Origin of the sequence: Reyranella sp. (assembly GCF_004296935.1) — a bacterium.
GTDB lineage: Bacteria > Pseudomonadota > Alphaproteobacteria > Reyranellales > Reyranellaceae > Reyranella.
Map to the genome: position 1 here is coordinate 1 of NZ_SCVH01000105.1, position 57,671 is coordinate 57,671.

General features: G+C 67.2%; 47 protein-coding genes (1 of these 47 running past the window's edge). 27 read left to right on the forward strand and 20 right to left on the reverse strand.

Annotated features, from left to right (window positions below; all coding sequences use genetic code 11):
* Both EPO55_RS14930 and EPO55_RS14935 read left to right on the forward strand, forming a co-directional pair.
* Nucleotides 1-3,984 (forward strand): autotransporter-associated beta strand repeat-containing protein (locus tag EPO55_RS14930; RefSeq protein WP_296337737.1); only part of this gene is annotated, 3,984 nt, incomplete at its 5' end.
* Nucleotides 3,977-4,777, forward strand: a complete 801-nt coding sequence (locus tag EPO55_RS14935) for an autotransporter outer membrane beta-barrel domain-containing protein (protein ID WP_296337807.1) — start codon at nt 3,977-3,979, stop codon at nt 4,775-4,777. The genes EPO55_RS14930 and EPO55_RS14935, both read left to right, overlap by 8 nt.
* Before the next feature lie 7 nt (nt 4,778-4,784).
* Here EPO55_RS14935 and EPO55_RS14940 read toward each other — a convergent pair whose 3' ends face one another.
* The 7 genes from EPO55_RS14940 to EPO55_RS14970 form a co-directional block, all read right to left on the reverse strand.
* Nucleotides 4,785-5,654, reverse strand: coding sequence for a phytanoyl-CoA dioxygenase family protein (locus EPO55_RS14940; RefSeq protein ID WP_296337738.1), 870 nt, complete (start codon nt 5,652-5,654; stop codon nt 4,785-4,787).
* Between the two features lie 37 nt (nt 5,655-5,691).
* Nucleotides 5,692-6,285: a nucleoside deaminase gene (locus EPO55_RS14945; protein ID WP_296337740.1), complete on the reverse strand. Its 594-nt coding sequence runs from the start codon at nt 6,283-6,285 to the stop codon at nt 5,692-5,694.
* Nucleotides 6,286-6,309: 24 nt separating this feature from the next.
* Nucleotides 6,310-7,242, reverse strand: a complete 933-nt coding sequence (locus EPO55_RS14950; protein ID WP_296337741.1) for an antibiotic biosynthesis monooxygenase — start codon at nt 7,240-7,242, stop codon at nt 6,310-6,312.
* Nucleotides 7,239-9,953 (reverse strand): molybdopterin cofactor-binding domain-containing protein, encoded by a 2,715-nt coding sequence (locus tag EPO55_RS14955; protein ID WP_296337742.1) that lies wholly within the window; start codon nt 9,951-9,953, stop codon nt 7,239-7,241. The genes EPO55_RS14950 and EPO55_RS14955 overlap by 4 nt, the downstream gene beginning before the upstream one ends.
* Complete coding sequence (locus EPO55_RS14960; RefSeq protein WP_296337743.1) at nt 9,950-10,762, reverse strand: FAD binding domain-containing protein; 813 nt, start codon at nt 10,760-10,762, stop codon at nt 9,950-9,952. The genes EPO55_RS14955 and EPO55_RS14960 overlap by 4 nt, the downstream gene beginning before the upstream one ends.
* A 76-nt stretch (nt 10,763-10,838) precedes the next feature.
* Complete coding sequence (locus EPO55_RS14965) at nt 10,839-11,939, reverse strand: hypothetical protein (RefSeq protein WP_296337744.1); 1,101 nt, start codon at nt 11,937-11,939, stop codon at nt 10,839-10,841.
* Nucleotides 11,940-11,986: 47 nt separating this feature from the next.
* Nucleotides 11,987-13,267 (reverse strand): carbohydrate porin, encoded by a 1,281-nt coding sequence (locus EPO55_RS14970; protein WP_296337745.1) that lies wholly within the window; start codon nt 13,265-13,267, stop codon nt 11,987-11,989.
* Nucleotides 13,268-13,333: 66 nt separating this feature from the next.
* On the opposite strand from EPO55_RS14970, the gene EPO55_RS14975 reads away from it, so the two are divergent.
* From EPO55_RS14975 to EPO55_RS14985, 3 genes are all read left to right on the forward strand, one after another.
* Nucleotides 13,334-13,585 carry a hypothetical protein gene (locus tag EPO55_RS14975; RefSeq protein ID WP_296337746.1) on the forward strand — a complete coding sequence of 84 codons (252 nt, stop codon included), beginning with the start codon at nt 13,334-13,336 and terminating at the stop codon, nt 13,583-13,585.
* A 196-nt stretch (nt 13,586-13,781) separates the two neighbouring features.
* Nucleotides 13,782-14,771, forward strand: a complete 990-nt coding sequence (locus EPO55_RS14980; RefSeq protein ID WP_296337747.1) for an AraC family transcriptional regulator — start codon at nt 13,782-13,784, stop codon at nt 14,769-14,771.
* 16 nt (nt 14,772-14,787) lie between these two features.
* Nucleotides 14,788-15,786, forward strand: coding sequence for a helix-turn-helix domain-containing protein (locus tag EPO55_RS14985; RefSeq protein WP_296337748.1), 999 nt, complete (start codon nt 14,788-14,790; stop codon nt 15,784-15,786).
* 7 nt (nt 15,787-15,793) lie between these two features.
* On the opposite strand, the gene EPO55_RS14990 is transcribed toward EPO55_RS14985, so the two are convergent.
* From EPO55_RS14990 to EPO55_RS15005, 4 genes are read right to left on the reverse strand one after another with little or no spacing between them, the layout of a single operon-like run.
* Nucleotides 15,794-18,112 (reverse strand): molybdopterin-dependent oxidoreductase, encoded by a 2,319-nt coding sequence (locus EPO55_RS14990; RefSeq protein ID WP_296337749.1) that lies wholly within the window; start codon nt 18,110-18,112, stop codon nt 15,794-15,796.
* A 2-nt stretch (nt 18,113-18,114) separates the two neighbouring features.
* Nucleotides 18,115-19,155 carry a low specificity L-threonine aldolase gene (locus EPO55_RS14995; RefSeq protein ID WP_296337750.1) on the reverse strand — a complete coding sequence of 347 codons (1,041 nt, stop codon included), beginning with the start codon at nt 19,153-19,155 and terminating at the stop codon, nt 18,115-18,117.
* Nucleotides 19,152-19,547 carry a VOC family protein gene (locus EPO55_RS15000; protein ID WP_296337751.1) on the reverse strand — a complete coding sequence of 132 codons (396 nt, stop codon included), beginning with the start codon at nt 19,545-19,547 and terminating at the stop codon, nt 19,152-19,154. The genes EPO55_RS14995 and EPO55_RS15000 overlap by 4 nt, the downstream gene beginning before the upstream one ends.
* A 2-nt stretch (nt 19,548-19,549) precedes the next feature.
* Nucleotides 19,550-19,891, reverse strand: coding sequence for a DUF6476 family protein (locus EPO55_RS15005; protein WP_296337752.1), 342 nt, complete (start codon nt 19,889-19,891; stop codon nt 19,550-19,552).
* Between the two features lie 9 nt (nt 19,892-19,900).
* On the opposite strand from EPO55_RS15005, the gene EPO55_RS15010 reads away from it, so the two are divergent.
* The 4 genes from EPO55_RS15010 to EPO55_RS15025 all read left to right on the forward strand — a co-directional run bounded on the left by EPO55_RS15010 (nt 19,901) and on the right by EPO55_RS15025 (nt 23,941).
* Nucleotides 19,901-20,872 (forward strand): RluA family pseudouridine synthase, encoded by a 972-nt coding sequence (locus EPO55_RS15010; protein WP_296337753.1) that lies wholly within the window; start codon nt 19,901-19,903, stop codon nt 20,870-20,872.
* Nucleotides 20,873-21,013: 141 nt separating this feature from the next.
* Nucleotides 21,014-21,964 (forward strand): RNA polymerase sigma factor RpoH, encoded by a 951-nt coding sequence (rpoH, locus tag EPO55_RS15015; RefSeq protein WP_296337754.1) that lies wholly within the window; start codon nt 21,014-21,016, stop codon nt 21,962-21,964.
* 52 nt (nt 21,965-22,016) lie between these two features.
* Entirely contained in the window at nt 22,017-22,868 is an 852-nt protein-coding gene (locus tag EPO55_RS15020; RefSeq protein WP_296337755.1) for an enoyl-CoA hydratase, read from the forward strand.
* A gap of 29 nt (nt 22,869-22,897) precedes the next feature.
* Complete coding sequence (locus EPO55_RS15025) at nt 22,898-23,941, forward strand: aspartate-semialdehyde dehydrogenase (protein WP_296337756.1); 1,044 nt, start codon at nt 22,898-22,900, stop codon at nt 23,939-23,941.
* Nucleotides 23,942-24,112: 171 nt separating this feature from the next.
* Here the strand turns inward: EPO55_RS15025 and EPO55_RS15030 are convergent, their stop codons facing one another.
* On the reverse strand, nt 24,113-25,789 hold the full coding sequence (locus EPO55_RS15030; RefSeq protein WP_296337757.1) for a thiamine pyrophosphate-binding protein: 1,677 nt from the start codon (nt 25,787-25,789) through the stop codon (nt 24,113-24,115).
* A gap of 76 nt (nt 25,790-25,865) precedes the next feature.
* Here EPO55_RS15030 and EPO55_RS15035 point away from each other — a divergent pair, with 76 nt between their 5' ends.
* Nucleotides 25,866-26,711 carry a choline kinase family protein gene (locus EPO55_RS15035; protein WP_296337758.1) on the forward strand — a complete coding sequence of 282 codons (846 nt, stop codon included), beginning with the start codon at nt 25,866-25,868 and terminating at the stop codon, nt 26,709-26,711.
* A 198-nt stretch (nt 26,712-26,909) separates the two neighbouring features.
* Nucleotides 26,910-27,710, forward strand: coding sequence for a hypothetical protein (locus EPO55_RS15040; protein ID WP_296337759.1), 801 nt, complete (start codon nt 26,910-26,912; stop codon nt 27,708-27,710).
* 156 nt (nt 27,711-27,866) lie between these two features.
* Here the strand turns inward: EPO55_RS15040 and EPO55_RS15045 are convergent, their stop codons facing one another.
* Both EPO55_RS15045 and EPO55_RS15050 read right to left on the reverse strand, forming a co-directional pair.
* Entirely contained in the window at nt 27,867-29,159 is a 1,293-nt protein-coding gene (locus EPO55_RS15045) for an adenylosuccinate synthase (protein WP_296337760.1), read from the reverse strand.
* Nucleotides 29,160-29,291: 132 nt separating this feature from the next.
* The gene (locus tag EPO55_RS15050; RefSeq protein WP_296337761.1) at nt 29,292-30,455 is read right to left on the reverse strand and encodes an ATP phosphoribosyltransferase regulatory subunit; all 1,164 of its coding nucleotides are present in this window, start codon (nt 30,453-30,455) and stop codon (nt 29,292-29,294) included.
* A gap of 95 nt (nt 30,456-30,550) precedes the next feature.
* Here EPO55_RS15050 and EPO55_RS15055 point away from each other — a divergent pair, with 95 nt between their 5' ends.
* Genes EPO55_RS15055 through EPO55_RS15070 form a run of 4 tightly spaced genes read left to right on the forward strand, consistent with a single transcriptional unit; the run spans nt 30,551 to nt 34,227 of the window.
* Entirely contained in the window at nt 30,551-31,510 is a 960-nt protein-coding gene (locus EPO55_RS15055) for a glycosyltransferase family 2 protein (RefSeq protein WP_296337762.1), read from the forward strand.
* Nucleotides 31,507-32,262: a class I SAM-dependent methyltransferase gene (locus EPO55_RS15060; RefSeq protein WP_296337763.1), complete on the forward strand. Its 756-nt coding sequence runs from the start codon at nt 31,507-31,509 to the stop codon at nt 32,260-32,262. Before EPO55_RS15055 ends, EPO55_RS15060 begins: the two co-directional genes overlap by 4 nt.
* A gap of 11 nt (nt 32,263-32,273) precedes the next feature.
* Entirely contained in the window at nt 32,274-32,540 is a 267-nt protein-coding gene (locus EPO55_RS15065; protein ID WP_296337764.1) for a cupin domain-containing protein, read from the forward strand.
* 28 nt (nt 32,541-32,568) lie between these two features.
* Nucleotides 32,569-34,227 (forward strand): hypothetical protein, encoded by a 1,659-nt coding sequence (locus EPO55_RS15070; protein WP_296337765.1) that lies wholly within the window; start codon nt 32,569-32,571, stop codon nt 34,225-34,227.
* 3 nt (nt 34,228-34,230) lie between these two features.
* Here the strand turns inward: EPO55_RS15070 and EPO55_RS15075 are convergent, their stop codons facing one another.
* Nucleotides 34,231-35,457, reverse strand: a complete 1,227-nt coding sequence (locus EPO55_RS15075; RefSeq protein WP_296337767.1) for an SGNH/GDSL hydrolase family protein — start codon at nt 35,455-35,457, stop codon at nt 34,231-34,233.
* A gap of 129 nt (nt 35,458-35,586) precedes the next feature.
* Here EPO55_RS15075 and EPO55_RS15080 point away from each other — a divergent pair, with 129 nt between their 5' ends.
* Nucleotides 35,587-36,756 (forward strand): phosphoserine transaminase, encoded by a 1,170-nt coding sequence (locus EPO55_RS15080; protein WP_296337768.1) that lies wholly within the window; start codon nt 35,587-35,589, stop codon nt 36,754-36,756.
* 11 nt (nt 36,757-36,767) lie between these two features.
* Nucleotides 36,768-38,351 (forward strand): phosphoglycerate dehydrogenase, encoded by a 1,584-nt coding sequence (gene serA / locus EPO55_RS15085; RefSeq protein ID WP_296337769.1) that lies wholly within the window; start codon nt 36,768-36,770, stop codon nt 38,349-38,351.
* 8 nt (nt 38,352-38,359) lie between these two features.
* Here serA and EPO55_RS15090 read toward each other — a convergent pair whose 3' ends face one another.
* On the reverse strand, nt 38,360-42,199 hold the full coding sequence (locus tag EPO55_RS15090; RefSeq protein WP_296337771.1) for an autotransporter domain-containing protein: 3,840 nt from the start codon (nt 42,197-42,199) through the stop codon (nt 38,360-38,362).
* A 211-nt stretch (nt 42,200-42,410) separates the two neighbouring features.
* Here EPO55_RS15090 and EPO55_RS15095 point away from each other — a divergent pair, with 211 nt between their 5' ends.
* The gene (locus EPO55_RS15095) at nt 42,411-42,653 is read left to right on the forward strand and encodes a hypothetical protein (protein ID WP_296337772.1); all 243 of its coding nucleotides are present in this window, start codon (nt 42,411-42,413) and stop codon (nt 42,651-42,653) included.
* 45 nt (nt 42,654-42,698) lie between these two features.
* Nucleotides 42,699-42,962, forward strand: a complete 264-nt coding sequence (locus EPO55_RS15100; RefSeq protein ID WP_296337773.1) for a hypothetical protein — start codon at nt 42,699-42,701, stop codon at nt 42,960-42,962.
* Between the two features lie 16 nt (nt 42,963-42,978).
* On the opposite strand, the gene EPO55_RS15105 is transcribed toward EPO55_RS15100, so the two are convergent.
* Nucleotides 42,979-43,956 (reverse strand): tripartite tricarboxylate transporter substrate binding protein, encoded by a 978-nt coding sequence (locus EPO55_RS15105; RefSeq protein WP_296337775.1) that lies wholly within the window; start codon nt 43,954-43,956, stop codon nt 42,979-42,981.
* Nucleotides 43,957-44,053: 97 nt separating this feature from the next.
* Complete coding sequence (gene tcuA, locus EPO55_RS15110; RefSeq protein WP_296337776.1) at nt 44,054-45,544, reverse strand: FAD-dependent tricarballylate dehydrogenase TcuA; 1,491 nt, start codon at nt 45,542-45,544, stop codon at nt 44,054-44,056.
* A 46-nt stretch (nt 45,545-45,590) separates the two neighbouring features.
* Between tcuA and EPO55_RS15115 the strand changes: the two genes are divergently transcribed.
* The 3 genes from EPO55_RS15115 to EPO55_RS15125 all read left to right on the forward strand — a co-directional run bounded on the left by EPO55_RS15115 (nt 45,591) and on the right by EPO55_RS15125 (nt 47,915).
* Nucleotides 45,591-46,247: a hypothetical protein gene (locus tag EPO55_RS15115; protein ID WP_296337777.1), complete on the forward strand. Its 657-nt coding sequence runs from the start codon at nt 45,591-45,593 to the stop codon at nt 46,245-46,247.
* Nucleotides 46,248-46,382: 135 nt separating this feature from the next.
* Nucleotides 46,383-47,573 (forward strand): CaiB/BaiF CoA-transferase family protein, encoded by a 1,191-nt coding sequence (locus EPO55_RS15120; protein WP_296337778.1) that lies wholly within the window; start codon nt 46,383-46,385, stop codon nt 47,571-47,573.
* Between the two features lie 150 nt (nt 47,574-47,723).
* On the forward strand, nt 47,724-47,915 hold the full coding sequence (locus EPO55_RS15125; protein WP_296337779.1) for a hypothetical protein: 192 nt from the start codon (nt 47,724-47,726) through the stop codon (nt 47,913-47,915).
* A gap of 105 nt (nt 47,916-48,020) precedes the next feature.
* On the opposite strand, the gene EPO55_RS15130 is transcribed toward EPO55_RS15125, so the two are convergent.
* Nucleotides 48,021-52,547, reverse strand: coding sequence for a PAS-domain containing protein (locus EPO55_RS15130; RefSeq protein WP_296337780.1), 4,527 nt, complete (start codon nt 52,545-52,547; stop codon nt 48,021-48,023).
* Nucleotides 52,548-52,789: 242 nt separating this feature from the next.
* Here EPO55_RS15130 and EPO55_RS15135 point away from each other — a divergent pair, with 242 nt between their 5' ends.
* The 4 genes from EPO55_RS15135 (at nt 52,790) to recA (ending at nt 55,869) form a co-directional block, all read left to right on the forward strand.
* On the forward strand, nt 52,790-53,047 hold the full coding sequence (locus EPO55_RS15135) for a hypothetical protein (RefSeq protein ID WP_296337781.1): 258 nt from the start codon (nt 52,790-52,792) through the stop codon (nt 53,045-53,047).
* A 61-nt stretch (nt 53,048-53,108) separates the two neighbouring features.
* Complete coding sequence (locus tag EPO55_RS15140) at nt 53,109-53,876, forward strand: ADYC domain-containing protein (RefSeq protein WP_296337782.1); 768 nt, start codon at nt 53,109-53,111, stop codon at nt 53,874-53,876.
* Nucleotides 53,877-53,925: 49 nt separating this feature from the next.
* Nucleotides 53,926-54,633, forward strand: a complete 708-nt coding sequence (locus EPO55_RS15145) for a response regulator (RefSeq protein ID WP_296337783.1) — start codon at nt 53,926-53,928, stop codon at nt 54,631-54,633.
* Nucleotides 54,634-54,795: 162 nt separating this feature from the next.
* The gene (recA, locus tag EPO55_RS15150; protein WP_296337784.1) at nt 54,796-55,869 is read left to right on the forward strand and encodes a recombinase RecA; all 1,074 of its coding nucleotides are present in this window, start codon (nt 54,796-54,798) and stop codon (nt 55,867-55,869) included.
* Between the two features lie 270 nt (nt 55,870-56,139).
* Here recA and EPO55_RS15155 read toward each other — a convergent pair whose 3' ends face one another.
* Nucleotides 56,140-56,853 (reverse strand): YkgJ family cysteine cluster protein, encoded by a 714-nt coding sequence (locus EPO55_RS15155; RefSeq protein WP_296337785.1) that lies wholly within the window; start codon nt 56,851-56,853, stop codon nt 56,140-56,142.
* A 56-nt stretch (nt 56,854-56,909) separates the two neighbouring features.
* Between EPO55_RS15155 and alaS the strand changes: the two genes are divergently transcribed.
* A protein-coding gene (gene alaS, locus EPO55_RS15160; protein WP_296337786.1) for an alanine--tRNA ligase crosses the window boundary here: on the forward strand, nt 56,910-57,671 show its 5' end (the start). Its footprint extends 1,917 nt past the window's final position; the window shows 762 of its 2,679 coding nt (coding positions 1-762); the start codon lies at nt 56,910-56,912; the stop codon falls past the right edge of the window.

The window sequence follows — 57,671 nt, forward strand, 5'->3', positions numbered from 1 at the left end:
ACGACGCTGACTCTTACCGGCACGAACAGCTATTCCGGCACGACGACCATCACCGAGGGCACCCTCCAGGTCGGCGCGGGCGGTACCATCGGCACGCTGGGCACCGGCGGCGTCGTCACGACCGGCGGCACGCTGGCCTTCAACAGGTCCGATACGATGACGGTCGGGAACGTGATCTCGGGCACCGGTGCGGTGACCAAGCTCGCGGCCGGCTTGACCATATTGATGGGCGCCAACACCTACAGCGGCATCACCACGATCTCAGCCGGTACCTTGCGGGTGGGCGACGGCGGCACAACCGGAACGCTCGGCACCGGCGCCGTCACCAACAATGCGGCGATGGGATTCAGCCGATCCAACACGATCACGGTGGCGAACGCCATCTCCGGCACCGGCACCTTGAGCCAGATCGGCGAGGGAACGACGATCCTGACCGGCACCAACACCTACAGCGGCGTGACGACGATCTCGGACGGGACCTTGCAGGTCGGCGCCGGCGGCACCGCCGGTACGCTGGGCACCGGGGCCGTGACCAACAACGCGACGCTCGCGTTCAACCGGTCGGACGCGATCACGGTGGCCAACGTGATCAGCGGCACCGGTGCGGTCACCAAGCTCGGGGCCGGCACGACCAGCCTGACGGGCGCCAATACCTACAGCGGCACGACGACGATCTCGGCCGGGATCCTGAGCGTCGGCGCGGGCGGCACGGTGGGCACGCTGGGCAGCGGGGGTATCGTCAACAACGCCACGCTGCAGCTCAACCGGTCGGACGCCATCACCGTCGCCAACGACATCTCCGGTACCGGCACCCTCACCAAGCTCGGGGCCGGTGTCGCGACCCTGACGGGCGCCAATGCCTACTCGGGGACGACGACGATCTCGGTCGGGACGCTCAACATCGGCGGCGGCGGCTCGTCCGGCACGCTGGGCACGGGCAACGTCGTCAACAGCGGCATATTGCTGATCGACCGGACGGATGCGGCCTTCACCGTGGCCAACAACATCTCCGGCGCGGGTGCATTGACCAAGAGCGCGGCGGGGACGGCCAGCACACTGACGCTGACCGGGACGAACACCTACAGCGGCACGACCACGATCACCGAGGGCACGCTTCAGATCGGTGCCGGCGGGACGACGGGCACTCTGGGGACGGGCGGCGTCGTCACCACCGGCGGCACGCTGGCCTTCAACCGCTCCAACGCGCTGACCGCGTCGAACGTGATCTCGGGCACGGGTACGGTGACCCAGATCGGTGCCGGTACGACGAGCCTGACCGGCGCCAATACCTATTCGGGGACGACGACGATCTCGGCGGGCACCCTGAGCGTCGGGGCGGGTGGCGCCGCCGGCACGCTCGGCACCGGCGCTGTGGTCAACGATGCGACGCTGCAGCTCAACCGGTCGGACAGCATCACGGTGGCAAATGCCGTGTCGGGAACCGGCGCGCTGACCAAGCTCGGGGCGGGCGTGGTGACGCTGACCGGCGCCAATACCTACAGTGGCACGACGACGATCTCGGTGGGCACGCTGCAGATCGGCGCGGTGGCGGCGGCGGGCACGCTCGGCACCGGCGACGTCGTCAACAACGGGACGTTGACCTTCAATCGCACCGACAATCTCACGATCGACAACAATATCTCGGGAACCGGCGCGGTCACCAAGACGACCGCGGGAACGAGCACGACGCTGACGCTGACCGGGACCAACAGCTATTCCGGCACGACGACGATCACCGAGGGCATCCTGCAGGTCGGCTCGGGCGGCACGACCGGCACGCTGGGCGCGGGCGGCGTCGTCACCACCGGCGGTACCCTGCGCTTCAACCGTTCCGACGCGCTTTCGGTCTCGGGCGTGATCTCCGGCACCGGCACGGTAAGCCAGTTTGGCGCCGGCACGACGACCGTGAGCGACGCCAACACCTACACGGGCGCGACGACGGTCACGACGGGCGCGCTCAACATCCAGAACAACACGGCGCTCGGCACCACGGCGGCGGGCACGACTGTCTCGAGCGGCGCGGCGCTGGAGGTCCAGAACAACATCACGGTCGGGGCCGAGGCGCTGTCGCTCACCGGCAGCGGCATCTCCGCCGGCGGCGCGCTGCGCAACATCTCGGGCGCCAACACCTACGGCGGCGCCATTACGCTCAGTGGCGGTGCCACGCGCATCAACTCCGATGCGGGCAGCCTGACGCTCAACGGCGCGGTCGGCGGCGCGGCCCAGAACCTGACGGTCGGCGGCGCCGGCAACACGATATTCGGCAGTGTCATCGGCACGACGACGGGCACGCTCACCAAGGACGGCGCCGGCACGGCGACCCTGACGGCAAGCAACACCAATACCGGAGTGACGACGATCTCGGACGGCACGCTGCAGGTTGGCGCCGGTGGGGCCGCCGGCGCGTTGGGAAGTGGGGCCGTGACCAACAACGCCGCGTTGGCATTCAACCGATCGGACAATGTTTCGGTTGCCAACGTGATCAGCGGTACCGGTACGGTGACCAAGCTCGGTGCGGGGACGACCAGCCTGACGGGAGCGAACACCTACGGCGGCACCACGACGATCTCGGGAGGGACGCTCAGCATTGGCGCCGGCGGCGCGACCGGCACGCTGGGTTCGGGCGCCGTAGTGAACAACGGCACACTGCAGATCAACCGCTCGAATGCGATCACGGTCGCCAACGACATCTCCGGCGCGGGCGCGCTCAGCAAGATCGGCGCGAACGCCCTGACGCTGACGGGCACCAACGGCTACAGCGGCACGACGACGATCTCGGCCGGCACCCTCAACATCGGCGTGGGGGGCACTGCCGGCTCGCTGGGAACCGGCGCCGTCGTCAACAATGGCACCCTTGTGTTCAACCGGTCCGACACGCTGACCGTCAACGGCGCGATCTCGGGGACAGGAGGCGTGAACCAGGCTGGCACCGGCACGACGGCCCTCGTCCAGGGAACCAACGGCTACAGCGGCACGACGACGATCTCGGCGGGCCGGCTGCAGATCGGCAACGGCAGCACGAGCGGCACGGTCACCGGCAACATCGTCAACAATGCCGTGCTCACCTTCGACCTGCCGAACGCCACGAGCTACACCGGGGTGATCTCGGGCACGGGCTCGGTGACACAGGCCGGCACCGGTACGCTGACACTGACGGGGACCAATACCTACACCGGCCCGACCACGATCTCGACCGGCCGGCTGGCCGTCAATGGCACCATCACCAGCAACGTGACGGTCGCCAGCGCCGGCAATCTCGGCGGCAGCGGGACGATCTTCGGCACCGTGGCGAACAACGGCATGCTCGCCCCCGGTAACTCGATCGGCACCCTCACGGTGAGCGGCTCGTTCACGCAGGCCGCCGGCAGCTCCTACGAGGTCGAGGTCAATGCCGCCGGCCAGGCCGACCGTCTGAACGTGATCGGCGCACCGGGTACCGCGACGATCAACGGTGGCACGGTAACCGTCGTGGCGGCGGAACGCGATCGGCGGGGTGACCGGCACCTATGCGAATGTCACCAGCAACTTTCCCTTCCTGCTGGCTTCGCTGGGCTACGACACCAACAATGTCTACCTGACCCTCAAGCCCGGCGGCTTCGCGCGCGGGGCACGAACGGCCAATCAGATGGCTGTCGGTGGCGCGCTCGACCAGAGCGTGGCGGGCTCGAGCGGCGACTTCGCCACGGTCATCGGCACCATGTCCACGCTCACCCTCGCGCAGGGTCAGGCGGCGATGGATGCGCTGAGCGGCCAGCAATATTCCGGCTTCGGCACCGCCAACATCGCCAGCGGCCTGATGTTCATGAATGTCGTCGGCCAGCAGATGGCTGCTGCCCGCAGCCGCGGCGGGGCCGGCGGCCGCGTCGCCCTGGCCCAGGCCTGCGAGGTCGCCTGCGACGATCCAGAAGGGCGCGAAGGTCCCGGTCCCTGGAGCCTGTGGGGCAGTGCGCTGGGCGGCACCGGCAGCGTCGCGGGCATCGGTAACGGCAACTCCTCGACGCTCACGTACAATGCCGGCGGTTTCGCGACCGGCGTCGACTTTCGCGCCGATCCGCGGCTGCTGTTCGGCGTTGGCCTGGGCTACGCCAGCGGCAACCAGTGGACCAACGGCTTCAACAGCCGCGGCACCAGCAACAGCTACCAGGCCAGCGTCTACGGCTCTTTCACCGAGGCCGCCTTCTACGTCGATGCGCTGGCGGGCTATGGCTACAACGACAACCAGATGACCCGCATGATCGCCATCCCCGGCCTGCAGCCGCGCACGGCGAAGGGTGAGACCGGTGCCGACCAGTTCCTGGCCCAGGTCGAGGCCGGCTACAAGGTCGGGATCTACACGCCGGCGGCGGCCACGCTGACGCCGTTCGCGCGCTTCCAGACCTCGACGGTGACCCAGGCTTCCTTCACCGAGACCGGCGCCCAATCGCTCAACCTCAACGTGGCGCAACAGACGACCAAGTCGATGCGCGGCACCCTTGGCGTCGAGCTGGCGGGCGCCGTCGACGCGCCCTGGCGCGAGAAGCTGGGGCTGCAGCTTCGTCTGGGCTGGGTCCACGAATATGCCGACACATCGCGGCCGGTGCTGGCCACCTTCGCCGGGGCACCGGCCGCGAGCTTCACCGTCTTCGGGGCAGCACCGCAGCGCGACAGCGCCGTCCTGGGCTTTGCCGCCAACACTGCCATTGCCCAGAGCACGTCGCTCTACCTGCGCTACGACGGCGAGGTCGGCACCGGCACCGACAATCACTCGATTTCCGCCGGATTGCGGCTTTCGTGGTAGCCGCCGCCTAGGCGCGGAACTGCTTTCGATCGGTGCCCGAATAGAGGGCCTTCACCGAGCGTTCGGTGGCGTCGCGATGGGCGGCGAGCGCGGCCGGGTCGAGATCGGCCCGCGGCTCGGGTTCCATGTCGAAATTGCCGTGGCTATCGCGGCCGCGCACCAGCATGGCGGAGTCGCGCACCTTGAGCTGGCGCACATGGGGAGGGATGTAGCGGATGGCGAAACCGATGCGGCGGTCGTCGGTCGTGTTGGGCCCCGATCCGTGCACCAGCAGCACGTGGTGCAGCGACATCTCGCCGGCCTTGAGCGTCACGTCGACACCGGCGCCGTCGGGCACGTCGACGGCGATCTCCTGGCCACGGGTCAGGAGGTTGTTCTGGTCGAAGGTGTCGCGGTGCTCGAGCTGGTTCTTGAGATGGCTGCCCGGCCAGAACTTCATGGCGCCGCTGGCCACCGGCGCATCGGCGAAGGCGACCCAGGCGGTGATCACGTCGTCGGTGCTGAGACCCCAGTAGGTCGCATCCTGGTGCCATGACACAAAAGAGGACGAGTGCGCCTCCTTGGTGAAGAATGTCGTGCTCCAGCACAGGATGTCGGGCCCGATCACGTCCTCGACCGCATCGAGGATCGCCGGATGGCGCGCGAGCTCGTTGGCCCAGGTATAGAGGAGGTGGACCTTGTGGCGGCGGTCGCCTGCCAGCGGTCCGCCGGCCGCTCTCTCCGCCGTTTCCAGCCGGTCGCGATACGAACGCGCCTCTGCCGCCGGCAGAACGCGGATGGGAAAGTGAAAACCGTCCTTGTGATAGCGCGCCACCTCGGCGGCGGAGAGAAGCTTGGGCATAACCCAAGCATAGCCCCGCTTGTCGCGAGGCCACAACCCATTCAGGCTTTGGCAGACGAAACTGACCGGGAGGCTACTTCTTTTCGCCGATCTTGCCGCGCGCCTCGAACAGCTTGTCGGTCTCGTTCGACAGCACGCCGCCCAGCAGCAGCTTGTTGCTGTAGATCTGCTGACCGGCGTCGGCGACCGTCTTGGCGCGGATGTTGATGTCGGCCACGTACTGGCGCACGAACGGCGTGTCGGAGCCGTACACCATGCGCGGAATGCCTGCCCACACCATGGCGCTCATGCACATCGGGCAGGCCTCGCCCGTGCCGTACATGGTGAGGTTCTCCCAGCCCTTGTTGCCGTGCTTGGCGATGTAGGCGTTCATCGCCATCACCTCGGAATGGAACATCGGGTTGGCGGCCAGGTCCACCACGCCTTCGCCCACCACCACGCCGGTGCGATCGTCGACCAGGACCGAGCCGAACGGCCGTCCCGGGTTGCGGTTCGCCTGCGCGATCGCCAGCCGCATGAATTTCTCGTGCTTGGCCAGCTCGGCCGGGCTCACGCCCGTCGGCTTGGTCTGGGTTTGTGCCTGCGCCTCGTTTTTCAACGCGGCGAGGCCTGCTGCTGCGGCGGCCGATCCGGCAACAACGACGCGGCGACAAATGAGGTTGGTCATTGACGTGGGCCCTCTTGTGGCGTGTCAGAAGAACTTCCAGAAGACAAAGACGCTGATGGCGTAGATGACGCACATCAGCAGGGCGCCCAGCAGGTTGGCGCGCAGCACGCCGCCCTTGGGGAACATCCACCAGCCCATGCGATTGGCCACCCAGGGCACTCCGAAGCCCGTCAGGGCGACACTGAAGATGTTGCCGATGAACAGATTGAGGGCCCAGGGCATGTTCATCTTGTTCTGCAGGATCGGCGTCCCGAACCAGACACCCCACAGGAACACGATGGGGTACAGCAGCAGCAGCACGACCATGTCCATCTTCCAGACGGACAGGCCGCCACCGCCGCCCGACTCGTCGCGGAACCACTGCTCGAAGCCGGTGCCCACGCGGGAGTGGAACTCCTCGGTGAGCGGCTCGGCTTCCTCGATGAGCTGCTTGCGCACCGGCGAATCGAGCCAGGCCTGCAGATTGGCCTGGTTGTCGAAGCGCAGGATGGCGACGTAGTCCTCCTGGACGCCGGGCACGGGCGGCTCGAAGCGGTAACCCTGCAGGCCGGGGGCCTTGGACTGGGCGGCGGCGATCTTGTGCTCCCAGGCGCGGTATTCGACTTCCTTGCCCGGCTTCACGCGGGTGCTGATCACCGCCGACACCGGAGCGGGCTTCCGGCCACCTTCGTCGTCGCGCACGATGTGCACGTCGTCGCGGCCAACCAGCATCGGCGCCGCGCCCGCGATGCGGGTCTGGCGCTCGCTCGAGGCGAGCCAGCGCTGCGCCTCCTCCATGGTATGGAAGCGCTGCAGGATGACCCAGTCGACCTGCAGCGGCGGGTTGGGCGGCATCAGCCGTTGCTCGACAAAGCCCGGGAAGCCCGCGATGAGGGTGCTGGTTTCGCCCTGCCAGCGTGCGAAGTCCTCGGATCGCTCCGGCCGCACGCTGGTCTGGGTGACGATGCTGACGGTCATTTTGCCTTCGCGAGCTGGGCGAACAACCGGTCCGCCGTGAAGGGCAGGTGGGCAAAGCACAAGCCGGTCGCGTTGGCGAGCGCGTTGGACACCGCGGGCGCCACCGGATTGATGCCGCACTCGCCCTGGGACTTCGCCCCCAGCGGTCCGATCGAATCGACCGTGTCGGCGAAGAAGATGTCGGTATGCGGTGTGTCGGCGAAGGCCGGCACGCGGCAGTTGCGCAGCTGCGGGTTCACCATGTGGCCCTGGTCGTGGACCATGTTCTCGAGCAGCGCCCAGCCGTAGCCCATGGCGACCGCGCCGTCGAGCTGGCCGCGGCATTGCATGGGGTTGATCGGCCGGCCGATGTCGGCGGCGTGCACGCTGTGCAGGATGCGGATCTCGCCGGTGACGCGATGCACCGCAAGCCGTACGCCCTGCACGTTGAAGGCGATCGAGCGCGGCGACAGGTAGGCACGGCGCCCCACCGTGAAGCGGTGGTTGATCTTGGCGCCCTCGGCATGCAGCTCGGTGAGCGGGATGCGCTTGTTGCCGCAGATCACCGCGTCCTTGTCGAGGCGGCACTGGTCGACCGGTGTCTTGGTGCGGCGCGAGGCGAACTCGAGGATGTCCGATTTCATCGCCTCGGCGGTCGCGAGCACCGCCTTGCCCGCGACCACCGTGCCGGTGCTGGCGAAGGTGCCGGTGTCGTAGGGTGTGCGGTCGGTGTCGGCGTTGATGATGGCGACGTCGGCAGCGCGCACCCCGAGCACCGAGGCGGCCATCTGCTTGTGCGCCGTGGTGATGCCGTTGCCCATCTCCGACGAGCCGCAGGCGAGGTGGTAGGTGCCGTCGGGCAGGAGCTTCATCTCCGCCCCCGAGCGGTGCTCGGTCGGTGGGCCGCATTCGAGCATGGCGAGCGCCGCCCCGGCGCCCTCGAGCCAGTCGTCGCCCGCCGGCTTCTTGACGCCGTTGCCCTTGGTCAGCTCGCGCTCGACGATGTCCAGGCACTGGTCGATGCCGTGGCTGCCGAAGCTCGCGTCGCTCGGCTCCTTCCAGATCGATTCTATGTTGTCGCCCGGCCGCACGACGTTCTTGCGCCGGATCTCGAACGGATCGAGCCCCATGATCTTGGCCAGCTCGTCCATGGCGCATTCCATGGCGAAGGTGGTCTGCGAGGCGCCGTAGCCACGGAAGCCGCCGCCCGGGATCATGTTGGTGTAGACGACGCGGCCGATGCCCTTCTTGTTCTCGCAGCGATAGGCCGCGAACGGGCTCGCCATGGCGGCGGCCAGCGTCTCGCTGGCGTGATTGCCGTAGGCGCCGGTATTGGAGACCACATGGACGTCGAGTGCCGTGAGCGTGCCGTCCTTCCTGGCGCCGATCTTGACCTTGGTCGTCATCTGGTGCCGCGTCATGGCGCCGATGAACTCGTCCTCGCGGGTCCATTCCCATTTCACGGGTCGGCCGTCGAGCTTCATGCTGGCGAACAGGGGCAGGTCTTCCGACACCATCTCCTGCTTGCCGCCGAAGCCGCCGCCGACACGTTCGGTGAAGACGTGGATCTGGCTGGCGGGGACGCCCATCAGGTAGGCGAGCTTGGTGCGGGCCGCGAACGGGCCCTGCGAGCTCGTGCGGACGTGCCAGCGGCCGTCCTCGCCCTTGTAGGCGATCGAGCCGTGGGTTTCGAGATGGACGTGCTGCACACGCGAGGTCGAATAGGTGTTCTCGTGGATGACGTCGGCCTCCTTGAAGCCCTTCGCGACGTCGCCGATCTCGCCCTGCAGGGTGCAGAAGATGTTGGCGTTGTCGGTGACGCCCTCGCTCTTGTCGTGGAGGATCGGCGCGCCGGGCTCCATGGCGGCCACCGGATCGAATACCGCTGGCAGGATCTCGTAGTCGACGACCAGGGCGCGCACGCCGGCCTCGGCCGCGGCCTCGCTCTCGCCGATCACCGCGACGAGCCGCTGGCCGACGAAGCGGGCGACGTTGTCGAGCAGGTACGTGTCGTCGGGGTCGACGAGATGGTCCTCGTGCAGCGCGGTGCTGTAGAGTCGCCGCGGCACGTCCTCCCAGGTATGGACGGCGACGACGCCGGGGACGGCGAGCGCCTTGCTCTTGTCGATCTTCTTGAGGCGCGCGTGGGCATGCGGCGAGCGCAACACCTTGAGGTGCAGCATCCCTTCCATCGCGACGTCCATCGTGTAGCGCGCCTTGCCCGTCAGGATGGCGTCGGTGAACGGATTGGCCAGGCTGGCCCCCAGCGCGTTGCCGGCCACGTCCTCCTCGATGTTCTTCTTGCCGTGCAGGGCGTCGACGATCGAGCGATAGCCGGTGCAGCGGCAGATGTTGCCCTTGAGCGCGTGCGGCAGGTCGGCCTTGTGGGCCTCGTCGAACGCGGCCGACGCCGTCGTCATCATCATGCCGGCAGCGCAATAGCCGCACTGGAAGGCCTGCGCGTCATGGAAGGCCTGCTGGATGGGATGCAGCTTGCCGTCCTTGGCGAGGCCTTCGATGGTGGTGATCTTCCGGCCCTCGCCGCGGAAGGCGGGCACCAGGCACGAATGGAACGGGTGGCCGTCCAGCCACACCGTGCAGGCGCCGCAATCGCCGGCGTCGCAGCCCTTCTTGACGCCGAACACCTCCAGGTCGCGCAGGAAGGTGCGCAGGCACTGGCCGGGCTTGGGTTCCGCCGAGTACAGGTGGCCATTGACCTCGTATTTGCTCATGACAGCTCCGCGCGAATCTGTTCGGCCAGGTAGTGGGTGACGTGGCGCTTGTAGGGTGCCGAGCCATGGACGTCCTGGAACCAGGCGTCGGCCGGCAGCCGCTCGTCGATCGCCTGCCGCATCTCCGCGGCGGACGGTATCTTCCTGAAGCGCAGATGCATCGGCCGCGGCGTCGCGGCGCTGATGGTGAGGAGGAAATCCTCGCCGTTGTCCTTGACGGTGGCGATGATCAGCGCGGCCGAGCGGCCGAAGTGGGTGAGCGACACCTGACGCAAGGCAAAGCGCTTGGACAGGGCCGAGGCGGGCAGGAGGATCGAGCGCAGGAGCTCGCCTTTCTGCAGCACGTTCTGGTGGTTGCCGGTGACGAAGTCGACGATCGGCACCTGGCGCGGCTTGCCGCTCTGCGGCCACAGTGTGCAGATGCCCTCCAGGGCCGCCGTGAGCGAGATCATGGCACCGGCCGGCAGTGACATGACGACGTTGCCGCCGACGGTCGCCGCATTCCAGATCTTGAACGACATCAGGAAGCAGTCGATGGCCTTGTCGAACAGCGGCACGGCCTTCCACTCGGGCGGGCCCTTGAAGTCGTGCAGATCGACGATCCGGCAGGTCGCCGCGATCTCCAGCCCTTCGGGGTTGACGGTGAGCGACGGCCAGCCGAACTGCTGGAGGTCGACCAGGGTGTCCGTGCTCACCTGGGGTTCGGAGAAGAGCCAGGTCCCGCCTCCCAGGAAGGCATGGCCGTCGCGCCATTCGATGTCCTCGAACGACTTGGGCCGCTTCACCTCGACGATCGTATTGAGATTCATGCCATCCCACTCCCGCTTGCTTGGTGGGCACCCACGGCGTGCGCCGTGGGTGCGGTTCTCTGGATGCCGGCGCTCCTTACTTCAGGTCGTCGAGCGAGGTCGGGCCGGGGCCCGGCGTGACCAGGGCCGGCCACTGCTTGGAGCCGAACGGCACGGCGGGTGGCAGGAAAGGCTGCCTTCCGAGGCGCTGCATCTCGGAGATGATGGTCTTGCGCCCGTCGCCTCCCATCAGCTCGAAGTCCATCAGCCTGTCGTTGCCAAAGAACAGCGCGCCGACCGAGCGGTCGGAGATGATGCGGACCATCGAGGTGAGCATCTCCTGCGGCGTGGTCGTGAACGAGATCGTCTCGATCAGCATCAGCCGGTCGTTGATCGCCTCGGGTCCGAAGAACTGGGCGAGGACCGAGAACAGGACATTGTTCTGGCGGGCGACATAGATCGTGTTGGACGCGGCATAGGTCTTGTTCCAATCGGCGCCGAGGCTCGTCTTCCATCCGTCGACCACGCCCATCCAATGCTTGACCTGGGTCGAGGCCGCCCAGTTGATAATGAGCTTGATGTCCGGCGCCTGCTTCTTGGCGAAGGCCTGCAGCGCCTCGAGCGTGATCACGCCCTTGATCAGGCAGTCATCCATGAAGGCGACGTTGTTGCCCAGGATGTTCTTCACCGCCGGCTTCCAGTCGTCCTGGATGGGCAGGATGTCGACGCCGTCGAGCGCCGTCTTCATCTGAGTGCGGTAGGCCAGCAGCGGCGCCATCCAGCTCTTGTCGGCGGCATTGCCGACGAATGGCATGACCACCTCTGAGATCGCCATGGTGCTGTGCCCGGTCGACTTCATGACCTGGTAGACCATCGGTACGGACGGAGCTTCTTCCGGCGGCTTGCCCGGCCGGTAGAGAATCATGCGCCCACCGGCGCCCGAGAACAGCGCCAGGATGATGGGATGCCTGGCCATGATGTTGCCCTGGAAGATCTTGGCGGCATTGTCGTAGAGGGAGAACATCGAGACGTTGAGCTGCAGGACGTCTCGCGTCGCGAGCGCGGCCGGCGTCTGCGGCGTGGTGCCGATGATGGCAGATAGATAGCCGGGAAGGTTGGCTGGCGTCTGGGCCGACGCCGTCCCGGCGACAAGGCCGGCCGCGAGGATGCCCGCGGCCAGGTGCAACATTTTTTTCATCAGTTCTCCATTCCTGGCCCGGATGGGCCATCCACAGTTTGTACAGATCAGAAGAGCATGGTGAGTCGCAGCGTTGTCGCCAGCGCGCCGGGCAGTGTAGGCGACAAACCCGGCGTCGGTATGTAGCTAACGGTCGGCTGCAGGAAGGTCGAGGCGAAGAGATGCGCCTGGTAGTACGCCTGGAACATCAGCTCGTTCTGCCGCTGGAAAAGGTTCTGGTTCAGTTGCGACAGGCCCACACCGAAGCCCATCGAATCGAGGGCGCGGCTGCCGATCAGGCCGAAGCCGGTGATGCCACCGCCGTAGTACTGGGTCATCGGCAGCGTCTGCGAGGCGTTGGCGCCCAACTGATAGAAGAGGGAGATCGACGAATTGTGAACGCTTGGGTTCACGCCGTAGGCCACGCGTTGTGAGCCGAACAGATAGAATCCGCCGGTGCCGTCCTCGGTGGCGCCGCCAAACGACAGGATGCCGGTCTGCCGCCACAGGCCTAGGGCGAACTGTCCCGGGTGTTTGCCTTCGCCCAGCAGCCAATTGACGCCGACCTCGCCGATATTGAACCAGTAGCCGTTGAACATCGGTGGCTCGAGGCCGGTCTGGATGCCGCGCGCGCGATTGCCGTCGTAGGCGCCGAGATTGACGTAGAAGGACTTGGTTGGCGAGAAGTTGACGGTCACGCCGTTGCCAGGGTTGTAGTAGCCCATCATCGCGCCGATCATCGAGGGGTTCACGAAGACCGGGCTGTAGAGTAGGGCGGTCACGGCCGGAATGTTCTGGTCCGGATCGGCGAGCGCCAAGGGCCGCGAGACATTGCCGAAGTCGTAGGATGGCAGGCTTCGGCCGATCCGCATTGAGAGCACGTTCGGCATCATCTCCTGCAGGTACCAGGCTTCGAGGAGCTCGGTGCGGTTGAGCGGCGGCAGGCCGACGATGCTGTTGTAGCCCGCGATGCTGCCCGCCTGCTCGTTGGTCTCGCCGCCGTTGAACTGCAGGAACTGGATGCCGAACGACGCGCCGCGCCAGCCAACGAGCTTCTCGGCTTCGACGCTGAGGCCGATGATCAGGGCCTGGTTGTTGGTCCACCCGCCGGGCTGGGCGCCGCCGGCGACCAGGACATTGGTGTCGGCGATCCACACGCCGCCGAGCTTCACGCCCCACTCGTCCTTCAGTCCGAGTGTACGGCCGAGCCAACCGGTGCCGGTGATTCCGAAGTCTGTCGCCCCCGGATTACCACTGACGGAAGTGACCTTCTCGGTCGGCTTGGGATTGGCGGCCGCGTTCGGGTCCTGCTGGCCCAGGGCCTCTCCGGTGAGCGCCGGGAGCGTCATCGCGCAGACCATCGCCAGCAAGGCGGGGCGCCAGCGCTGGCCCACGACAAGGGCTGGCGCGAGGCGATGATCGTGTGGATCGGCCTGCTCGAGCGCACCAACCTCTGGGAGGGCGCTGCCCAGCAATGGATGGCGGTCGGAGAGCCGGTGCGTGCGCTCGATGCCCTCGGGCATTGCGTCAAGGCATGGACCACTTACCTGTGCTTCGTTGCCCAGAACCCATGCTTCCGGCTGCTCCATGGCGATCCGCGCTTCGAGCGGATTCTTCGCACGCTCAAGCTCGAGGGACGGATCGGCGCCGCTCGGCCCACGGCCTGAGCGGCCGCCGCAAGGGGCGGGTCCCGACCAAATCGCGGCATCCGTGGGGGCAATGGCCCTGTTTGGCATGGAGTCCCCATCTCCCTGAAAATCGCCGTCCGCCCACCTCTTCTGCTCCCCCGAGCCAGCGGACCGTGGCATTATTGCAGCGGAGGTACGCTGCGGTGAGTGCGGGCCGTCTCAATTAGGGGACTTCATGCTTGACCATGCGTCTCAGTCCTATGGTCGTCTGGTCGACCTGACGACGGACGGCGTGTCCGCCCGCGAGCGCATCGACTATTGGCGCGACGTGGTGCTGCGCCGCACGCGGCCGGAGTTGCCGGAACGGGGGCAGTCGTTCCAGGCCCACTTGCGACGTATCGTGCTGAACGAGGTTGAACTCATCGAGCACGCCGCCAGCGCCGTGGTCTCCGGGCGGTCGCCGGGCCGCACCCGCTTCGACGGCGGCGACGACATCGCGCTCGAGCTGATCCGCTACGGCACCTCGAACCTCACCCACAACGGCGAGCACAGGCTGGGCTCCGGCGACCTCTGTCTGGTCGACTATGCGCGGCCCTTCAAGACGGTGCGCACGCACCATCGCGCCAGCGGCGTCGTGCTGTCGCGGCGGCGGGTGCGCGAAGTGCTGGGCGACGATCTGTCGGGGCTGGCCGGCCGTCGCGTGCCGGCGCGCGGCCTGGCCGCGGTGCTGCGCGCCCACATGACGACGACGCTCGACGAGTCACCGCGCATGACGCCTGAGGATCGGGTGATCGCGACCAATGCCGCGGCCGAGATGGCTCTGGCCATCCTGCAGGCGGGCCGCTTCGGCGCCGCCGATCCCGAACAATTCGGCGAGGGTCTCTACCGAGCGGCGCGCGCGCTGATCGACCGTGCCTGCCCCGATCCGGACTTGTCGCCTGACCGCATCGCGCTCGCTGTCGGATGCTCGCGTGCCGCGCTCTACCGGTTGTTCGCCCGCCGAGACCAGAGCGTCGCGGCGGTCGTGCGGCAGGCGCGCCTGGAGCGCGCGCGGCGCATGCTCTGTTCCGCCGAAAGCACCGCCGTACCGATCAGCGACGTCGCGATGCAGAGCGGTTTCACCGACATGCCGACCTTCACGCGCATGTTCAAGCGGCGCTACGGAAAGACGCCCCGCGAGGCACGCGTGGCGTGGGCCGAGGGCGACGATGAACGCCTTGGGTGAAGCGGAGCAGCGCTGAATGTCCTCTTCAGGTCGTCTTCGTCTCGATCCGGCCCCGCCGACGGAAGGCCAGCTGCTCGTGCACAGCACGGACGGCGTGCCTGTCGCCCAACGGTTGGCCTACTGGCGCGAGGGAGTCATGCGACGCATGGTGCCGCTTGGCGTCGAGGGCACCGCCAACCCGTTCCGTGGGCGCATGCGCCGCATCGTGGGCGATGGCCTGGAGCTGATCGAGTTCGCTTCCGAGGACGTCGTTGCCGTCCGCTCGCCAGAACGATGCCGCATCGACGGTTGCGACGACATCACCATCGACCTGATGCGCCGCTCCCGCAATACCTGGATGGACCATGGCGGAGCACACCGGGTGAACTTGGGCGATCTCTACCTGGTCGACTACGCCAAGCCGAGCGAGGTGAGACGCGGCGCGCACTGTACCGTGGGCCTGACCATGTCGCGCCGGCTCGCCCGTGACGTGCTGGGCGACGACATTGCGCCCCGCGCCGGCATGAAGTTCCAAGCAAGCGGCCTCGCGCGCGTGCTGTGCCGTCATTTGCAGGCCACGTTCGACGAGGCGGGCAAGATGGCGGTGGCGGAGCGGGCGGCGGCAGCGAAGGCGGCGAAGGACATGGTGCTCGCGCTCCTGCAGGCCACCCACGAGGGCATGGCAGACCCGGAGCGCTTCGCGCGCGGCTTCCATCAAGCCGCCCTCGCCTTGATCGACCATGAGTGCGGCGACCCCAACCTGGCGCCGGAGCGCATCGCCATCGCCCTCGGTTGCTCACGCGCCTCGCTCTACCGCGCTTTTGCCAAGCGTGACGAAAGCGTCTCGGCCGCCATCTGGCAAGCGCGCCTGGACCGCGCCTGGAGGATGCTGAGGTCTCCGGAAGGGATCGGGTTGCTGATCTCCGAGGTCGCGGCGCTCTCGGGCTTTCGCGAGATGCCGACCTTCACCCGCATGTTCAAGCGCCGCTACGGCATGACGCCGCGCGACGCTCGGGAGAATTCAAGGTCGGGCTGACCCGGACTCAGCCTCGCGGCCGGAACTCGGGCAGGCGATGCGCCGTCACCGCCGGCGCCGGCCCGTCGAAGCGCTCGATCTCGACCAGGCAGGTCTGGGCGATGCAGCCCTGGCTGAGCTTCGAGGCGCCGATGTCGAGGGTGAGGGCGTTGGGGTTGCCGTGCTTTTCCAGCGGCCGGTTGGAACCGGCATCGGCCGGATCGAACCAGGCGCCGGTCGAGAGCCGCACCACGCCCGGCCGGATACGGTCGGACAGGCGCGCGGCCGCGAGGCAGGCGCCGCGGTCGTTGAACACGCGCACCAGGTCGCCGGCGGCAATGCCGCGCGCGGTGGCGTCGTCCGGATGCAGCGTGATCGGCTGGCGGCCCTTGATCTTGGTGGCGCGGGCATGCGGACTGTGGTCGAGCTGGCTGTGCAGCTTGTCGGTGGGCTGGTCCGACAACATGTGCAGCGGATAACGCTCGGCGGTCTTGCCGCCCAGCCATTCGATCGGCTCCAGCCACACGGCATGCGGCGGGCAGTCGTCGTAGCCGAACGAGGCGATCTTCTCGGAATAGATTTCGATCCGGCCCGACGGCGTCTTGAGCGGGTGGGCGGCGGGATCGGCGCGGAACGAGGCCAGCATCACCGGGTCGCGGTTCTCGCCCTTGGCTTCGGCGATGCCCGCTTCCCAGAACGCGTCGAAGGCGGGAATGGTGACACCGGCGGCGGCCGACTTCTCGCGCGACAGTTCATAGAGATGCGACAGCCACGCCATCGTGTCGCGGCCTTCGGTGTAGACATCGCCCTGGCCGAGGCGCCGGGCGAGCTCGGAGAAGATCCAGTAGTCGTCGCGCGCCTCGCCGATCGGCTCGCGCGCCTTCTTCATGGCGATCAGGAAGGGCTCGCGGCTGCCGTAGCCGATATCGGCGCGTTCGAGCGTCGTCGTGGCCGGCAGCACGACGTCGGCCATGCGCGCGGCCGGCGTCCAGAACTGCTCGTGGAAGATGATCGTCTCGGGCTTGCGCCACGCCACCATCAGGCGGTTGAGGTCCTGGTGATGGTGGAACGGATTGCCGCCCGCCCAGTAGACGAGCTTGATGTCGGGGTAGGTGAGGTCCTGGCCGTTGTAGGACACCTTGCCGCCGGGATTGAGCAGCATGTCGGTGAAGCGCGCGACCGGGATGAAGTCGCTGACCGCGTTCTTGCCCTGCGGCAGGGTCGGGCCGGAGTATTTCGGGTGCGCGCTGCCCATCAGGTTAACCGGGCCGTAGCCCACACCGAAGCCGCCGCCGGGCAGGCCGATCTGGCCCAGCATGCAGGCGAGCGTGATCAAGGCCCAGAACGGCTGCTCGCCGTGATGGCTGCGCTGCAGCGACCAGCCGATGCTGACGGTGGTGCGGCTGGCCGCCATCTCGCGCGCCAGCGCGACGATGCGGCTCGCGGGAATGCCGGTGATCTTCTCGGCCCAGGCGGCGTCCTTCGGTTGGCCGTCCGTCTCGCCGGTCAGGTAGGGCGTGAATTTGTCGAAGCCAACGGTGCAGCGGTCGAGGAACTCGCGATTGTAAAGCTTCTCGACGAACAGCGTGTGGCAGAGCGCCAGGATCATCGCGGCATCGGTGTTGGGCCGGATCGCCAGCCACTCGACGTCGCCGCCGGTGTCGAGATCCTCACCCGTCGGCGTCACGTTGACGAAACGCACGCCCGCATCGCGCATGGCGTAGAGGCCGCCCTTCACGTGATGCAGCGTGGCGCCACCGGCGTTGATCTGCGCGTTCTTGCGCGGCACGCCGCCGAAGGTGACGAAGAGCTTGCAGTTCTCGGCCAGCACGTCCCAGCCGGTGTGCATGGACATCAGCTCTTCCATCGTCGCCACGATGTGCGGCATCAGCACGCGGGCCGCGCCCAGGCTGTAGGAATCCTGGTGACGCACATAGCCGCCGATCGAATTCAGGAATCGATGGACCTGGCTCTGGGCATGATGGAAGCGGCCGGCACTCGACCAGCCGTAGGAGCCGCCGAAGATCGCGCGGTTGGTGTGCTGCGCTTTTACGCGCGCGAGTTCCTTCGAGACGAGACCCAGCGCCTCGTCCCACGAGACTTCCACGAACGGCTCCTGGCCACGTCGCTCCGGATGGCTGCCGGGGCCATGCTCCAGCCAGCTCTTGCGCACCGCCGGCCGGCGGACGCGCAGGCGCGCCACTTCGTCCGACAGCATATGCAGGCCGATCGGCGAAGGATCGGGGTCCTTGGAGAAGGGATGCAGGCGCACGGCCTGGCCCGCGTCGTCGTACTCGACTTCGTAGACGCCCCAATGGGCGGTCGTGAGGGTACGCTGGTGGGTCATGCTCAAGCCGCCTTGGCGATGGAAAGGAAGCGTTCGACGTCCGCCGAACTCGTGTCGAAGGCGGTGACCAGCCGGAACGCCCGTTCGCCGGGCCGGTCGGATGGCCAAGGGTGATACTGCGCCCCTGCCGCCTCCAGCGCATCATGCATGCGGGCCGGCAGGACGACGAAGATCTCGTTGGCATCGACAGGATAGAGAAGCTGCGTGCCCTTGAGCGCCGTCAGCCCGGCCACGAGGTGGCGGGCCATCGCGTTGGCATGGCGGGCGTTGGCGAGCCACAGCCCATCCGTCAGATAGGCTTCGAGCTGGGCCGACAGGAACCGCATCTTGGACAGAAGGTGCCCGCCGCGCTTGCGACGGAACTCGAACTCGCGGGCGAGGCCGGCGTTGAAGAAGACGACGGCTTCGGCGGCGATCGCACCGTTCTTGGTGGCGCCCAGGCTCAGCACGTCGACGCCCGCCTTCCACGACAGTTCCGCCGGCGTGCAGCCGACGAAGGCGAGCGCGTTGGCAAAGCGTGCGCCGTCCATGTGGAGTTTTAGGCCATGGCGGTGCGTCGAGGTGGCGATGGCGGCGATTTCCTCGGGGCCGTAGACGGTGCCGGATTCGGTTGCCTGGGTGATGCTGACCGCGGCCGGCTGCGGATGATGGACGACGCCGTAGACCGGCTCGGCCAGCGCCTCGGCGAGCTTGCGCGGGTCGATCTTGCCCGCCGGTCCGCCGACCGGGCAGAGCTTGGCGCCGGAGGTGAAGAATTCCGGCGCGTTGGCCTCATCGACCGCAATGTGCGCCGCCGGGTGGCAGAAGATGGCGCCCCAGGGCGGCGTGCAGCACGCCAGCGACAGCACGTTGGCTGCCGTGCCGGTCGCGACCGGGAAGGCCACCAGGTCGGGACGCTCGAAGAGGTCGCGCAGGCGCTGTTCCACCTTGTGCGTCCAGGCGTCGGCGCCGTAGGAGGGGGCGGTGCCGCCCGAGAAGGCGCGGCTCACGGCCTCGATGATGGCGGGATGGGCGCCGACCTCGTTGTCGCTGCGAAAGTTCATTTCCTGTCCTCGCGCTGGTGCGTGACGGCCTCGATGCGATTGCCATCGGGATCGCGCACGAACGCTCCGTAGTAGTCGGGGTTGTATTGCGGCCTGAGACCAGGCGGTCCGTCGTCGGTGCCGCCGTGTTTTAGCGCGGCGGCATGGAACGCCCGCACGGCGGCGGGGCTTCCCGCGCGGAAGGCCCAATGCCGGTTGTCCGGCACGAAGGTGCCGCGACAGAGGTAGATCGAGATATAGGGCGGCGAGTCGGGGTCGCGGCCGCGCTCGCCGTAGCCGATGGCCTCGGGCCGGCGGTAGACCCTGGGATAGCCGAGCGCTCCCAGAACAGCGTCGTAAAAGGTCTGGGCGCGGTCGACGTCGGTCGTGGTGATCGACAGGTGATCGATCATCGCTAGCGCGCGACCCCGGGCGGGAATTCGATGGTGCCGAGCAGGGCGCCATTGCGCGGGTCGACGACATAGGCCGCCGTAGGTCCGCCCTGGGTCTCGACATGGACGACGAGGCGGTCGCCGACCGCGTTCATCGACACCACGCGCGCGCCCGACGGCAGCGCAATGCGCTCGGAGAATCCGCTCGCCGCGCCGGACGCTGGCGGCCGGGCGGCGTTGGGCGTAGACATGCGGCGGGCGATTTCGGCCGCGATGACGACGAAGCCGGCCACGATCAGCAGGCCCATCACGATGACCAGCACCTTCAGCCAGAGCGGTGCGGAGGCCTGAACGGGAGACGCCAAGAAAACTCCATGAGCGATGCCGCCCGCCACACTGTGACCTTCGACGAAAGCGCTTCCGGCGAGCGACTGGACCGCGCGCTGGCCCTAGCCTTGCCGGCCCTCACGCGAAGCCGCGTAAAGGCGCTGATCGAGGGCCGCCGCGTGACGCTGGCCGATGGGACGACGATAGAAGAGCCGTCCCGCAAGGTCAAAACGGGCGACCGCTTCGTGGTCGATATTCCAGAGCCCGAGCCCGCGACGCCGCTGCCGCAGGCCCTTGCATTGGACATTCTCTATGAAGATTCCGACCTGCTGGTGCTCGACAAGCCGGCTGGCCTCGTCGTCCATCCGGCCCCGGGGAACCCCGACCATACGCTGGTCAACGCCCTGCTGGCCCATTGCGGCGACAGCCTGTCGGGCATCGGTGGCGTTCGCCGGCCGGGCATCGTCCACCGCCTCGACAAGAATACGTCGGGGGTCATGGTCGTGGCCAAGAACGACCGGGCCCACCAGGCGCTGTCCAAGCTCTTTGCCGCCCACGACCTCACGCGCATCTATCAGGCGCTGGTCTGGGGTGAGCCGAAACCCCGGACCGGCACCATCGATGCCGCCATCGGCCGCCATCCTGTCGATCGCAAGCGCATGACGGTCCGCAAGACGAGCGGCCGGGCTGCCGTCACGGAATATTGGCTGGAAAAGCGCTTCGGGCCTGCGCTGCATCCGCTGGCGAGCCTGGTCGGCGCCAGGCTCGGAACCGGCCGGACGCATCAGGTCCGCGTTCATCTGGCGCATATCGGTTGTCCGGTGGTCGGCGACCCGGTCTATGGCCGCAAATCCCGGAACACGGCTGCTCCCGAGGCGTTGAAGGAGTTCCCGCGGCAGGCCCTGCATGCAGCCCGGCTCGAGTTCCGCCATCCCACCACCCACAAAGTGATGAGCTTTGCCACAGAATTGCCTCAAGACTTCAAGAAGTTGGTGGCATCGCTGAACGGCGTTAAGTAATCTCCTTAATACCTGAGGGGGTTAGTAGGATTTAGATTGACCCAGGGACTATCTGACTTTTAGAGTCAGGTTTAGCAGTCGACGGGCGAGAGTGCTAAACGCCCGTTCACACCAGTCTGGAGTACGAAAGAGAGCCGCCCCATGAGCGCAGCTACCAGTGCAGCTACCGCCAACCTTCCCTCCCTGCCGTCGTCCCTGACGCCGGAAGGCAACCTCAGCCGCTATCTGCAGGAGATCCGGAAGTTCCCCCTGCTCGAGCCGCAGGAGGAGTTCATGCTCGCCAAGAGCTGGCGCGAGCACGGCGACTCCAAGGCCGCCCACAAGCTCGTCACCAGCCATCTGCGCCTCGTGGCCAAGATCGCCATGGGCTACCGCGGCTACGGCCTGCCGGTGGCGGAGCTCATCTCCGAGGGCAACGTCGGCATGATGCAGGCGGTCAAGCGGTTCGATCCGGACCGCGGCTTTCGCCTCGCCACCTATGCGATGTGGTGGATCCGCGCCTCGATCCAGGAATACATCCTGCACAGCTGGTCGCTGGTGAAGATGGGCACGACGGCGGCGCAGAAGAAGCTGTTCTTCAACCTGCGCAAGCTGAAGGGCCAGATGCAGGCGATCGAAGAGGGAGACCTGACGCCCGACCAGGTGACCAAGATCGCGACCCGCCTCGGCGTGCCCGAGGAGGAGGTGGTCAACATGAACCGCCGCCTCGCCGGGCCCGACTCCTCGCTCAACGCCTCGGTCAAGGCCGAGGGCGACATGGAGTGGCAGGACTGGCTGGTCGACGACAGTCCGAACCAGGAGGTGCGTCTTGGCGAAAGCCAGGAGCTCGGCCAGCGCAAGCAGATGCTGGCGGCGGCGCTCCGGCAGCTCACCGACCGCGAGAAGCACATCATCGTCGAGCGGCGTCTGGTCGACGAGCCCAAGACGCTCGAGGACCTCAGCGCCAAGTACGGCATCAGCCGTGAGCGCGTGCGCCAGATCGAGGTGCGCGCCTTCGACAAGCTGCAGAAGGCGATGAAGAACATGGTGGTGGAAGCCGCCGCCAGGCCGACCACTCAGCCGGGGACCCAGCCGGCCCCCGCGCACGGCTGAGCGACGCGGAACGTCCAGTACGGTAGGCTCCCGGAACACCCGGGAGCCTGCCATGACGACTTCGCCCATTCTCTACGAGACGTTGCCGAGCGGCATTGCGCGCATCGTCCTCAACCGCCCCGAGACGCGCAATGCGCAGGACACGGCATTCCTCTATGCGCTGAACGACGCCTTCGACCGCGCCGCGCATGACGACACGGTGAAGGTGATCGTGCTGTCGGCCAGCGGGCCGCATTTTTCCTCCGGTCACGACCTGCGCGAGGCCGACGGCCACCGCAACATGGCGAAGCACGACACCGTCGGCACCTGGGGCGGTTTCGGCAAGCCCGGCGCCGAGGCCCAGTATGCGCGCGAGCAGGAGATCTACCTCGGCTTCTGCGAGCGCTGGCGCAACATTCCCAAGCCGACGCTGGCGCTCGTCCACGGCAAGGTGATGATCGGCGGCCTGATGCTGATGTGGCCGTGCGACCTCATCGTCTGCGCCGAGGACGCCGAGTTCCTCGATCATTCGGTGGCGATGGGTGTGGGCGGCGCGGAGTTCTTCGCCCATCCCTGGGAGATGGGCATCCGCAAGGCCAAGGAGTTCCTGTTCACCGCCGACTGGATCAAGGCGGCCGAGGCGCACCGGCTGGGCATGGTGAACCACGTCGTGCCGCGGGCCGAGCTCGAATCGTTCGGCATGGCAATGGCCGAGCGCGTCGCGCAGAAGCCGCTGTTCGCACTGAAACTCGTGAAGCAGGCGATCAACGCCGCCCAGGACGCGCAAGGCCGTGTCGGGGCGATGCAGACGTCGTTTGCGCTCCATCACCTCGCCCATGCCCACAATATGCTGGCGCACGGCAAGCTGGTTGACCCAACAGGGCTAATGCCAGCCATAAAGAAGCATGAGAAAGCGGCGGACTAGCGGACTTTTCGCAGCCAGGCCGCTCCTGTATGTTGCGCGCCATCATGAACGCCCAGAACATTGCCATCGTCGGCGCCACCGGCGCGGTCGGAGTTGAAATCCTCCGCGTCCTCGAGCGACGGAACTTCCCCGTCGCTTCCCTGAAGCTGCTCGCCTCGGCCCGCTCGGTCGGCAAGACCCTCGAGTTCAAAGGCAAGCCGCACAAGGTCGAGGAGCTGACCGCGTCCGCCTTCAAGGGCGTCGATATCGCCTTCTTCAGCGCCGGCGCCACGCGCAGCCGCGAATTCGTTCCCCACGCCAAGGCCGCGGGCGCGATCGTGGTCGACAATTCCTCGGCCTTCCGCATGGACCCCAACACGCCGCTGGTCGTGCCCGAGGTCAACCCGGGCGATCTCGCCCTGCACAAGGGCGTGATCGCCAACCCGAACTGCACGGCGGCGATTCTTGCCACGGCGGTGTGGCCGATCCACCAGGCCGCCGGCGTGAAGAAGATCGTCGTGTCGACCTACCAGTCGGCCTCCGGCGCAGGTGCTGCCGCCATGCAGGAACTCGAGGACCAGGTGCAGCAGCACGCCGGGGGCAAGGAAGTCACCAGGAGCGTCTTCCCGCACCAGATCGCCTTCAACGTTTTCTCGCACAACACCAAGGTGGCCGAGAACGGCTACAACGAGGAAGAGAACAAGGTCGTCGAAGAGACGCGCAAGATGTTCCATATGCCGGAGCTTGCGATCGTGCCGACCTGCATCCGCGTGCCCGTGCTGCGCGCCCATTCCGAGTCGATCGCGCTCGACCTCGAAAGGCCGCTGTCGCCGGCCGAGGCGCGCGCGATTCTCGGCAAGTCGCCCGGCATCAAGCTGGTCGACGACCCTGTCGCCAACCACTTCCCGATGCCGCTGGAAGCCAGCGGCGATCTCGACATCCATGTCGGCCGTATCCGCAGCGACCTCTCCAACCCGAATGGCCTGGTGCTGTTCGTGGCGGGCGATCAGCTCCTGAAGGGAGCGGCCTGGAACGCGGTGCAGATCGCCGAGGAACTCGCCAAGCTCCAGAGCCGCGCTCAGGCGGCGGAGTAGGGCGAGTCAGGATCATTCTCTTCCCCTACGCGGAGTCCGCGTAGTCGGTGCTAGGTCGCAGGCGACCTAGCACCTGAAGTGCCCTCGTCATACGAGGGCGATGGGGTTCATGACCCCCTCCGTCACCGTAAGACGGTGACACCTCCCCCGATGACGGGGGAGGAGAAGATCTCAGCTCTTCTTCACCATCACCTCGATCAGCGTCGGGCCGTCGGTCTTCGCCAGCGCCTTGTCGAGCGCCGAATCGAAGCCGGCTGCCGTGTCGACGCGCTCGGCGGCGAGGCCGAAGCCCTCGGCGATTTTGGCGATGTTCATCGGCGGGTCGTTGAAGTCCATGCCGATCGGCGTGTCGTTGCCGTGGAACAACTTCAACCGGTTCTTCAGGATCTGGTAGCCCTCGTTGTTGGTGATGACGAAGATCACCGGCAGCTTCTGGTTGGCCGCCGTCCACAGCGCCGTGATGGAATACATGGCGCTGCCGTCGCCGATCACCGCCACGACGCGGCGCTTCGGCTCGGCGATCTGCACGCCCACGGCCGCCGCGATGCCCCAGCCGATGCCGCCGCTCACGTTGCCGAAGAAGCTGTTGCGGTCGCGGAAGGCGAAGTAGTTCATCAGCGTCGCCGTGCTGGTGAGGCCTTCCTCGACCAGGATGGCATCCTTGGGCAGCTTGTCGGTCAGCCGCATCATCGCCCACTCCGCCTGCAGCGGCTTTTCGCTGGCGGGCTGTGTGAGCTTGGCCGCGCGCGCCTTGCGTTGGGCGTTCCAGTTGCGCGGGGCGATCTCGGCCAGCGACGCCCTGGCGCGCTCGGCGAGTGCCGCGCCGCCCAGCTTCTTCAGGAGCGGCACGAGCGCCTTCAGCGTCTCCTTCACGTCGGCGCGCAAGGCGATCTCGGCGGGGAAGTTCTTGCCCATCTCCCAGTCGCGCAGGCCCACCATCGCCACCGCCGTGGTCTCGGGCAGCGGCTCGGTCTCGCTCCACACCGACATCTTGAGCACATCGGCGCCGACGCAGAACATCAGGTCGTAGTCGCTGAGCACGCGGCGCACGTATTTCTGGTCGCGGTTGAGCGCGCCCAGGTAAGCCGGATGCTCGGACGGGAAATGCGCGCCCCAGGCCACGGTCTGCTGCAGCACCGGCGCGCCCAGCGCTTCGGCGAGCGCCGTCGCCTCGGCGAAGGCGTCCGATGTGGCGATCTCGTGGCCGGCCAGGATTACCGGCTTCTTCGCGGCAAGCAGGCGTCTGGCGAGCTGCTCGAGTGCTGCATCGGAGGGGCGGACGGCGGTGTCGACCCGGGTGACCTCTCCCATGTCGATGGCGGCTTCGTTGTTCAGGATGTCGCCGGGCAGGGAGATGAACACCGGACCGGTCGGCGCCGTGGTCGCGATCTTGGCGGCGCGTCGCAGGATGCGCGGCAGGTCTTCGATGCGGCTCACTTCCGTCGCCCATTTCACGACCGGCGTGGCGATCGGCACCAGCGGCGCGTAGAGGAGGGGCTCGGTCAGCCCATGGCCCTGTTCCTGCTGGCCGGCCGTCACGATCATCGGCGTGCCCGACATCATCGAGGTGTAGATCGAGCCGATGGCGTTGCCGAGGCCGGGCGCCACATGGACGTTGCACGACACCAGCTTGCCCGAGGCGCGGGCGTAGCCGTCGGCCATGGCGATGACCACGGCTTCCTGCAGGGCGAGCACATAGCCCATCTCCGGCGCTGAAGAGAGCGCGTGCATGATCGGCAGTTCGGTGGTGCCGGGATTGCCGAACATTTTTACGACGCCTTCGTCGGCGAGCACGCGGAGAAAGGCGTCACGGCCGGTGATGGTATTCGTAACGCGGGCGTCGGGCATTGTTTCCTCCCTGGAGGCGGCGAGGGTAGCGTGCGCGCGCGTCGCGTGGAATGATTGTGTCGGGGAGGCACGCGCGATGCGAAAGGACGATCTGGAGAGCAAGCTCGCGCATCTGGCGTGCTGGCGCGGCCCGGTGACCCTGGCGCCGCTCAAGGGCGGGCTCACCAACCTCTCCTATGTCGCCGACGATGGACGGGAGAAGTTCGTCGTGCGCTGCGGCGCCGACATTCCCGTCCATCACGTCTTCCGCGACCGCGAGCGCGCGGCCTCGGTCGCCGCCTTCGAGGCCGGTCTCTCGCCCGAGGTCGTTCACGCCGAGCCGGGCATCATGGTGCTGCGCTTCATCGATGGCCGCACGTTCGGCGAAGCCGACCTCGCCACGAACATCGGCCGCATCGTGCCGCTGCTGAAGACCTGTCACGCCGAGGTCGGCCGGCGCGTACGCGGACCGGTCAATGCCTTCTGGGTGTTCCACGTCATCCGCGACTATGTGCGGCTGATCGATGCCGATCCCCGGTACATGGCGCTGGCCGACCGGCTGGAGCGGGCGCAGGTGCCGATGCCGACGGTCTTCGGCCACCACGACCTGCTGCCGGGCAACTTCATGGATGACGGCAAGAAGTTGTGGCTGATCGACTGGGAGTATGGCGCTTTCGGCACCGCCATGTTCGATCTCGCCAACCTGTCGTCGAACGGCGCTTTCGGCGAGGCCGAGGACGCGTCGCTCCTCGATGCCTATTTCGAAGGCAAGGTATCGGGCGATCTGCGCCGCGCGTTCGAGGCCATGAAGGCGGCCAGTGCGCTCCGCGAGGCGTTGTGGGCGATGGTCTCGGACGTGCATCTGAAGACACCGGGCGTCGACTACACCGCGCACGCGCGTGAATACCTCCGCCGGTTCGAGCAACTCATGGCCCGGTCATAGCTGGGAGCGCGCCACTCCAGTGGCGCATCTTCGTGCGAACACGGTGGATGAGCGCAACTGGAGTTGCGCGCTCCCAGCAATGAAGTGCAGGCAAAATGCTGGCACCCCAGGCTGGAATCCTACTAAATAGGCCTATTTACGATTACCTATCCTTCTGATATTCCTGCCACAGAAAGCGAGGAATCACAGGAGGATCTCATGACTGCACAGGAAGCCCTCGAACGCTGGGAAATCTTCGGCGACGGGCCGCACCTTCCGCAGATCTACCGCGACATGGGCCTGACTCGGCTGCGCATCCTGGCCGCCGAGGAAGCAAAGCCCTCGCTCCCGAGCGCCATGGACCGCATGCCGATCCCGCGGCTCAATTATAATCCGCTCGATCGCGCGCTCGGCCGCGAGACGCCGCCGGCGCCCGCCGTGAAGGAGGAAGCTCCGCCACAGGCGCCGAAGTCCCTGCGCGACAGGGCGCTCACCAACCCCGCGCGGTTGCGCACGCCGGCCCGTAAGCGCGCCTCCTTTCGCTATCACCTTGCGATGTGCGGGTTCGTGGCCGAGGCGGCGGAGCGCGCCAAGGTCAACCGCAGCACGCTCTACCGCTGGCGCGACGAGCTGCCCCGGTTCGCCGAGTTGTGGGACAAGGCGATCGCCCAACGGACCCGCGCCGTCGACGACGACATCATCCTGCGGGCGGGCCACGTCGAGGTGCAGCCGATCCTCTACGCAGGCAAGAAGGTGGGCGAACGGCGCCGGATCGACTCACGGATGCTGATGCATGTGCAGAACCGGCTGGACGTCGACCGCCGTCGTGCCGAGGACCGGGCCGAACGCCGAGAACTGGCGGCGCTGCGCACCAAGCCGCTCGACGAGGCGGCGCTGGCCGAACGGCTGCTCGTCCTGATGGAACGGCGACGTGAAACACGCCATTCCGTGTCCCACGACACGACTCCGGACACGCCGGATTCGGCGAATGCAAACAAGGACTTGGACAAGGCGGCGTGAGGGGCAGGCGACGTGAACCCCTGTCCCACGGACTCCTCCCCCGTCTCGGGGGAGGTGCCCCGCAGGGGCGGAGGGGGTCATGAACCCCATCGCCCTCGTAAGACGAGGGCACTTCCCCTTTGCGGACTCCGCAAAGGGGAAGAGATGACCATGACTCTAATCCCTGAACGGGTCCGTCATCAGGATCGTGTCCTCGCGCTGCGGGCTGGTGCTGACCAGCGCCACCGGGCAGCCGACCAGTTCCTCGATGCGGCGCACATACTTGATGCAGGTCGCCGGCAGTTCGGCGAAGGAGCGGGCGCCTTGCGTGCTCTCGTGCCAGCCCTCGAACGTCTCGTAGACCGGCTTGAGCTTGGCCTGCGCGCCCATGGTGAACGGGAAGCGCCCGATCGTCTTGCCGTCGAGCTCGTAGCCGACGCAGACCTTGATCTCCGTCATGCCGTCCAGCACGTCGAGCTTGGTGAGCGCGATGCCGTCGATGCCGTTCAGCTTGACCGCCTGGCGCACCATCACCGCGTCGAACCAGCCGCAGCGCCGCGGCCGTCCGGTGTTGGTGCCGAATTCCTTGCCGCGATCGCCCAGTCCCTGGCCGATCTCGTCCTGAAGCTCGGTCGGGAAGGGGCCGTCGCCGACGCGCGTGGTGTAGGCCTTGGCGATGCCCAGCACATAGCCCACCGAGCCGTTGCCCATGCCGCTGCCGATCATGGCCTGCGCCGCCACCGTGTTGGACGAGGTGACGTAGGGATAGGTGCCGTGGTCGATGTCGAGCATCGTGGCCTGCGCGCCTTCGAACAGGATGCGCTTGCCGGCGGCGCGCAAGCCGTCGAGCCGCTCCCAGACATCTTCCGCGAAGGGCAGGATCTTGGGCGCGAGCTCAAGCAGCTCGGCCGTCAGCTTGGCGGCGTCGACCTGCGGCTGGCCCAGCCCCTTGCGCAGCGCATTGTGGTGCGCCAGCAGCGTGTTGACCTTGAGCGGCAGCATGTCGGGCTCGCCGAGATCGCCGACGCGGATGGCGCGGCGGCCGACCTTGTCCTCATAGGCGGGACCGATGCCGCGCCGCGTCGTGCCGACGCGGATGACGCCGGGCGCGTCCTCGCGCCAGCCATCGAGATCGCGATGCAGCGGCAGGATCAGCACGGCGTGATTGGCGATCTTCAGGCTCTCCGGCGTGACCGACAGGCCCTGGCCTGTGACCTTCTTCACTTCCTCGAGGAAGTGCCAGGGATCGATCACGACGCCGTTGCCGATGATCGAGAGCTTGCCCTCGCGCACCACGCCGGACGGCAGCAGTGCCAGCTTGTAGGTCTGGTTGCCGATGACCAGCGTATGGCCGGCATTGTGACCGCCCTGGAAGCGCACCACGACCTCGGCGCGCTCGCTCAGCCAGTCCACGATCTTGCCCTTGCCCTCGTCGCCCCACTGGGCGCCGATCACTGCCACGTTGGCCATTGCCCCATTCCTTCAGACACAAGCCCTTCACACACGAAAACGCCTCCCCGGGGCCGGTGCCGGAGAGGCGTGACGTCGGATAGCACTTCCGCCCGAGGCAGGCGAGGTGAAATCGATCCTCAACAGGCAGCCTCAGAGGGGGACGGCGTCTCCGTCGATCAGCGCGTGGCTGCAGTTCAGCCGCTTGGCTTCGGCACGCGGCTCGGACACTGCGACGACTGCGCGCACGATGGCGTAGCCTTTGGCCTGCCAAGGCGCGGCTTCACGCCACGCGACACCCAACGGCAGGTAGAGGCGCGGCCGTTGCGGCGCGGCATCCGAGGCCGCCAGCACGGCATCCATGTAGACGGTGAAGCCGGTCGCGGGCTCGCTGACGCCGTCCTCCGGATAGCCTGCCGAATAGCGTCCGCCGCGCGCCAGTTCCTGACGCCCCTTCAGCGCGAACACCGAGAACGACACGCCGGTCTGGTACTCGAGGCCGCGATATTCGACCGGGTCGATCGTGAGCGGCAGATCGGGATCGGCGGCGCGAACCAGTTTCACCACCTCGGCCAGGCGCGCCGCCTCGGCGGCGCCGGCGGCCGGCAGCTTGAGCCCGGCGAGCTGGGCGATGCCGCGATCGGCCGGGCCGGCGGCACGCAACAGGCCGACGAACAGCTCGGCACCCTTCTTTTCGCCGAGCGCCTTGGCAACGGCCGCTTCGTCCTTGCGATCGAGCGCCCGGCGCAGGCGACGCAGCGGCTCGGCCGGCAGTTTCAGCCCGGCGGCGACGGCAGCGACCAGCGTCGGCAGGTTGAGATCGACCGTGAGGTCGGCAACGCCGATGGCGCGCAGCGCATCGATGGCCAGCAGCACGGCCTCGGCGTCGGCCTCGGCCGAATCGACGCCGATCAACTCTGTGCCGACCTGGGCGAACTGGCGTTCGGGCTTGAGCGCGCTGCCGCGCACGCGGATGACGTTGCCGCCGTAGGACAGCCGCAGCGGCCGCGGTTCGTGCTTCAACCGGGTGACCGCGATGCGCGCCACCTGCACGGTCATGTCCGGGCGCACGCCCATCATACGCTGCGAGACCGGGTCCATGAGCCGGAAGGTTTGCGGGCCGAGTGCCGCGCCCGGGCCGCCCAGCAGCGATTCCTCGAACTCGACGAGGGGCGGCTTCACCCGTTCATAGCCGAACGCGGCAAAACGCTCGATGGCGAGGTCGATGGCCCGGGCCTCGCGCGCCGCGTCGGGCGGCAGCAGGTCGGCAAGTCCGGCCGGCAGAAGGCCACGGTGGTCGTTGTCATTGGCGGTCATGGTGCCGCTTGATAGCCCATTGCGCCCCAAATTGGGAGGACGACAAGGGGAGGGAGTGCTTGTATCCGGCCACCGATGGGCTATTGGTCGCGGCTATGAATGAGCTCTCCCGCCCGGCGCTTTCCGTGGTGGCTCCTTGCTACAACGAGCAGGACGTCCTGCCCGAGTTCCTGCGCCGGGTCGGCGCGGTGCTGGATTCCGCGGGCGGCGGCGCCGAGATCGTGTTGGTCGACGATGGCTCGCGCGACCGCACCTGGGAGGTCATGACAGCCGCGGCAGCCGCCGATTCCAGGATCGTGGCTGTCCGACTGATGCGCAACCACGGCCACCAGCTCGCGCTGACGGCCGGACTGTCCGTCTGCCGGGGCGAGCGCATCCTGATCATCGATGCCGACCTCCAGGATCCGCCCGAACTGCTGCCCGACATGATGGCCCTGATGGACGGCGTGGATGGCAAGGGAGGAGCCGACGTGGTCTATGGCCAGCGTCGGCAACGCGACGGCGAAAGCCTGTTCAAGCGCGCGAGCGCCGCTGCCTTCTATCGCCTGATCAACAAGCTCACCGACGTCGACATTCCCACCGATGCCGGCGACTTCCGCCTCGTCAGCCGCCGCGTTCTCGACCTGCTGCTCGCCATGCCCGAGCGCCATCGCTTCATCCGCGGGATGGTGGCCTGGATCGGCGGCCGGCAGGTGCCGCTGCTCTATGATCGCCACGCCCGCGCGGCGGGCGAGAGCAAGTATCCGCTCAGCAAGATGATCCGCTTCGCCGCCGACGCCATCACCGCCTTCTCGGTGGTGCCGCTGATGGCGTCGATGACGATCGGCTGGGTGATGGCGGCGGTCGGGTTCGCCTTTTTCGTCTATTCGATCATCGGCTGGCTGATGCATGCCAACCTGCCCGGCTGGACGTCGATCATGGCGGCTCTCGGCCTGCTGGGCGGCATGCAGTTCCTGATGCTGGGCATCATCGGCGCCTATCTCGGCCGACTCTACGACCAGAGCAAGGGGCGGCCGCTGTTCATGATCCGCGACATCGTTGGCGGGCCGAAATGAATCCGGGCGATCCGGTCACGGGGCCTGTCTCCTGGTCCGGCGAGCCGGCGGAATTCGACGACTACGCTGCCGAATACGAGGGCGGCCTCGACAATCCGGTCAAGCGGATGATGGGAAAGTCGGCCGACCAGTTCATCGCCGTCAAGACGCGCTGGCTGATGCGCCGCGAGCCGGCGCTCCGGACCGGCGGGCTCGCCGTGCTCGACTACGGCTGCGGCGTCGGCAGCCTGATGCGGGTGTTGGCGGAGACCGGCGCGCGCGCCGAGTTCACCGGCTGCGACATCTCCAGCGGGATGCTGCGCCAGGTCGAGAAGCGGTGGCCGGCCAGGCTCGGCAAAGCGCCCGCGCTGGCGCCGCAGCAGGGCGCGCGGACGCCGTTCGCCGACGGCCGGTTCGACATCATCACCATCAGCGCGGTGCTGCATCACGTTCCGGTGGCGGAGCGTCCGGCGGTCTATGCCGAGCTCGGTCGCGTGCTCAAGCCCGGCGGGCGGATCTATGTCTTCGAGCACAATCCGCGCAACCCGCTGGTGCGGTATGTCATTGCGCGCACGCCGATCGACAGGAATGCCATCCTGCTCGACTCGACCGAGGTGCGCCATGGATTGCTGAATGTCGCACGCTACGATCTCGACACCGACTACCTGATGTTCATGCCGCCGGGGCTGGCCGTGCTGCGTCCGGTCGACCGGGTACTGGCGTGGTTGCCGCTCGGCGCGCAATATGTCGTGGTGGCCCGCAAGCCTGCCTGACGGAGGAGCAGATGGACCGAGTGACGTTCGAAGCGGAATTGCAGCGCGACGGCTACGAAGTGCAGACCAACACGACGCCGGGCGTGAAGGTCAATCCGGAGCACAGCCACCCCTACGACGTGCGGGCGATGGTGCTGCAGGGCGCGCTGACGTTGTCGCGCGACGGCGGCGCCCGCACCTACAAGGCCGGCGAGGCGTTCGCCATGCCCAAGGGGTGCCTGCATTCCGAAAGCTATGGACCCGAAGGCGCGGTGACGCTGTTCGGCCGCAAGTCCTGACGATCCCAGCCAGACCGTCGGGAGTGTGATGAAGACTCCGGCGCTCGGCTGGCAGCTCCTGTTGGCATTCGCGCTGTCGCTGCTGGCCCTCGTCGGCCTGATCGGCTGGCTGCAGAACGTCCACATCCTGACCGCGAACGGCATGTACAAGGCTATCCAGACCGAGCCCTGGATCGCCAATCCCGTCACTGCGCGGCTCGACGACTCGAACTATCTCTACTTCCCGCTCTATGGCGCTCTGTGCCGGTTGCTGGATGTCCTCGGCATCCAGCGCGGCGTGCCATGGAAGCAGCTCGCCTATCTCAATGCCTTCTGGGCGAGCCTCTGCATCGTCTTCGTCTATGCCTTCGTCCATCGCGTGACGAAGAGCATCGCGGCTGCCGTTCTTGCCGCGATCTTCCATTTCGGTTGCGGCTTCTTCCTGCTTCTCGCGGTGATCAGCGAGGACATCATGCCGGGCTATGCCTTGGTCCTGGGCGCCATGACGCTGGCCGGCCTGTGGTTCGATCGGCCGACTTATATCCGCGTGGTGATCGTCGGCGCGGTCTTCACCCTGGGCTGGCTGCTCGAGTGGCGGCTGATCTTTCCGACCCTGCCGGCGCTGCTGCTGGCGCTGGCCTTGTCGGGGGTCTCGATCCCGCGGCGGCTCAGGCGCATCGTCGCGATGATCGGCGCGATCCTGGCCACGGCAGGCATCGTCCAGCTCCTGTGGGACGGCCACAACGGCGCGGTCGGACTCCACGACATGCTGTGGACGGGCAAGGGCGTGGCCAGCGGCTGGGCCGGCTTTTCCTGGGACAAGGCCTGGATGATGCTGTCGGGCATCGGGAACTATTTCCTGATCATGGGTGGGTTCACCGACCCCATCACAGCCCGGCGCCTGGTGTTTCCGCTGTCGGTATCCGTGCTCTTGCAGGCCGCGATCTTCGTTGCCGCCGTGGTGGCCCTGTGGCCGCAACGGGCCGACCGGCGGCTGCGCGCCATCGCCATCGTCTTTCTTGGCACCCTGGGCGCGGGCGAGGTGTTCAATCTCTACGCCCAGCCGCAGGATCCGCAGATGCAGATCAACGTCATGCCGTGGCTGACGGTGGCGTGGGGCCTGTTGGCGGCGCATCTTCTCGCGACCAGCCGCCGGCGGCATACGCTGCTCTTCCTCGCCATCCTGTCGCTGGCGCCGCTGGTCTGGAACGGTGCCCAACTCGCACGTTGGCGCGGTGGCGATCCGGCGTCGTTGACCGCGCTCGCGGCGATCGAGAAACGCTTCCCGCCCGACTCGACGGTCTTTCTCTACTGGGGCTTCGAGCCGATCACGGTCTGGCAGTACGCGCTGTGGAGCCGGACGTGGGACTGGGACGGCGCCTTCACGCCGGCGCCCGCGCCATCGGCCCAGCCGAAATTCAAATGGATCGCCATCGCCGCCGGCGCCATCCGTCATCCCGACTGGACGGCGGAGCAGCATGCGCAGTCGATCAAGGGCGACATCGACCAGGCGCTCGACCATGGTTACCAGGTGGCGGTTTCCGACGTCTGGAACTGGAGCGTCGACGAACTGGCGGGCCAACTCGGCAGCCTGGCGGCCGCCAACAGGGCTGCAGCCATTGCCAGGATGCTGCACGACAACTTCGAGGCCCGGCCGGTCTTCAGCAATCCCACCGTCGGCACCTACTACGAATTGCGACGGCGCTGACGCTCACTCCTTCTTCCGGCAGCGCTCCGGAAGCGGCGGCACGGTCGTCGACGATCGCAGCGCGGCCAGCGCCGGCGTCAGCAGGGCGTTCGCCATGACCTGCTGGCCGGCATAGTTGGGATGCACGGAATCGGCGAAGAGCTGCAGCTTCTCGCCCTTGTCGAAGATACGGGTCAAATCGATGTACTTGCCGCGATGCGGGCTGGCCGCGACCTTCTCGAGCAGCAGGGCGTAGATCTCCGTCATCCGCTTTTGCGACAGGATGTCGTCGCTCCCGGTGCCGAGGCGTCCGGCCGTGACCGCGCGCGCGGGCTGGACGGCCACGAGACAGGGCTGGCCGCGCGCCTCGCAGGCGCCCAGCACCTCGTTCATGTTCTCCGTATAGATGTCGGTGATCGCGTCGGCCTGCTTCCTGAAGACGGCATCGTCGTTGTTGAGTTGCCGCCGGAACTCGCTGACATGGCCGTTGAATTCGTTCTGGAGGATGGTGTGTGCGATCGCACTGTGGCGGGCGAGCCACCAGATGAAGCCGTCGTTGAAGAGCTGGCTGTAGCGCAGTCCGAGCTGGAACGGATCGCCGGGGCGCACGGCAGAATTCGCCGGAATGGTGACGTCGTTGTAGCCGTTGACGAACAGCACCAGGCTGGCGCGCCGCGGCGCCACCGCAAGATGGTAGGCGAGCTTCTCCTGCACCGAGACGAAGCCGCCCATGGCGCCGTTGAAGACGTAGACGTCCTGGCGCCGCAACCTGTCGCGCAGCAGGCCTTCCAGCCTGGCATGCCAGGTATCGGGTGTTTCATCGGCCGAGAAGCCCTGGGCGACGGAGCCGCCCAGGACATGGACCAGCGTGGCGCCGGGTTCTGCACAGGTGATGCGGTCGATTTCGGCGGCGTTGTAGCGCGAGTGTCTGTGGGCGAAGAGAAAGTCGGTCAGCGTCGTCGAAGAGCGGGGCGGCGTCGTCGCGGCATCGTAGTACAGGCCGAATCGCGCCTCGTGGTAGCCGAGCGCCACGGGCCCGCCAGGCACATAAGGTAGTCGCTCGTTCGGCATCAGGTAATGGTAGTCGCCCGAGACGAACACGGGCTGGTAGGGGCGCCGGTATTGCAGGGTCTCGAGGTCGAAAAAGGTGCGGGCGACGATTTCCGCGGCAACCGCTGACACGGCGAGAATGCCCAGCGTTGCGCCGATCGCCCGGGCCCAGTTGCGGGCCGGCTTGCCCTGTCCAGTCATGAGTCTTTTTCACACGTTTTACCGGCCTGCGACAATCGCCCCGGATTGACCGCAGCAGCGACCGCCCTTATACGGGCCGCGGGCCACGCTCCCCCACCGGAGTGCAGCTCTTCTGTAAGGGAGAGGTAAATGATGAAGCCGAATATGCGTCCGGCGTGTCCCGACTTTTCGTCCGGACCCTGCGCCAAGCGTCCCGGATGGACGCCCGAAGTCCTCAAAGATGCCGCCACGGGGCGGTCCCATCGTTCCAAGCTCGGCAAGAAGAAGATTGTCGAGGCCGTCGATCGCACGCGCGCGATCCTGGGCATTCCCGCCGACTACCGCATCGCCATCGTGCCCGCCTCGGATACCGGCGCCGTCGAGATGGCGCTGTGGTCGCTGCTCGGCGCCCGGCCCGTCGACATGTTGACCTGGGAAAGTTTTGGCGAGGGCTGGGTCACCGACGTGGCCAAGCAGCTCAAGCTCAAGGACGCCCGCGTGCTCAAGGCGCCCTACGGGCAGATCGCCGACCTGAAACAGGTCGATTGGAAACACGACGTCGTCTTCACCTGGAACGGCACGACCTCGGGCGTGAAAGTGCCGAACGGCGACTGGATCGCCGCGGACCGCGAGGGGCTCGCGATCTGCGACGCGACCTCCGCCGTCTTCGCCATGGATCTGCCGTGGCAGAAACTCGATGTGGTTACCTGGTCGTGGCAGAAGGTGATGGGCGGGGAGGGCGCACACGGCATGCTGGTGTTGAGCCCGCGCGCCATCCAGCGGCTCGAAAGCTACACGCCAGCCTGGCCGATGCCCAAGATCTTCCGCCTCACGTCGGGCGGGAAATTCTCCGAGGCGATCTTCAAGGGCGACACGATCAACACGCCGTCGCTGCTCTGCGTAGAAGATGCGATCGACGGCTTGCGCTGGGGCGAGAGCGTCGGTGGGCTGAAGGGCCTGACGGCCCGCTCCGAGGCCAATCTCGGCGTGCTCGAGAAGTTCGTCGCGGCGCGGCCGTGGGCGGCCTTCCTGGCGGCCGACAGGGCGATCCGTTCGAACACCTCGGTCTGCCTCGTCATCACGGCACCCTGGTTCACCGCACTCGCAGCCGACAGCCAAGCGGCGGCGGCCAAGAAGATGGCCGATCTCCTGGAAACCGAGAAGGCCGGCTACGATGTCGGCTCGTATCGCGACGCTCCGCCGGGCCTGCGCATCTGGTGCGGCGCCACGGTGGAGGCGAGCGACCTCGAGGCGCTGCTGCCCTGGCTCGACTGGGCCTATGGCGAGATCGAGCGCGAATTCGGCAAAGCAGCGGCCTGAGGAGCAGAAACATGGCGAAGCCCAAGGTCCTCATCTCCGATGAGCTTTCCCCGCGCGCTGTCGAGATCTTCTCGGAGCGCGGTTGCGACGTTGATTTCAAGCCGGGTCTCAAGCCCGCCGAGCTGCGTGCCATCATCGGCAACTACGAAGGCCTCGCGATCCGGTCGGCGACCAAGGTCACGGCCGAGGTTCTGGCCGAGGCCAAGAAGCTCAAGGTCGTGGGCCGCGCCGGCATCGGCGTCGACAACGTCGACATCAAGGCCGCGACCGCGCACGGGGTGGTGGTCATGAACACCCCGTTCGGCAATGCCATCACCACCGCCGAACATGCCATCGCGCTGATGTTCGCCGTCGCCCGCCAGGTGCCGGACGCCAACACCAGCACCCAGGCCGGCAAGTGGGAGAAGAACCGCTTCATGGGCGTCGAGCTCAGCTTCAAGACGCTGGGCCTGATCGGTTGCGGCAACATCGGCTCGATCGTGGCCGAGCGGGCGCTCGGCCTGAAGATGCGCGTGCTGGCCTACGATCCGTTCCTGAGCGACCAGCGCGCCGCCGAGTTGGGCGTCGAGAAGGGCACGCTGGACCAGGTGCTGGCGCGTGCCGATTTCATCACCGTGCACACGCCGCTCACCGAGCAGACCAAGAACATCCTGAGCCGCGCCAACCTGATGAAGACCCGCAAGGGCGTGCGCGTCATCAACTGCGCCCGCGGCGGGCTGGTCGACGAACTGGCGGTGCGTGACCTGCTGGTCTCCGGCCATATTGCCGGAGCGGGCTTCGACGTCTTCACCGTGGAGCCCGCCAAGGAAAGCGTGCTGTTCGGCGCGCCCAACCTCGTCTGCACGCCGCATCTCGGCGCGTCGACGCTCGAGGCGCAGGAAAACGTGGCGCTGCAGGTGGCCGAGCAGATGGCCGACTACCTGCTGACCGGGGCGGTGACGAACTCGCTCAACATGCCCAACGTTTCGGCCGAGGACGCGCCGCGGCTGGCGCCCTACCTCGACCTTGCGCAGAAGCTCGGCTCCTTCGCCGGCCAGCTCACCGATACCGACATCAAGGCGGTGTCGATCGAGTACGAGGGCGACGTGGCGGGGCTCAACGTCAAGCCGCTGACGCAGGTGGCGCTGATGGGCGTGCTGCGGCCGCAGCTCGATTCGGTGAACATGGTCAATGCTCCGGTCGTTGCCCGCGAGCGCGGCATCGAGGTCGCCGAGGTCAAGCACGAGCGCACCAGCGACTACCATTCGATGATCCGCCTCTCGGTGACGACCGAGAAGTACATCCGCTCCGTGACCGGCACGCTGTTCGGCGGCAAGCACCCGCGCATCGTCGAGATCAAGGGTATCGAGATCGACGCCGCCTTCGCGCCGCACATGCTCTACATCACCAACGACGACAAGCCGGGCTTCATCGGCCGCCTCGGCACGCTCCTGGGCGAGAGCAAGGTCAACATCGCGACCTTCCATCTCGGCCGCGACAAGCCCGGCGGCTCGGCCATCGCCCTGGTCCAGGTCGACCAACCGATCTCGTCGGCCCTGATTGGCCAAATCGCCGCCGTCGAGGGTGTCGTGCAGGCCAAGGTGTTGGGGTTCTAGCGGCTCATTCACCACGTCATGCGCAGGCCGGCGGAGAAGGCGTGGTTGTCGGTGCCGGTGCCGACCTCGCCGTCGTAGCGAAAATAGATCGAAGTGTTCTCCGCAATCGCGGTGCCGGCGGCGAATCCGAGGGCAGCGGAGTCGCGCTGAGGGGCCGCGCCGAACACGGTGAAATTGCTGCCCGGTGCGCCGGCGAACGAGGCGGTGACAGGCCGCGAGGTGTCGGCATATTCGTGGGCCCAGCCGAGGCGAACCTGCAAGGCGAGCCTGTCGCGCCAGCCGGCGTCGAGGGCCCCCGCGAGTTCCATGCCGATCGTGCTGCGCACCGAGTTGGTCGTCTGCTGCGCGACGTTGAGGCTGAGCGAGCCCGCGCCCGTCTCGTTGAAAGCGGCCTGGTTGTTGTTCACGCCTTGCAGGCGGGCGAACGGTGTCAGCGAAGCGGCGGCCTGTTCGTAGATGCCGATCCTGTAGCCGGCCTCGACCTGGCCGACGAGCTGGCTGGCGCCAGCATGGCCCGTCGCCGTGCGGGGCTGCAGGCCCGGGATGGCGATCATGCGGGTCATCTGGTTGTCGTTGTAGCCGTAGCCCGCCTGGGCATCGAGGTAGAACGCCGCCTGGGTGAAGGAAGCGTAGAGGCTGGCCTGGTAGCTGTCGCTGGTGCCGCGGCCGCTGAAGCCGCTCAGCCACTGATTGCCGCTCGAGAAGCCGATGCCGAGGCCGACGAGGAACTGCGGAGCGAGGCGATAGTCGGCGCCGGTGGCCATGCCGCCACCGTTGTAGGTAAGTGTCGAGGCGTTGCCGTTGCCGGCGACGCTGCCGGTGCCGCCCAGCGCGCTGCCCCATAGGCTCCACGGGCTCGGGCTTTCATCACCATCGGGGCCATCGCAGGCGACGTCGCAGACCTGGGCCAGGGCGACGCGAGTGCCGCTTCCCGCCCCACCGCGCGACTGCCTCATCTGCTGGCCGATGGTGTTCATGAACAAGAAGCTGCTGCCGACATTGGCGGTGCTGAAGCCCGAATAGTTCTGGCCGCTGAGGGCATCCATGGCGGCCTGGCCCTGGGGCAGGCTGAGCGTCGCCATGGTGCCGATCACCGTGGCGAAGTCGCCGCCCGAGCCCGCGACGCTGCGGTCGAGCACGCCGCCCACGGCCCGCTGGTTGGCGCTCTGCGCGCCGGCGGCGAAGCCGCCGGGCTTCAGCGTCAGGTAGACGTTATTGGAGTCGTAGCCGAGCGAAGCCTGGAGGAAGGGATAGTTGCTGGTGACGCCGGCATAGGTGCCGGTGACGCCACCAGTGGCATTGAGGATGGTGTAGGTCGTGCTGGGCGCATAGACGCCGGGGTCGGCCAACGCCTGGACCGTGCCGCCGTTGATGGTGGCCGTGCCCGGCGCACCGGTGACGTTGGTGCGATCGGCCTGGCCCGCGGCATTGGCCTCGACCTGGTAGGTGCTGCCGGCATTCTGGGTGAAGGAGCCGACGATGTTCAGCGTGCCGATCGAATTGCCGGGCGCCATGACGCCGCCGTTGGACACCGTGCCGGTGATGGTGCCGACGCCACCGAGGTTGCCGCCTGCGCCCACCGTGACGTTGCTGGTGATGCTGCCGTTGATGGCGAGCCGGCCGCCCGAGACCGTGGTCGGGCCGGTGTAGGTGTTGGCGCCGGTCAGGTTCAGCAGGCCGGCACCGCTCTTGGTGATGCCGCCGGTGCCGGTGATGGTCGTGCTGAGCGTTGTGTTGGTGGCATCGTCGGCGATCAGATTGCTGCCGCCCAGCGAGATCGTGCCGCCGCTGCCCGCCAGCGAGCCCACCGTCAGGTTGAAGCCATTAAGGTCGAAGATTCCGCCGTTCACCGTGAGCGCACCCATCGTCGGCAGCGCCGTGGAGCTGCCCAGGCGGAAGGTGCCGGCCGATACGGTCGTGCCGCCCGTGTAGCTGTTGCTGCCCGACACCGTGAGCACGCCGGCGCCGATCTTGGTGAGGCCGCCGCTGCCCGACATGTTGCCGGCGTAGGTGCCGGCGCTGGCCTGGTCGAACACCACCGAGGCGTTGTTGACGATGGCGCCCTGCAGGCTGGTGGTGTGGCCCTGCAGGACGCCGCCCGACACCGTCGTGCCGCCGGTGTAGCTGTTTGTTCCGGTCAGGATCACCGTGCCCGCCCCCAGCTTGGCGAGGCCGCCACTGCCCGACATGTTGCCGGCATAGGTGCCGTTGCTGGACTGGTTGAAGGCGACCGAAGCATTGTTGACGATGGCGCCTTGCAGGCTGGTGGTGTTGCCCTGCAGTGCGCCGGCCGAGACGGTCGTGCCGCCAGAGTAGGTATTGGCACCCAGCAGGGTGAGCGTGCCGGTACCCTGCTTCACGAATGCGCCGCTGCCAGTGATGGCCGCCGAAAGCGAGGTGCTGCTGGCGCTGTTCGCGGTCAGCGTGCCGGTGCCCAGCGCCAGCGTGCCGCCGGTGCCGGAGAGAGCGCCGACCGTCTGGGTATGGCCATCGAGGTCGAAGATGCCGCCGTTGATCGTGAGCGCGCCGGTCGACAGCAACGACCCGCCGGCGCCCAGTCGCAGCGTGCCGCCGTTCACGACGGTGCCACCGCTATAGGTGTTCGCGGCGCCCAGTTCGAGCTTGCCCGAGGTGAGCGTGAGCGAGTTGGGTCCGGTGATGACGGCGTTGATCCTTGCCGTTCCCGTTCCGCCTACGGCAAAGCTCGTCGCGCCGAACAGGTAGGTCGGCAGGGTCGACAGGAAATTGTCGGACAAGGTCACCGGCCCCGTCAGCGCGACACCGGATGTCGAACTGCCGCTGACGCCACCGCCTGTGGCGACATTGCCGGTCCAGGCATAGCCCACGTAACCGTTGTCGTAGTCGTAGAGATAGTCGAATCCGGCGAAGAACTCGCGGCCGGTGTTGAGGTAGATGTTCGGGCTGCCGACGTTGACCGCGGTCACGTTGCAGGGAACGACCGTTGGCGCCACCGGCGTCGGGCAGCTGGTGTTCGAGTGCCCCTGGGCCTTGAATCCGTAGGACGCGCCCTGGCCCGGGAACGTGACCAGGATGTCGGTGCCGTTCGGCGCGAAGAAGCCGCTGCGCAGGCCCGTGCCGGGCGGCGGCGTCAGGAACGCGTAGTTGATGCCGGCGTCCTGCAGGACGGTGCCGCTGCCGCTGATGCCGTTCACCGAGACGGTCATGCCGGTGGCGTTCCAGTCGATGGAATTCTGGACCAGCTTCACCATGGCGAAGCCCGAGTTCGCGCTGGCCGGGACGCCGAGCGTGACCCCGGTGTTGCTGATGATGTAGCCCTTGGTGGATACGCCGTCGACGTTGAGGAACGGATTGGCGGAGACGGGAATGGGGGTGGCGGGGTCCGCGCCGTTGCCGCGATTGTAGCCGACGCCCATGTAGAGCGCGTCGGCCTGTTGCTCTGTGTAGAGCACCCTGACGGTCGCGGTTGCGACGGGAAGGGTGCCAACACCCGGATTCGGGTTATAGATCTGCACTGTCGTGTCGTAGTACGTCCCGGTGTAACCGACGCCGCTGCTGCTGTAGGACTGGCTGCCGGGGCCGACCTTGACGTTGCCCGGGGCATTCGGATTGAAATAATCCCGCCCGACGACGATGCCGGTCGAGCCGGTGTCCATCGTGGCTGCGACGGGTGTGCTTACCCTGCCGCCGGGCAGCAGGATGTTGATCGTGCCTGGATTGTTGGGCCCCATCGGCCCGTTGGCGTATTGCACCGAGATGCCGGTACCGCTGTACTGGTTCCACGACTGCGCTCGAGCCTGCTCCGAAGCCGCCGCGGCGGTGGCGAGCCACAGGCCTATGCCGGTGATATACGGCCTGCAGACAGTCATTCGTTGCTTTCCACGCCCTCTGCCTTGTCGCGAAATGAATATGCGCCTCGGTTGCGTTTTCGCCAGCGATGAACTACCCGGAATGAGCCAGTCGGTTCTTCAAAATGGGCGGCTCAGGGTTCGTCCTGCTTCGGGTCGGCATGAGAAAAGTTTCCTCGCGCCGGGCGAGATGACGGCGCTATCGTCGCCGCGATGAAACAGAGGTGTGCCGATGGCCCGTGTCAGTGAAATCGAGGAGGACGGCGGCGATCCGACCTTGAAGGCGATCTTCGACCGCCAGCGCGAGATGTTCGGCGGCCTGCTCAATCCCACCAAGGTCCTGGCACACTGTCCGCCGATCCTGCGCGCCGCCGGCCTGCTCGGCCAGTCGATCGAGCAGTCTGGCCTGCTGCCCAAGGGCCTGCCGGCGCTGCTCTACGTGCGGGTCGCCACCATCAACGGCTGTCCGTTTTGAATGGACATAAATTCCAGCCGTGTGCTGGAAACCACTGAAGGCGGGATGGAGAAGCTCGCGGAAGTCACGGACTGGCGCGACAGCAAGCTGTTCAGCGAGGCCGAGCGGCTGGCGCTCGAATATGCCGAGCGCATCACCTACACCGACCGACAAGTCGACGATGCGCTCGTCGACAAGTTGAAGAAACACTACAGCGATGGCCAGATCGTCGAACTCACGGCGGCGATCGCCATGGAGAACTTCCGCTCGAAGTTCAATCCGCCGCTGGGCATCGAGGCTCAGGGCTTCTGCATGGTTCCGAAACGGTAGCTGACGGCGAGAGCCTTCACTCCATCTGGACGTTCAGTGCCTTCAGCTTCTTGCCCCAGAAGGTGTGCTCGTCGACCACGAACTTGGTGAAATCGGCACGGCTGCGGTTGGGCGGCAGTTCGAGGCCGTCCTTGGCCAGCGCCCCGGTGTATTTCGGGTCCTTCATCGCCGCGACCGTCTCCTTGTGGATGCGGTCGAGGATGGCGTCGGGCGTCTTGGGTGGCGCGAACAGGCCGTGCCAGCCGGTGACGGCCACATCGACGCCCTGTTCCTTGAGCGTCGGCACGTCGGGCAGGGAGCTCACCCGCTTGTCGCCGGTCACGGCAAGGGCCTTGAGCTTGCCGGCCTTGATCTGGCCGACCGCAGGCGGCAGCGAAGAGAAGTTCATGGTGATGATGCCGCTGATGACATCGAGCAGCGCCGGCCCCGTGCCTTTATAGGGCGCATGCGTGAGATCGATGCCGGCTGCCTCGGCGAACAGCGCGCCGGCCAGGTGGTTGTTGCCGCCGACACCCGACGAGGAATAGGTGAGCTTGCCTGGCTCCTTCTTGGCGAGCGCGATCAACTCCTTGACGTTGTTGGCCGGCACGCTCGGGTTGACCGCCAGCACGTACTGGTAGTCGGTGGTCTGGATGATCGGCACCAGGCCCTTCAGCGTGTCGATCGAGCTCTTGAGCACATGCGGGTTGGTCACGACGTTGGTGCCGACGGCGTAGAAGATCGTGTAGCCGTCCGGCTTGGCTTGCGACACGAAGCGCGCGCCGATCGCGCCGGCCGCACCCCCCTTGTTCTCGACGATCACCTGCTGGCCGAGAAGCGGCGTCAGCAGATGGGCGAGTTCGCGGGCCACGATGTCGGCGCCGCCGCCGGCGGCATAGCCGACGACGAAGCTGACCGGCTGTGTCGGCCAGGCGGCCTGGGCCTGCAGGGACGAGGGCAGGACGAGCGCGGTCGAGCCGAGTGCGAGCGCATGGCGGCGAGTAATTGTATTCATATCTTTCCTCCCAAACCTGTCATCCCGAGCGCAGCGAGGGATCTTTCTTGTGGCCTCAAAGATCCCTCGGGCGGCGCCCTAGGGATGACACTTCGTGTCAGTTCTTGCCCGAAACGTAGCGCCCGGCGCCGTCGCCCGCCAGCTTGCCGAGCACCGCGCCGGAGACCAGCCCGGTGCCGCCGGGGTAGTTGTGATAGAACAACCCGCCGACCAGCTCGCCGGCCGCGAACAGGCCGGGAATCGTGTGGCCGTCGGTGCTCTCGACCTCTCCCTCGGTGGAGATCTTGAGGCCGCCGAAGGTGAAGGTGAGGCCGCAGGTCACGGCATAGGCCTCGAACGGGGCCTGGTCGATCGTGTTGGCCCAGTTGCTCTTCGGCACGGCGAGACCCCGCGTGCTGCGGCCGTCCTTGACCGCCGGGTTGAACGGCACCTCGGTCATGACGGCGGCGTTCCATTCCTTGATGGTCTTGAGAAACGCCTGCGCATCGACGCCCTCGAGCTTGCCTGCCAGCTCCTCGATCGTGTCGGCGCGCACCTTGGTCATGCGCTTGATGCGGTACTCATCGCGCAGCTTGTCGAGCACTTTCGAATCGAAGATCTGCCACGCAAACTGCTGCGGCTGCGACAGGATCACGGCGCCGTACTTGGCATAGGTATAGTTGCGGAAGTCCGCACCCTCGTCGACGAAGCGCTGGCCGTTGGCGTTCACCATGATGCCGAGCGGGTAGGAGTGCTTCTGGAAATTGTCGCCGACTTCCAGGTCGCCGAACTCCGGCGCGTTCATGTCCCAGCCCACGGCATGACCGCCCGACCAGTTGCCGTGCGGCTTGGCGCCGATCGCCAGCGCCATGTTGATGCCGGCGCCGGTGTTGAAGCGCGTGCCGCGCACCTTGGCGAGATCCCAGGTCGGTCCCAGGTAGCGCGTGCGCATCTCGGCGTTGCTCTCGAAGCCGCCGCAGGCCAGCACGACAGCCTTGGCGCCGATCCTGACCTTGCGGCCTTTATGTCTGGCGATGACGCCGCGCACGACGCCGTCCTCCTCGATCAGCGACACCGCCGCCGTCTCGTAGTGGATCGGGATGCCGGCCTTCACCGCCGCCTTGTGCTCGAGATCGACCAGGCCCGGCCCGCCGCCCCAGGCTTCTACCGCGAGGCCGCCCCAGAACTTGTACTTGCCGTTCACCTTGAAGGCCTGGCGGCCGTAGCTCGGCTGGAAGCGCACGCCCTTGGAGCGCATCCACTTCAGCGTCTCGAAGCTCCTGCCGATCAGGATGTCGGTGAGCTCGGGGTCGCAGCGGTAGTTGGTGACGCGGCCCATGTCGTCGAGGAACTCGTCGGCCGAGTAGCTGCCGAAATCGACGTCGCGCTTCTCGTCTTCGGTCAGGTCGTAGAGCTGGACCAGATCGTCGACGCCATGGAACACCACGCGCATGGCGCCCGCGGTATAGGTGCTGTTGCCGCCGCGCTCTTCCTCGGGCGCCGCCTCCAGCATGGCGACCGTGGCGCCCTTTTCGCGGGCCGCCAGGGCCGCGCAGGCCGCGGCATTTCCTGCACCCACCACCAATACATCGACCTGAAAATCGTCCACGTGGCGCTCCTCGATTCTGGCCCCAACTTTGCGTTAGAATAGCGCAATGGGTGATCGTTTCGACCGTCTAGGGGTCCGGCATGCCAATGTCGAGGCCCTGCTGCGCAGGCCGGGCATCGGGCACAACAACGGCCCGACATTCGACATGTCCTGGGAGGCCTGGGTGTGGCGTCGTGCCAGCGCCAAGGCCTGGAAGGCGCCCAAGCCCGAAGTGGCGATGCTGCGGCTGAAACGGGCCGAGCGGCTGGGCATCACTTATAAGGAACTGACCTCGGCGCTGATGGATTCTGGCGCCCATCTCGGGGCCGCCGTGCTGCCGCTGTCGCTGGCTGCCCGCGTGCGCCGCGGACCGAACCGCGAAATCGTCGTGGAGCCACGCAACAGCATCGCCGACCTCGTCGCGAAATTCCGCGGCCGCCTCTTTATCCTGGGCGACCTCGATGCCGTGCCGGCGATGAGCGAGGCCGAGCGCGCCGAGTTCCTGTTGCTGCTGAACCACGCCTTCGACGGCAAGGTCGAGGCGGTCGGCTGGGGCCATGACGGCCCCGCCATCCGAAGCATGCTGAAGGCCAATGCGCTGCCGCACCAGGAAGCGTTCCTGGTGGGCTCTGGCATCGGCCATCGCGTGCTGGGCGAGTCGGCCGGCCTGCCGCTCACCAAGGACATCGATAGCTGGCTAGCCTCTGGGAAATCCTCATCCTGAGGAGGCCGCGTAGCGGCCGTCTCGAAGGATGGGCCCCAACGACGATATAGGTTGCCGACCCTTCGAGACGCGTCCCTGCGGGACGCTCCTCAGGGTGAGGTTATGCTGTTTACGCTGGGTGCGGTAAACGAAGGCATGACCTCATCGTTTGAACCGCCCCTAAAAGGCGTCCGCGTCGTCGAACTCACCCACACCATCCTTGGACCGTCGTGCGGCATGATCCTGGCCGATCTCGGCGCCGAGGTGATCAAGGTCGAGCCGGTCGACGGCGACCGCACACGCAAGCTGCGCGGCTTCGGCGCCGGCTTCTTCGGCTACTTCAACCGCAACAAGAAGAGCCTGGCGCTCGATGCCGATGCGCCCGAGGGCCGTGCGGTGCTGGTGAAGCTGCTGCAGTCGGCCGACGTGCTGATCGAGAACTTCGCCCCGGGTTCGATGGCCAAGCGCAAGCTGGGTCCGAAGGACCTCGAGAAGATCAATCCGCGCCTCGTCTATTGCTCGCTGAAGGGCTTCCTGCCCGGGCCGTATGAAAAGCGTCCGGCGCTCGACGAGGTCGTGCAGATGATGGGTGGCCTCGCCTATATGACCGGGCCGTCGGGACGGCCGCTGCGCGCCGGCACCTCGGTGGTCGACATCATGGGGGGCATGTTCGGCGCCTTCGGCACGGTGCTGGCGCTGAAGCAGCGTGACCGGACGGGCAAGGGCGGGCTGGTCGAGAGCGCGCTGTTCGAATCGGTGGTCTTCCTGATGGGCCAGCACCTCGCCATCACCGCGATCAATGGCGCGCCACCTCCGCCGATGCCCGAGCGCGTGAGCTCGTGGGCGGTCTACGAGATCTTCAATACCTCCGACGACCTGCAGGTCTTCGTCGGCATCACCAGCGACGGCCAATGGAAGCGCTTCTGCGAGTTCTTCAGGCAGCCCGAACTTGCCGCCGACCCCAGGCTCGCCACGAACAACCTGCGCATCGAGGCCAGGCCGTGGCTTGTCCCCAAGGTCGCGGCGGTCTTCAAGGCCTACACCAAGGACGAACTCGAACGGATGTGCCTCGAGGCCGATGTCTCCTTTGCACCGGTCGCCCGGCCGCAGGACCTGTTCGACAACCCGCATCTGCTGGCCAACGGTTCGCTGGCACCGACGATCCTGCCCGGTGGCGTGAAGACGCGCCTGCCGCTGCTGCCCTTCCAGATGTTCGGCTGGCGGCCTCCGCTGCTCCGCGATCCGCCGGAGATCGGCCAGCACAATGACGAGGTCCTGGCGGAGATTGGCTACGACAAAACCGGCGTGGCTGCGCTCAGGGCAGCGAGACTGTTGGGGCCCCAATAGGGCCAGCCTAAGCAGGACCGATTGGGGGCCACGATACAGACGAAACAATTTCACGGCCCGGCAATACTTCGATGATACGGGCGGCCGGTACACAGGCGTCACCGGCAAGGGCAAATCCGCCCCGGCCGCTTCGAGACACCGGGGATAATCATGTTCCAGATCATCGGTTCCTTCTTGGCCCTTGCCACCGTCATCGCCACCCTCTCCGCGGCGCCCGTCTACGGCCTGTTGTTCGCCCTCGCCACGCTCGGCTGGGTCGTCAAGGCCAAGCCCGCCCAAGCCACCGAAATCCAGTACGACGCCCCGCAAGGTGGCGTCGTCATTTCGGCCCAGTTTCGCTAAGTCTTCGCTGATCCAGGCCGGCGCCGCCCGCGAGGGCCGCTCGCCGGTTTGCTCCCGGTCCGCGTTTGCGGTCCAGGTCGAGCCACTCCCACCAGCCCCAAAGTCCTATCCGATCTCCGCCTGCGCCCGTTGCACCTCGACGGCCAGCGGCCCGAGGCTGTCCTGGCAGGCCGCACGGTCGCCCGCCTTGGCGGTCCGTTCTAGCATGCCCGCGGCATCGCCCAGCGCCCGGGCGCCGACCGCCAGCGCGCTGCCCTTGAGGCGATGGGCGGCGGCGGCAAGGGCAGGCAGGTCGCCCGCCGTCATGGCCGCCTCGATGTCACGGCGCGACTCGATGGCGGTCGCGGAAAATTTGCGCAACAGATCGCGCCGGGCCGCCTCGTCGTCGGCAATCCAGGGGTCGAGCACGCTGCGGTCGATCGCCGGCTTGGCGCCGGCGTCGCCGTGCAGCCAGCGTTGCAGGGTGGCGCGCAGGCGGGCGAGGCTGACCGGCTTGGAGAGATAGCCGTCCATGCCGGCGGCCCGGCAGCGCTCGTCCTCGCCCGCGAGCGCGTTGGCGGTGACCGCGACGATCGGCGTGTGCGGCCGGCCGCCGGCGGTCTCGAGACGGCGGATTGCCGCCGTCATTTCGAAGCCGTCCATCTGCGGCATATGGATGTCGGCGAAGACGATGCCATAGCCACCGCTCTGCCACGCCTGCAGGCCGGCCAGGCCGTCGGCCGCCGAGTCGGAAGCGACGCCGAGCGCGCGGAGCTGGCGGACCAGCACGTCGCGGTTGATCGGGTGGTCGTCGACCACCAGCACGCGGTTGCCGGCAAGGCCCGCCAGTCCGTTCGTGGCCGCCGCTTCGGCTGCGGGCCGGTCGATCAGGGGCAGGTCGATCAGCGGCGAGTCGGCCGGGGCGGCCAGCAGGGTGAGCGTCACGGTGAAGGTCGAACCGGCGCCGGGGGAGCTCTCGGCCGACACGTCGCCGCCCATGAGCTGGGCGAGGCGCCGCACGATCGAGAGCCCGAGGCCGGTGCCGCCGAAGCGGCGTGTCGTCGAGCTGTCGGCCTGGGAGAAGGGCAGGAACAGTCGCGCCCGTTGCGCCTCGTTCATGCCGATGCCGGTGTCGCTCACCGACAGCACGACGCGCGTGCCGCCTTCGCCCAGCGGCTCGGTGCGGGCGCGGATCATGGCGCCGCCGCGATCGGTGAACTTGAGCGCATTGCCCAGGAGATTGAACAGGATCTGGCGCACCCGCGTGGGATCGCCCATCAGGGCGTCGGTCGATCCCGGGGCGACGGCGGCCACCAGCGACAGGCCCTTGCGCTCGGCCTGCGGCCGGAAGGTGGCGATCGCGCTCTCGACCAGGCCGGTCAGCGAAAACGGGGCTTCCTCCAGTTCGAGGGCGCCGGCCTCGATCTTGGAGAAATCGAGCAGGTCGTCGATGATCCGCAGCAGTGCCTGCGCCGACTCGCGCATGGTCGCCACCGTGCGCGCTTGCGTCTCGTCCACGCCTTCGGCTTCCAGCACCTCCATCATGCCGAGCACGCCGTTCATCGGCGTCCTGATCTCGTGGCTCATGGTGGCGAGGAACGTCGACTTGGCCTGGTTGGCGGCCTCGGCATCGGCACGCGACTTCTCGGCGGCGACCAACGCCCGTTCGAGTTCGCGCTGGTGATGGCGCTCTTCCGACACGTCGCTGACCAGCACCACGGCGCGCCGGTCGGCTTCGTAGCGCATCGACACGCGTGCCCATTTCCCGGGACCGTAGGAGATCAGCGCGGGCCGGCCGGCGCGCAGCGTTGCGAGCTGCCGGTCCGCCCAGCCGGCGGGGTCCTCTTTCGGTGGCGCCGCCCCGACTTTGGCGGCGTGCAGCACGGCCGCCGGATAGGCCGTGCCCGGCGCGACGATCTCGGGCATGTGCTGCATGAAGCGGCGGTAGGCCTCGTTGCACAGGATCAGCTTCTCGTCGCTGTCGAGGAAGGCGATGCCATCGTCCATCGCCTCCATGGCGAGGATCAGCCGCTCTCGCGCCTCGGCGACCTCGTCGCGTGCCGTCTCCAGTTCGCGCTGGCGCGCCTTGACGTCGCTGAGGTCGGTGACGAGGGTCACTACGCCGCCTTCACGAGTCGGATGCTTGGCGATGCGGATCCAGCGACCTCCGCGTGTGGCCATCTCGCGCTCGCCGAACGAGGTGCGGTGATGCGCAACCATCTCGGCGATCCATGCCTCGCCGCGTGCGGCGCTGTCGGGCCTGACGAGTCCGCGCCGCAGCATCTCGCGCAGCATCTCTTCATGGGGCATGCCGCGCACGAGCAACCCCGCGCCGCTGCCACCGGCAAACGTCTCGTAGGCATCGTTCCAGACGATCAGGCGGCCTTCGCCGTCGTGAATCGAGAAGCCGGAGGGGAGCGCCTTGATCGCGTCGTCGAAACGTTCGCGCTGGCGTGTGGCCTCGGCACGGGCGTTCTCGAGTTCCGTCACGTCGCGGTGCATGACCAGCCGCCAGCCGTTGGCCAGTACGGTAAGGGTGAACTGCAGCGTGCGGTCGCCGCGCTTCATCAAGGTCCAGCCGTCGCTGCCGGTCTCGAACAGGCGGCGCTGCGAGGCGATGAATTCGGCGCGGCGCGCGGCGTCCATGACGCCGAAGTCGCCGCGGTCGATTTCGTAGCCGAGCATCGACCAGACGTCCGGCAGCTTCGCCAGGGTCTCGCGGCTCATGTCGTGGAACTTGACCAGCGCGTCGTTGAGGAACAGCCATTTGCCGTCGGCGTCGTAGACGACCATGGCATCGGGCATTTCGTTGAGCATGGTCTGCAGGTCGCTGCGCGAGCGTTCCAGCTCCTGCTCGCGCTGCTTGAGTTCGGTGATGTCGCGATAGGTCACGAGCAGGCGTCCGTCGGCCAGCGCGTGCGAAGTCACCTCCAGCATGCGGCCGTCGCGGCCGGTCCGCGTGAAGGGCGTGCCGCTGCCGCTCAGGACCAGGGCGGTACGGCGCTCCGCCTCCGCCTCGAGATCGGCCGGCGGTCCGAAATCGCCGCGCAGGAGCTGATAGCGTCCGAGCTCGCCGAGGCCGGGGTGTGCCGCGATCGTCGCCGGGTCGAGATCCAGCAGGCGGCGGAAGGCGGCGTTGTGGAACAGCAGGCCACCGTCGGGGGTGTAGAGCGCGGCGCCGTCGCCCATGTTGTCCAGGACGGCCTGCATCGTGGCGCGCGTCTCCACCAACTCGGCCTCGCGCACCTTGATGTCGGTGATGTCGGGCAGCAGCGAGACCGTGCCGCCGTCGCTGGTCCGGCGGTTGAGCAGCCGGGTCCACCGGCCGCCATGCGTCGGGATCTCACGGTCGACGCGGCCCGACCGGAAGAGGGCGAGCGTGTCGGTGATCGCCTGGGCGTGATTGCCCTCTGCCGACAGCATGTGCCCGGCTTCGATATAGTCGCGGATGCCGTCTTCGAACTTCTCGCCGGGGGTGACCGCGCGCGCGATGTTGCGCATGCGCTGGCGATAGGCGTTGTTGCAGACCACGAGACGCTCGTCGGCATCGAAGGCGGCGAACGGCTCGTCAAGAGATTCGATGGCATCGACAAGTCGCCGGCGGGTGTTCTCGGCTTCTGCGCGCGCCGCGTCGATGTCGGTGAGGTCGCGATGGACGGTGAGCACGCGCCCGCCGGGCAGCGGCCGGTAGGTCACCTCGACGGTGCGGCCGGTGACGGTGCGGCGTCGCTCGGCCGGCTGGCCGGGCGCGTCGAAGCGGGCGACGCGGCTTGCGATCCAGCCTTCGAGGCCACCCGGCAGCGCCTCGATTGGGCCGTAGTCGCCGCGATGGGCGCGGAAGCGGACGATGTCGGAGAAGGTCGGCAGGGTCTTCAACAATTCGTCCGGCATGTCGTGCAGGCGGGCCATCGCCCGGTTCTGGTAGAGCCAGCGCCCGTCGCCCTCGTAGAGCATGGCGCCGTCGCTCATGTTGTCGAGCACGGTGCGCATCGTGTCCTGGGCGAAGGCCACGTCGCGGTGCGCCTCGTCGAGCGTCTGCGACATGTCCGACGCGGCGAGGTCGCGCGCGATCTGCTCGCGCATGCGGCGGCGCTCGAAGTGCGCGAACAGGTTGATGATGACGAAGAAGCCGAAGGCGATCGCGGCGAGGCCAACGGCCGGGCGGCTGCCGTCGTCCAGCACCAGTACGGCACAGGTCGGCAGCAGGGCCGCCGCCGCGACGAGGATGAAGGTGCGGCCATCGAGCCCGCGCGATGGCGACCAGCCGCCGATCAGGCAGAGCGCGAAGGTCCAGAGCGTGCGTTCCTGGTCGGCCGGCAAGGTGGCGAAGAAGCCGCCCATCAGGCCATTGGCGAAGGTCGTGGGCACGGCGGTGACGGTGTAGAGCCAGCGCCAGCCCGACAGGCTCGCGGCGCCGGGATCGCGCTTGTGCGCGACCTGCACACGCCACGATCCCCAGACCGAAACCAGGTAGACGACCGCCGGCACGAGGAACATCCAGAGCGGCGCGATCCCGGCATAAAGCGAGGCCGCCACGGCCGCGAATATCGGCAGGGCGACCAGCTTGGGCAGGATGGGAATCTCCACCAGCCGGTCGGTGATGATCCGCTCGACCCGCTTCGGGTCGATGCCGGCGATGTCCAACTGGTTCATGTCGATCATGCTGGGAGCCCGATGTATCGGCCGTGTGTCGCGGACCCGGCGCTTTGTATCGTCGAAGTCGCGGGCAGGGCCCGACGATACACCGGCGACACGAACCGGCCCAATCCCGCGATACAGACGGCACACCAAGCCGGGTGGTGCGACACCGCCACGACTTGGGACACGGGCATGATCCTCCCATCGACGGACCGCATGCCGCGGCTCCCGTCAAACCATGAAACGGGAGACTGACCATGCTCAAGACCATCGCGACCTTTGCCGCCCTCGCCACCCTGGCGGCCACCACCATCGCCCCGGCCCATGCCATCCGTTCGTCGCAAGGCATGAGCCTCAACGGCGTCGGCGAGAACGGCATTGGCGTCAACGGCGGCGGCAACAATGGCTTTACCACCAACGGCTTTGCCAACAACGGCGGTGGCAACAACGGCGTGGAGGACAGCTCCTCGGCCTTGTCGATCCAGGCGATCGAACTGCCGCCCGAGACCCGCTAACCGATCCTGCGAACGGCCCGTCCTCCGCGACGGGCCGTTTCCTCTTTCAGGAGCACCCGCCATGCGCCACTCGATCCTCGCCCTTCTTGCCTTGCTGTGCGCCGCTGCGGCGCCAGCCGTCGCCCGGCCGGCCCCCCAGGTGACGGTCGAGGGCACCGAGTTCGTGGCGGCCTTGGCCGATGGCCGCGTCCTGCGCAGCCGCGACCTGGTGGGCGCCGTGCTCGACGCACGCTTTGCCGGCCGGCCGGTGCGGATCCGCATCGCCGCGGTCGAGCCCGATCCCGACGACCGCAGCGGCACCGTCTGGCTGCATACGCTGGAACAGACCGATGCCGACGGCGCCTGGACCAATTTCTGCACCGCCGGCCCCGACGGCCGCCGCCAGGGCTTCCCCCTGGAAGGTGGTCCGAACGGCATTGAACTCAGCTGCACGTCGGGCGCGATCGCCAAGTGCGTGCGCTTCGGCTACCGCCGCTGGAGCGCGGCCGCCGATGGTGCGGCGCTGGCGCCACTGCATGCGGCCTGCGTGCGCATGGTGCGCGGCGACTACGGCGGCGCCGACCGGCCGTGGACCAAGGACGGCATGCGCATCGACATGTACGACGATCACGGCGTGCAGGTGCCCGACAATTCACCCGACGATGTCTTCGAGGCGGGCTGGAGCCCCAAGGGCGCGGTCTGCGTCCACCATGTGCGCGTCAAGGAGAACACCACCCTGGCCGAACTCGAGGCGCGCTATCCGGCGCTGCGTGGCCGCACTGGCGAGGTCTGCACCGAGGCCTTCGCCCGCACCCATGGCGCCGTTTTGTTCAATCGGTCCAGGCCCTGATTGCCGTTTGCCCCGTGTCGGCGTGTGCTAGGCTGATGTCGGGGGAGAGATGGATAAGCGTCAGCATATTGTCGTTGTCGAGGACGAACCGGCCCAGCGCCAGCTTCTGCTCGATTACCTGAGCAAGCAGGGCTACCGCGTTACCGGCTTCGAATCGGGCGTGGGTCTGCGCCGCCTGGTCGAGCGCGAGTTGCCGGCGCTGGTGCTCCTCGATGTCGGCCTGCCCGGCGAGGACGGCTTCGCCATCGCCCGCTGGCTGCGCGAGAAGAGCGGCAAGGTCTGCATCATCATGGTGACGGCGGCCGGCGACACGGTCGACCGCGTGGTCGGCCTCGAGACCGGCGCCGACGACTACATTCCCAAGCCGTTCGACCCGCGCGAGCTTCTGGCCCGCATCAAGAGTGTGCTGCGCCGGTCCGGTGGCGCGGTGACGACCAGCAGCGGTCCGCGTGTGCGCATGGGCCGACGCGTCCTCGACCTCGACAAGCGCGTGCTGGTCGATGCCGACGGGACTGAGGAGGCGCTGGCCGCCAGCGAATTCGACCTGCTCAAGCTCTTTGCCGAGAACCCCAACCGGCCGCTGGCGCGCGACTGGCTGCTGGAGACGGTCGGCCATCGCGAGATGGAAGTGTTCGACCGCGCCATCGATCTGCGGATCACCCGGCTCCGCCGCAAGATCGAGAAGGACGCCGCCCATCCCGAGGCGATCCGCACCGTGCGCGGCGTCGGTTATATGTTCGTACCGCCCAAGGAATAGGCGGAACAATACTAGAACTTGTGTCAATAAGATAAATTAAATCAGGGGGTTATTTACCCTCTTGCCGGCTGGAACAAAATAGGTACATTGGCGCTCTACCCGCTGCGGACTTATCCGCATTGCTGCTCCTGACAGGGCCGTGGGACAACGAGGAGAGAGCCAATGTCGGCGATGCTGAAAGTGGTCGAAAAAGAAGGCATGGAAAACAAGAACAAGGCGCTGGATGCCGCGCTCGCCCAGATCGAGCGCGCCTTCGGCAAGGGCTCGATCATGAAACTCGGCCAGCGCGAGGCCGTGGAGATCGAATCGATCTCGACCGGTTCGCTCGGCCTCGATATCGCGCTGGGCATCGGCGGCCTGCCCAAGGGTCGCATCATCGAGATCTACGGCCCGGAAAGCTCGGGCAAGACCACGCTGGCGCTGCACGTTCTCGCCGAAGCCCAGAAGAAGGGCGGCTCTTGCGCCTTCATCGATGCCGAGCACGCGCTCGATCCCGGTTACGCCAAGAAGCTGGGTGTCGACATCGGCAACCTGCTGATCTCCCAGCCCGACGCCGGCGAGCAGGCGCTCGAGATCGCCGACACGCTGGTGCGCTCGGGCGCCATCGACGTGCTGGTCATCGACTCGGTGGCGGCCCTCGTGCCGCGCGCCGAACTCGAGGGCGAGATGGGCGATTCGCTGCCGGGTCTCCATGCCCGCCTGATGAGCCAGGCGCTGCGCAAGCTCACCGGCTCGATCTCCAAGTCGAACACGCTGGTGATCTTCATCAACCAGATCCGCATGAAGATCGGAGTCATGTTCGGCAGCCCCGAGACCACGACCGGCGGCAATGCGCTCAAATTCTATGCCTCGGTGCGCCTCGACATCCGCCGCATCGGCGCGCTCAAGGACAAGGACGAGGTGGTCGGCAACCAGACCCGCGTCAAGGTGGTGAAGAACAAGGTGGCGCCGCCGTTCAAGGTCGTCGAGTTCGACATCCTCTACGGTGAGGGCATCTCCAAGGTCGGCGAGCTGATCGATCTCGGCGACAAGGCCGGCATCGTCGAGAAGTCGGGCTCGTGGTTCTCCTACGACGGCACGCGCATCGGCCAGGGCCGCGAGAACGCCAAGCAGTACCTGCGCGACCATCCCGAGGTCGCCGATGCGATCGAGCAGAAGATCCGCGCCAACGCCGGCATTCTTGCCAACGCCCTGATGGACGGCGGCAAGGACGACAAGGAAGACGACGACGAATAGTCGCCTCGTCGTCTCCCTCATGGGCTTCAGTCGAAATTAAAGAGTCTTAGCGGCCCCGATCCCCTGTCTCGGGTCCCCGGGCGGTGTTGCTCCCCCACGCGCAACACCGCCCACTTTCTCGCCCGCGCCCAGGCGCGGGCGAGAAAGTGGGGCGGGCGTCAGCGCTTGTAATCAAGCGCGGGAGCCCGCACGGCGCAGAATGAATATGGCAGGCGCCTTCGTCTTTTCTGCACGGCGTGAGCTCTCGCGCTTGATTACAAGCGCTGACGCTCACCTTTTTCGAGCGCCGATGGCGCTCAAAAAACGCTGTACCCACTCGGGTCCTGTCCGCCGCACGCTTTTGCGTGGGCGGGTCGCGGCCCACGCCATCAGGCCGGCGAGCGGAAACCAGTCCTCGCTCTCGTCCTGCAGGCTCCGCGCGGCCATCGACACCTTGGGCACGGCGACCGGCGTCACGCCTTCCTGGGCCGGGCCGGCGCAGAGCTCGGCCGGCGAGGTCACGAGATACTCGCGACACACCAGCGGCCGCTCCGGATGGATCGAGCAGCTTTCCTCCTCGAGGAACGGGCAGGGGATGGCGAGCGCGAAGTAGGCCAGCGACAGTTCGCGGTCGCTCTTCTGTCCGCGCGCCGCGAGGCCGGCACCGTCGAGGGCCGCCTCGGCCGCGGCGAAGCGGGCGTGCAGCGTCGCGCGGCGTTCCCCGGGCATGGCCTCGATCAGCGCCAGCAACCGTTCTCCCTCCGTGCGCGAGACCGGCACGAGCTGACGGCAGCAGGCGCCGCAGCCCTTGCGGCAGGAGATCGTCTCTCCGCTCTTCTTGAGGCCCGCCTCGGCCGCGTCGACCACCGCGTTCACCAGCCCCTGCAGTGCGGGCACGATGTCGGCCGCGGCCACCGGACTAGAGGGCACGGTGATCGGGTGGACGATCCGGAGATCGCCCACGGTGAGCCTCAGAGTGGCGGTAGAATGGGCCTCGGCGGCCATTTCCGGACGGTTCCCTGTTCTGGACTTGGGCAGCAGGCGCACGCTACAAGGCCCGCATGCAAAGCGTCAGCGATATCCGCCGTACCTTCCTAGAATATTTCGCCAAGAACGGCCACGCGATCGTGGAGTCGAGCCCGTTGGTGCCGCGCAACGACCCGACCCTGATGTTCACCAACGCCGGCATGGTGCAGTTCAAGAACGTCTTCACCGGCCTCGAGACGCGCTCCTATGCGCGCGCCGCCACGTCGCAGAAATGCGTGCGCGCCGGCGGCAAGCACAACGACCTCGAGAACGTGGGCTACACCGCCCGCCACCACACCTTCTTCGAGATGCTGGGCAACTTCTCGTTCGGCGACTATTTCAAGGAACGGGCGATCGAACTCGCCTGGAACCTGCTGACGAAGGACTACGGCCTGTCCAAGGACAAGCTGCTGGTCACGGTGTTCCATACCGACGACGAGGCGGCGGGCTTCTGGAAGAAGATCGCGGGCCTGCCCGAGGACCGCATCATCCGCATCGCCACCTCGGATAATTTCTGGGCGATGGGCGAGACCGGCCCGTGCGGGCCCTGCACCGAGATCTTCTACGACCACGGCGAAGGCATCCCCGGCGGCCCGCCGGGCAGTCCCGACCAGGACGGCGACCGCTTCATCGAAATCTGGAACCTGGTCTTCATGCAGTTCGACCAGGTGACGAAGGACGAGCGCAAGGCGCTGCCCAAGCCCTCGATCGACACCGGCATGGGGCTGGAGCGGCTGGCCGCGGTGCTGCAGGGCAAGCACAACAACTACGACATCGACCTGTTCCGCGCCCTGATC

Coding starts and splice junctions, on each gene's coding strand:
- EPO55_RS14985 (WP_296337748.1), top strand. CDS start 14,788: ATGTCCTCTTCAGGTCGTCTTCGTCTCGATCCGGCCCCGCCGACGGAA.
- EPO55_RS15100 (WP_296337773.1), top strand. CDS start 42,699: ATGGAGAAGCTCGCGGAAGTCACGGACTGGCGCGACAGCAAGCTGTTC.
- EPO55_RS14965 (WP_296337744.1), bottom strand. CDS start 11,939: ATGAAAAAAATGTTGCACCTGGCCGCGGGCATCCTCGCGGCCGGCCTT.
- EPO55_RS14990 (WP_296337749.1), bottom strand. CDS start 18,112: ATGACCCACCAGCGTACCCTCACGACCGCCCATTGGGGCGTCTACGAA.
- EPO55_RS15060 (WP_296337763.1), top strand. CDS start 31,507: ATGAATCCGGGCGATCCGGTCACGGGGCCTGTCTCCTGGTCCGGCGAG.
- EPO55_RS15075 (WP_296337767.1), bottom strand. CDS start 35,457: ATGACTGGACAGGGCAAGCCGGCCCGCAACTGGGCCCGGGCGATCGGC.
- EPO55_RS15035 (WP_296337758.1), top strand. CDS start 25,866: ATGCGAAAGGACGATCTGGAGAGCAAGCTCGCGCATCTGGCGTGCTGG.
- EPO55_RS15070 (WP_296337765.1), top strand. CDS start 32,569: ATGAAGACTCCGGCGCTCGGCTGGCAGCTCCTGTTGGCATTCGCGCTG.
- EPO55_RS14995 (WP_296337750.1), bottom strand. CDS start 19,155: ATGAACTTTCGCAGCGACAACGAGGTCGGCGCCCATCCCGCCATCATC.
- EPO55_RS14960 (WP_296337743.1), bottom strand. CDS start 10,762: ATGAATCTCAATACGATCGTCGAGGTGAAGCGGCCCAAGTCGTTCGAG.
- EPO55_RS15000 (WP_296337751.1), bottom strand. CDS start 19,547: ATGATCGATCACCTGTCGATCACCACGACCGACGTCGACCGCGCCCAG.
- EPO55_RS15130 (WP_296337780.1), bottom strand. CDS start 52,547: ATGAACCAGTTGGACATCGCCGGCATCGACCCGAAGCGGGTCGAGCGG.
- EPO55_RS15020 (WP_296337755.1), top strand. CDS start 22,017: ATGACGACTTCGCCCATTCTCTACGAGACGTTGCCGAGCGGCATTGCG.
- EPO55_RS15125 (WP_296337779.1), top strand. CDS start 47,724: ATGTTCCAGATCATCGGTTCCTTCTTGGCCCTTGCCACCGTCATCGCC.
- EPO55_RS15080 (WP_296337768.1), top strand. CDS start 35,587: ATGATGAAGCCGAATATGCGTCCGGCGTGTCCCGACTTTTCGTCCGGA.
- EPO55_RS15140 (WP_296337782.1), top strand. CDS start 53,109: ATGCGCCACTCGATCCTCGCCCTTCTTGCCTTGCTGTGCGCCGCTGCG.
- EPO55_RS15155 (WP_296337785.1), bottom strand. CDS start 56,853: ATGGCCGCCGAGGCCCATTCTACCGCCACTCTGAGGCTCACCGTGGGC.
- EPO55_RS15105 (WP_296337775.1), bottom strand. CDS start 43,956: ATGAATACAATTACTCGCCGCCATGCGCTCGCACTCGGCTCGACCGCG.
- EPO55_RS14945 (WP_296337740.1), bottom strand. CDS start 6,285: ATGACCAACCTCATTTGTCGCCGCGTCGTTGTTGCCGGATCGGCCGCC.
- EPO55_RS15010 (WP_296337753.1), top strand. CDS start 19,901: ATGAGCGATGCCGCCCGCCACACTGTGACCTTCGACGAAAGCGCTTCC.
- EPO55_RS15030 (WP_296337757.1), bottom strand. CDS start 25,789: ATGCCCGACGCCCGCGTTACGAATACCATCACCGGCCGTGACGCCTTT.
- EPO55_RS14955 (WP_296337742.1), bottom strand. CDS start 9,953: ATGAGCAAATACGAGGTCAATGGCCACCTGTACTCGGCGGAACCCAAG.
- EPO55_RS15090 (WP_296337771.1), bottom strand. CDS start 42,199: ATGACTGTCTGCAGGCCGTATATCACCGGCATAGGCCTGTGGCTCGCC.
- EPO55_RS15040 (WP_296337759.1), top strand. CDS start 26,910: ATGACTGCACAGGAAGCCCTCGAACGCTGGGAAATCTTCGGCGACGGG.
- EPO55_RS15095 (WP_296337772.1), top strand. CDS start 42,411: ATGGCCCGTGTCAGTGAAATCGAGGAGGACGGCGGCGATCCGACCTTG.
- EPO55_RS14950 (WP_296337741.1), bottom strand. CDS start 7,242: ATGACCGTCAGCATCGTCACCCAGACCAGCGTGCGGCCGGAGCGATCC.
- EPO55_RS15135 (WP_296337781.1), top strand. CDS start 52,790: ATGCTCAAGACCATCGCGACCTTTGCCGCCCTCGCCACCCTGGCGGCC.
- serA (WP_296337769.1), top strand. CDS start 36,768: ATGGCGAAGCCCAAGGTCCTCATCTCCGATGAGCTTTCCCCGCGCGCT.
- EPO55_RS15045 (WP_296337760.1), bottom strand. CDS start 29,159: ATGGCCAACGTGGCAGTGATCGGCGCCCAGTGGGGCGACGAGGGCAAG.
- recA (WP_296337784.1), top strand. CDS start 54,796: ATGTCGGCGATGCTGAAAGTGGTCGAAAAAGAAGGCATGGAAAACAAG.
- EPO55_RS14970 (WP_296337745.1), bottom strand. CDS start 13,267: ATGACGCTCCCGGCGCTCACCGGAGAGGCCCTGGGCCAGCAGGACCCG.
- EPO55_RS14980 (WP_296337747.1), top strand. CDS start 13,782: ATGCTTGACCATGCGTCTCAGTCCTATGGTCGTCTGGTCGACCTGACG.
- EPO55_RS15055 (WP_296337762.1), top strand. CDS start 30,551: ATGAATGAGCTCTCCCGCCCGGCGCTTTCCGTGGTGGCTCCTTGCTAC.
- EPO55_RS15120 (WP_296337778.1), top strand. CDS start 46,383: ATGACCTCATCGTTTGAACCGCCCCTAAAAGGCGTCCGCGTCGTCGAA.
- EPO55_RS14975 (WP_296337746.1), top strand. CDS start 13,334: ATGATCGTGTGGATCGGCCTGCTCGAGCGCACCAACCTCTGGGAGGGC.
- EPO55_RS15025 (WP_296337756.1), top strand. CDS start 22,898: ATGTTGCGCGCCATCATGAACGCCCAGAACATTGCCATCGTCGGCGCC.
- EPO55_RS15065 (WP_296337764.1), top strand. CDS start 32,274: ATGGACCGAGTGACGTTCGAAGCGGAATTGCAGCGCGACGGCTACGAA.
- EPO55_RS15050 (WP_296337761.1), bottom strand. CDS start 30,455: ATGACCGCCAATGACAACGACCACCGTGGCCTTCTGCCGGCCGGACTT.
- rpoH (WP_296337754.1), top strand. CDS start 21,014: ATGAGCGCAGCTACCAGTGCAGCTACCGCCAACCTTCCCTCCCTGCCG.
- EPO55_RS15145 (WP_296337783.1), top strand. CDS start 53,926: ATGGATAAGCGTCAGCATATTGTCGTTGTCGAGGACGAACCGGCCCAG.
- EPO55_RS15115 (WP_296337777.1), top strand. CDS start 45,591: ATGGGTGATCGTTTCGACCGTCTAGGGGTCCGGCATGCCAATGTCGAG.